This window comes from Ruegeria sp. AF1 (assembly GCF_056542125.1).
The window spans coordinates 52398-108056 of record NZ_JBQFZG010000007.1 but is presented as its reverse complement, the minus strand read 5'-3'; the positions used below and the strand labels follow the sequence as shown (position 1 = coordinate 108056).

Annotated in this window: 57 protein-coding genes and 1 tRNA gene (2 of these 58 running past the window's edge); 30 read left to right on the top strand and 28 right to left on the bottom strand. The window is 57.0% G+C overall.

Annotated elements, in window-relative coordinates:
• Positions 1–1212 carry the 3' portion of a HEAT repeat domain-containing protein gene (locus ACR0BK_RS11970; protein ID WP_480554791.1) on the top strand. Its footprint begins 1029 nt before the window's first position, so the window shows 1212 of its 2241 coding nt (coding positions 1030–2241); its start codon lies beyond the left edge, outside the window; its stop codon occupies positions 1210–1212.
• Positions 1213–1312: 100 nt separating this feature from the next.
• On the opposite strand, the gene ACR0BK_RS11965 is transcribed toward ACR0BK_RS11970, so the two are convergent.
• Entirely contained in the window at positions 1313–2218 is a 906-nt protein-coding gene (locus ACR0BK_RS11965; RefSeq protein WP_480473983.1) for a LysR substrate-binding domain-containing protein, read from the bottom strand.
• 178 nt (positions 2219–2396) lie between these two features.
• Between ACR0BK_RS11965 and ugpB the strand changes: the two genes are divergently transcribed.
• From ugpB to ACR0BK_RS11940, 5 genes are all read left to right on the top strand, one after another.
• Positions 2397–3707, top strand: a complete 1311-nt coding sequence (gene ugpB / locus ACR0BK_RS11960) for a sn-glycerol-3-phosphate ABC transporter substrate-binding protein UgpB (RefSeq protein ID WP_480554789.1) — start codon at positions 2397–2399, stop codon at positions 3705–3707.
• Positions 3708–3770: 63 nt separating this feature from the next.
• Positions 3771–4652 (top strand): sn-glycerol-3-phosphate ABC transporter permease UgpA, encoded by an 882-nt coding sequence (gene ugpA / locus ACR0BK_RS11955; RefSeq protein ID WP_209505975.1) that lies wholly within the window; start codon positions 3771–3773, stop codon positions 4650–4652.
• A 20-nt stretch (positions 4653–4672) separates the two neighbouring features.
• A complete protein-coding gene (ugpE, locus tag ACR0BK_RS11950; protein ID WP_480476825.1) occupies positions 4673–5509 on the top strand; it encodes a sn-glycerol-3-phosphate ABC transporter permease UgpE in 837 nt (278 codons plus the stop codon).
• Positions 5510–5512: 3 nt separating this feature from the next.
• The gene (gene ugpC, locus ACR0BK_RS11945; RefSeq protein ID WP_480554788.1) at positions 5513–6568 is read left to right on the top strand and encodes a sn-glycerol-3-phosphate ABC transporter ATP-binding protein UgpC; all 1056 of its coding nucleotides are present in this window, start codon (positions 5513–5515) and stop codon (positions 6566–6568) included.
• Positions 6568–7503 (top strand): glycerophosphodiester phosphodiesterase family protein, encoded by a 936-nt coding sequence (locus ACR0BK_RS11940; protein WP_480554787.1) that lies wholly within the window; start codon positions 6568–6570, stop codon positions 7501–7503. The genes ugpC and ACR0BK_RS11940 overlap by 1 nt, the downstream gene beginning before the upstream one ends.
• 73 nt (positions 7504–7576) lie before the next feature.
• Here the strand turns inward: ACR0BK_RS11940 and ACR0BK_RS11935 are convergent, their stop codons facing one another.
• Together ACR0BK_RS11935 and ACR0BK_RS11930 are read right to left on the bottom strand one after the other, a co-directional pair.
• On the bottom strand, positions 7577–9262 hold the full coding sequence (locus ACR0BK_RS11935) for a tryptophan halogenase family protein (protein ID WP_480473978.1): 1686 nt from the start codon (positions 9260–9262) through the stop codon (positions 7577–7579).
• 65 nt (positions 9263–9327) lie between these two features.
• Entirely contained in the window at positions 9328–10854 is a 1527-nt protein-coding gene (locus ACR0BK_RS11930; RefSeq protein ID WP_480519355.1) for a malonate--CoA ligase, read from the bottom strand.
• Between the two features lie 280 nt (positions 10855–11134).
• Here ACR0BK_RS11930 and ACR0BK_RS11925 point away from each other — a divergent pair, with 280 nt between their 5' ends.
• Genes ACR0BK_RS11925 through ACR0BK_RS11910 form a run of 4 tightly spaced genes read left to right on the top strand, consistent with a single transcriptional unit; the run spans position 11135 to position 15477 of the window.
• The gene (locus tag ACR0BK_RS11925) at positions 11135–12661 is read left to right on the top strand and encodes a DUF4153 domain-containing protein (RefSeq protein WP_480554786.1); all 1527 of its coding nucleotides are present in this window, start codon (positions 11135–11137) and stop codon (positions 12659–12661) included.
• Positions 12662–12674: 13 nt separating this feature from the next.
• Positions 12675–13367, top strand: coding sequence for a response regulator (locus tag ACR0BK_RS11920; RefSeq protein WP_480519359.1), 693 nt, complete (start codon positions 12675–12677; stop codon positions 13365–13367).
• Positions 13352–14884 (top strand): sensor histidine kinase, encoded by a 1533-nt coding sequence (locus ACR0BK_RS11915; protein ID WP_480554785.1) that lies wholly within the window; start codon positions 13352–13354, stop codon positions 14882–14884. The genes ACR0BK_RS11920 and ACR0BK_RS11915 overlap by 16 nt, the downstream gene beginning before the upstream one ends.
• A 41-nt stretch (positions 14885–14925) precedes the next feature.
• A complete protein-coding gene (locus tag ACR0BK_RS11910; protein WP_480554783.1) occupies positions 14926–15477 on the top strand; it encodes a VOC family protein in 552 nt (183 codons plus the stop codon).
• Positions 15478–15591: 114 nt separating this feature from the next.
• Here the strand turns inward: ACR0BK_RS11910 and ACR0BK_RS11905 are convergent, their stop codons facing one another.
• Positions 15592–16155, bottom strand: a complete 564-nt coding sequence (locus tag ACR0BK_RS11905; protein WP_480554847.1) for a cytochrome-c peroxidase — start codon at positions 16153–16155, stop codon at positions 15592–15594.
• 223 nt (positions 16156–16378) lie between these two features.
• Here ACR0BK_RS11905 and ACR0BK_RS11900 point away from each other — a divergent pair, with 223 nt between their 5' ends.
• Entirely contained in the window at positions 16379–18115 is a 1737-nt protein-coding gene (locus tag ACR0BK_RS11900) for a caspase family protein (protein ID WP_480554781.1), read from the top strand.
• A gap of 671 nt (positions 18116–18786) precedes the next feature.
• Here the strand turns inward: ACR0BK_RS11900 and ACR0BK_RS11895 are convergent.
• The 7 genes from ACR0BK_RS11895 to ACR0BK_RS11865 form a co-directional block, all read right to left on the bottom strand.
• Complete coding sequence (locus ACR0BK_RS11895; RefSeq protein WP_480554780.1) at positions 18787–19221, bottom strand: c-type cytochrome; 435 nt, start codon at positions 19219–19221, stop codon at positions 18787–18789.
• 11 nt (positions 19222–19232) lie between these two features.
• Entirely contained in the window at positions 19233–20099 is an 867-nt protein-coding gene (locus tag ACR0BK_RS11890; protein WP_480554778.1) for a copper resistance D family protein, read from the bottom strand.
• A 2-nt stretch (positions 20100–20101) separates the two neighbouring features.
• On the bottom strand, positions 20102–20443 hold the full coding sequence (locus ACR0BK_RS11885; protein WP_480494746.1) for a copper resistance CopC family protein: 342 nt from the start codon (positions 20441–20443) through the stop codon (positions 20102–20104).
• Between the two features lie 10 nt (positions 20444–20453).
• Positions 20454–20885, bottom strand: coding sequence for a c-type cytochrome (locus tag ACR0BK_RS11880; protein ID WP_480473968.1), 432 nt, complete (start codon positions 20883–20885; stop codon positions 20454–20456).
• A 96-nt stretch (positions 20886–20981) separates the two neighbouring features.
• Positions 20982–21323 carry a hypothetical protein gene (locus tag ACR0BK_RS11875; RefSeq protein WP_480473967.1) on the bottom strand — a complete coding sequence of 114 codons (342 nt, stop codon included), beginning with the start codon at positions 21321–21323 and terminating at the stop codon, positions 20982–20984.
• A 797-nt stretch (positions 21324–22120) separates the two neighbouring features.
• A tRNA-Ala gene (locus tag ACR0BK_RS11870) sits at positions 22121–22196 on the bottom strand.
• Positions 22197–22340: 144 nt separating this feature from the next.
• Positions 22341–22667 (bottom strand): TIGR02300 family protein, encoded by a 327-nt coding sequence (locus tag ACR0BK_RS11865; RefSeq protein ID WP_480473966.1) that lies wholly within the window; start codon positions 22665–22667, stop codon positions 22341–22343.
• A 100-nt stretch (positions 22668–22767) separates the two neighbouring features.
• Between ACR0BK_RS11865 and ACR0BK_RS11860 the strand changes: the two genes are divergently transcribed.
• The 3 genes from ACR0BK_RS11860 (at position 22768) to ACR0BK_RS11850 (ending at position 25385) form a co-directional block, all read left to right on the top strand.
• Positions 22768–23463, top strand: a complete 696-nt coding sequence (locus tag ACR0BK_RS11860; RefSeq protein ID WP_480554776.1) for a M48 family metallopeptidase — start codon at positions 22768–22770, stop codon at positions 23461–23463.
• 30 nt (positions 23464–23493) lie between these two features.
• Positions 23494–24141, top strand: coding sequence for a GntR family transcriptional regulator (locus ACR0BK_RS11855; RefSeq protein ID WP_480473964.1), 648 nt, complete (start codon positions 23494–23496; stop codon positions 24139–24141).
• A gap of 113 nt (positions 24142–24254) precedes the next feature.
• Positions 24255–25385: a lytic murein transglycosylase gene (locus ACR0BK_RS11850; RefSeq protein ID WP_480554774.1), complete on the top strand. Its 1131-nt coding sequence runs from the start codon at positions 24255–24257 to the stop codon at positions 25383–25385.
• Positions 25386–25388: 3 nt separating this feature from the next.
• Here ACR0BK_RS11850 and ACR0BK_RS11845 read toward each other — a convergent pair whose 3' ends face one another.
• Positions 25389–26351 carry an acetyl-CoA carboxylase carboxyltransferase subunit alpha gene (locus tag ACR0BK_RS11845; protein ID WP_480473962.1) on the bottom strand — a complete coding sequence of 321 codons (963 nt, stop codon included), beginning with the start codon at positions 26349–26351 and terminating at the stop codon, positions 25389–25391.
• A gap of 185 nt (positions 26352–26536) precedes the next feature.
• Entirely contained in the window at positions 26537–27133 is a 597-nt protein-coding gene (locus ACR0BK_RS11840) for a LysE family translocator (RefSeq protein WP_480554772.1), read from the bottom strand.
• Between the two features lie 73 nt (positions 27134–27206).
• Here ACR0BK_RS11840 and ACR0BK_RS11835 point away from each other — a divergent pair, with 73 nt between their 5' ends.
• Positions 27207–27659: an Lrp/AsnC family transcriptional regulator gene (locus ACR0BK_RS11835; RefSeq protein ID WP_480554770.1), complete on the top strand. Its 453-nt coding sequence runs from the start codon at positions 27207–27209 to the stop codon at positions 27657–27659.
• 119 nt (positions 27660–27778) lie between these two features.
• Positions 27779–28357, top strand: a complete 579-nt coding sequence (locus ACR0BK_RS11830; protein ID WP_480554768.1) for a PA14 domain-containing protein — start codon at positions 27779–27781, stop codon at positions 28355–28357.
• A 54-nt stretch (positions 28358–28411) separates the two neighbouring features.
• Here ACR0BK_RS11830 and ACR0BK_RS11825 read toward each other — a convergent pair whose 3' ends face one another.
• The gene (locus ACR0BK_RS11825) at positions 28412–29374 is read right to left on the bottom strand and encodes an L-malyl-CoA/beta-methylmalyl-CoA lyase (protein WP_480554767.1); all 963 of its coding nucleotides are present in this window, start codon (positions 29372–29374) and stop codon (positions 28412–28414) included.
• Positions 29375–29669: 295 nt separating this feature from the next.
• Between ACR0BK_RS11825 and dgcN the strand changes: the two genes are divergently transcribed.
• The 3 genes from dgcN (at position 29670) to ACR0BK_RS11810 (ending at position 32582) form a co-directional block, all read left to right on the top strand.
• Positions 29670–30671, top strand: a complete 1002-nt coding sequence (gene dgcN, locus ACR0BK_RS11820; RefSeq protein WP_480473957.1) for an N-acetyltransferase DgcN — start codon at positions 29670–29672, stop codon at positions 30669–30671.
• A 74-nt stretch (positions 30672–30745) separates the two neighbouring features.
• The gene (gene dgcA, locus ACR0BK_RS11815) at positions 30746–31711 is read left to right on the top strand and encodes an N-acetyl-D-Glu racemase DgcA (protein ID WP_480519376.1); all 966 of its coding nucleotides are present in this window, start codon (positions 30746–30748) and stop codon (positions 31709–31711) included.
• Between the two features lie 10 nt (positions 31712–31721).
• Entirely contained in the window at positions 31722–32582 is an 861-nt protein-coding gene (locus ACR0BK_RS11810; protein WP_480554765.1) for a D-amino-acid transaminase, read from the top strand.
• A 43-nt stretch (positions 32583–32625) separates the two neighbouring features.
• Here the strand turns inward: ACR0BK_RS11810 and ACR0BK_RS11805 are convergent, their stop codons facing one another.
• The 3 genes from ACR0BK_RS11805 to ACR0BK_RS11795 form a co-directional block, all read right to left on the bottom strand.
• Positions 32626–32940, bottom strand: a complete 315-nt coding sequence (locus ACR0BK_RS11805; protein ID WP_480519378.1) for a DUF1244 domain-containing protein — start codon at positions 32938–32940, stop codon at positions 32626–32628.
• Between the two features lie 88 nt (positions 32941–33028).
• Positions 33029–33268 (bottom strand): DUF6868 family protein, encoded by a 240-nt coding sequence (locus ACR0BK_RS11800; protein WP_480554763.1) that lies wholly within the window; start codon positions 33266–33268, stop codon positions 33029–33031.
• Between the two features lie 86 nt (positions 33269–33354).
• A complete protein-coding gene (locus ACR0BK_RS11795) occupies positions 33355–34092 on the bottom strand; it encodes an N-formylglutamate amidohydrolase (protein WP_480554762.1) in 738 nt (245 codons plus the stop codon).
• Positions 34093–34235: 143 nt separating this feature from the next.
• On the opposite strand from ACR0BK_RS11795, the gene pyk reads away from it, so the two are divergent.
• Positions 34236–35681: a pyruvate kinase gene (pyk, locus tag ACR0BK_RS11790; protein WP_480554761.1), complete on the top strand. Its 1446-nt coding sequence runs from the start codon at positions 34236–34238 to the stop codon at positions 35679–35681.
• 32 nt (positions 35682–35713) lie between these two features.
• Here pyk and ACR0BK_RS11785 read toward each other — a convergent pair whose 3' ends face one another.
• Positions 35714–36148 (bottom strand): Lrp/AsnC ligand binding domain-containing protein, encoded by a 435-nt coding sequence (locus ACR0BK_RS11785; protein ID WP_480554846.1) that lies wholly within the window; start codon positions 36146–36148, stop codon positions 35714–35716.
• 208 nt (positions 36149–36356) lie between these two features.
• Between ACR0BK_RS11785 and ACR0BK_RS11780 the strand changes: the two genes are divergently transcribed.
• The 5 genes from ACR0BK_RS11780 to ACR0BK_RS11760 all read left to right on the top strand — a co-directional run bounded on the left by ACR0BK_RS11780 (position 36357) and on the right by ACR0BK_RS11760 (position 40001).
• Positions 36357–36794, top strand: a complete 438-nt coding sequence (locus ACR0BK_RS11780) for a universal stress protein (protein WP_480473950.1) — start codon at positions 36357–36359, stop codon at positions 36792–36794.
• A 13-nt stretch (positions 36795–36807) separates the two neighbouring features.
• A complete protein-coding gene (locus ACR0BK_RS11775; RefSeq protein ID WP_480519384.1) occupies positions 36808–38358 on the top strand; it encodes an alanine/glycine:cation symporter family protein in 1551 nt (516 codons plus the stop codon).
• 183 nt (positions 38359–38541) lie between these two features.
• Positions 38542–38742: a 50S ribosomal protein L35 gene (gene rpmI, locus ACR0BK_RS11770; protein WP_010443552.1), complete on the top strand. Its 201-nt coding sequence runs from the start codon at positions 38542–38544 to the stop codon at positions 38740–38742.
• A 15-nt stretch (positions 38743–38757) separates the two neighbouring features.
• Positions 38758–39123: a 50S ribosomal protein L20 gene (rplT, locus tag ACR0BK_RS11765; RefSeq protein ID WP_039523695.1), complete on the top strand. Its 366-nt coding sequence runs from the start codon at positions 38758–38760 to the stop codon at positions 39121–39123.
• A 68-nt stretch (positions 39124–39191) separates the two neighbouring features.
• On the top strand, positions 39192–40001 hold the full coding sequence (locus tag ACR0BK_RS11760) for a hypothetical protein (protein WP_480554759.1): 810 nt from the start codon (positions 39192–39194) through the stop codon (positions 39999–40001).
• Between the two features lie 89 nt (positions 40002–40090).
• On the opposite strand, the gene ACR0BK_RS11755 is transcribed toward ACR0BK_RS11760, so the two are convergent.
• Positions 40091–41482, bottom strand: coding sequence for an aminotransferase family protein (locus ACR0BK_RS11755; protein WP_209506068.1), 1392 nt, complete (start codon positions 41480–41482; stop codon positions 40091–40093).
• A gap of 221 nt (positions 41483–41703) precedes the next feature.
• On the opposite strand from ACR0BK_RS11755, the gene ACR0BK_RS11750 reads away from it, so the two are divergent.
• A complete protein-coding gene (locus tag ACR0BK_RS11750; protein ID WP_480546173.1) occupies positions 41704–43332 on the top strand; it encodes an acyl-CoA synthetase in 1629 nt (542 codons plus the stop codon).
• On the opposite strand, the gene ACR0BK_RS11745 is transcribed toward ACR0BK_RS11750, so the two are convergent.
• The 8 genes from ACR0BK_RS11745 to hmgA all read right to left on the bottom strand — a co-directional run bounded on the left by ACR0BK_RS11745 (position 43329) and on the right by hmgA (position 50214).
• Positions 43329–43664: a DOPA 4,5-dioxygenase family protein gene (locus tag ACR0BK_RS11745; protein WP_480519392.1), complete on the bottom strand. Its 336-nt coding sequence runs from the start codon at positions 43662–43664 to the stop codon at positions 43329–43331. The genes ACR0BK_RS11750 and ACR0BK_RS11745 overlap by 4 nt on opposite strands.
• An 86-nt stretch (positions 43665–43750) precedes the next feature.
• A complete protein-coding gene (gene maiA, locus ACR0BK_RS11740) occupies positions 43751–44389 on the bottom strand; it encodes a maleylacetoacetate isomerase (protein ID WP_480519394.1) in 639 nt (212 codons plus the stop codon).
• An 11-nt stretch (positions 44390–44400) separates the two neighbouring features.
• Positions 44401–44598: a DUF2783 domain-containing protein gene (locus ACR0BK_RS11735; RefSeq protein WP_480519396.1), complete on the bottom strand. Its 198-nt coding sequence runs from the start codon at positions 44596–44598 to the stop codon at positions 44401–44403.
• 5 nt (positions 44599–44603) lie between these two features.
• A complete protein-coding gene (locus tag ACR0BK_RS11730) occupies positions 44604–46214 on the bottom strand; it encodes an FAD-dependent oxidoreductase (protein WP_480554758.1) in 1611 nt (536 codons plus the stop codon).
• Positions 46215–46348: 134 nt separating this feature from the next.
• Positions 46349–47299 carry an MBL fold metallo-hydrolase gene (locus ACR0BK_RS11725; protein ID WP_480554757.1) on the bottom strand — a complete coding sequence of 317 codons (951 nt, stop codon included), beginning with the start codon at positions 47297–47299 and terminating at the stop codon, positions 46349–46351.
• A gap of 87 nt (positions 47300–47386) precedes the next feature.
• Positions 47387–48643, bottom strand: a complete 1257-nt coding sequence (fahA, locus tag ACR0BK_RS11720) for a fumarylacetoacetase (RefSeq protein WP_480554756.1) — start codon at positions 48641–48643, stop codon at positions 47387–47389.
• Positions 48644–48687: 44 nt separating this feature from the next.
• Positions 48688–48822, bottom strand: a complete 135-nt coding sequence (locus ACR0BK_RS11715; protein ID WP_480473942.1) for a hypothetical protein — start codon at positions 48820–48822, stop codon at positions 48688–48690.
• Between the two features lie 36 nt (positions 48823–48858).
• Positions 48859–50214: a homogentisate 1,2-dioxygenase gene (gene hmgA / locus ACR0BK_RS11710; protein WP_267365046.1), complete on the bottom strand. Its 1356-nt coding sequence runs from the start codon at positions 50212–50214 to the stop codon at positions 48859–48861.
• A 57-nt stretch (positions 50215–50271) separates the two neighbouring features.
• On the opposite strand from hmgA, the gene ACR0BK_RS11705 reads away from it, so the two are divergent.
• From ACR0BK_RS11705 to ACR0BK_RS11695, 3 genes are all read left to right on the top strand, one after another.
• Positions 50272–50724, top strand: coding sequence for a MarR family winged helix-turn-helix transcriptional regulator (locus tag ACR0BK_RS11705; RefSeq protein ID WP_480554755.1), 453 nt, complete (start codon positions 50272–50274; stop codon positions 50722–50724).
• A 39-nt stretch (positions 50725–50763) separates the two neighbouring features.
• The gene (locus ACR0BK_RS11700; RefSeq protein ID WP_480473940.1) at positions 50764–52035 is read left to right on the top strand and encodes an adenylate/guanylate cyclase domain-containing protein; all 1272 of its coding nucleotides are present in this window, start codon (positions 50764–50766) and stop codon (positions 52033–52035) included.
• Between the two features lie 181 nt (positions 52036–52216).
• Positions 52217–52759, top strand: a complete 543-nt coding sequence (locus ACR0BK_RS11695; protein WP_480554754.1) for a hypothetical protein — start codon at positions 52217–52219, stop codon at positions 52757–52759.
• A gap of 46 nt (positions 52760–52805) precedes the next feature.
• Here ACR0BK_RS11695 and ACR0BK_RS11690 read toward each other — a convergent pair whose 3' ends face one another.
• Complete coding sequence (locus ACR0BK_RS11690; protein ID WP_480473938.1) at positions 52806–53615, bottom strand: division plane positioning ATPase MipZ; 810 nt, start codon at positions 53613–53615, stop codon at positions 52806–52808.
• Positions 53616–54101: 486 nt separating this feature from the next.
• Here ACR0BK_RS11690 and ACR0BK_RS11685 point away from each other — a divergent pair, with 486 nt between their 5' ends.
• A protein-coding gene (locus tag ACR0BK_RS11685) for an MFS transporter (protein ID WP_480554753.1) crosses the window boundary here: on the top strand, positions 54102–55659 show its 5' portion. 53 nt of this gene lie beyond the right edge of the window; the window shows 1558 of its 1611 coding nt (coding positions 1–1558); the start codon lies at positions 54102–54104; its stop codon lies off the right edge, out of view.

Below are 55659 nucleotides of genomic sequence, written 5' to 3'. Positions count from 1 at the left end.
ATCTTCGACCTGCAAAACAACATTGTACTGGCGATTGCGCACGAGTTGGATGTTCCGCTCGACATGCAAAGCCGGATTGCCATCGAAAACATAGAAACTGGAAAGATCGAGGCGCGCGAAGCGTTCCAGCGTGGATGGGAGCTATATTCACGCTTCAATGAACAGGACAATCTGGCCGCAATTCCGCATTTTGAGCGCGCGGTCGAGTTGGACCCGAATTATGCGCGCGCCTGGGCGACGTTAGCTCTGGCACACTTGCGACCACACATCTTCCACCACTGGTCAGGCTTTGCGAATGCTGACGAACAGATGCATATCGGGCTGTTCTATAAATACTACCGTGAACTGACGCATCAGGACACCTCGCTTATCCATGTTATCAGGGCAATAGTCGCTCTCAACCTTCCGGATTGGGAAGGCGCCGAGAGCGTAAGTCGGGGAACAGAAGAAGCGAGACAAGAAGCCGCGAAAGCCATTGCCCTGCAACCAAGCGACCCCGAAGCGCATGTGACAATGGGATGGGCCTTGATCGCGGGCGGCGAGCCAGAGGAAGGGCTGGCATTTGTGCAGGCCGCAATGCGCCTAGATCCGGAATATCCCAGCCACTACGCGTTATTTCAGGGGGCTGCACTGTTTGCCATGAATGATCTGACTGGTGCAGGGGCCGTTATAATGTCTGAGTTGGACCGAAACCGGCAGGCAGTTGAGTTGATGCCATTTGCAGCGTCGGTTCTGGCCTTGAATGGTGACCGAAGCAACGCGCGCGCAATGATCGAACAATGGCAGGATGGAGAAAACGAGAAAGTTCTGAGCGAAGCGGTACGCGATTATTTCTTTATCGTGCGATGGATCGGCGAGCATCAATATTTGAACAACCGTTTGAAAAAAGGCCTTCGATTGGCCGCGCTTCCGCCGAGTACGACAGTTGCAAGTCTCAAAGCTGATCTGATGCGCGGAGATGCCAAGGAACAACGTGACGCGGCTCAGTCTTTGGCGCTCTTTGGTGCCGACGCAGCTCCAGCCGTTCCGGAACTGATAAAGCTGTTGGGTAGCCCTTCGGTTTTTGTCAGAAAAGAAGCGGCCATCGCCTTGGGTGAAATCGGAGGGAAAGCATCCCCCGCTTTACCTGCATTGGAAGCAAACGCAGACGAGTCTTTGTCGGGAAGATTTGCCGCCCGAGCCATTGAACAAATACGCGGAGCCTCACAATAACGACGACTTTGGGCGCTATCGACCTCTTTGCTCCTGCTGTTATTTGGAGACTGTTGGCTGGAAACCCGGGCAGATATCATTCGCCCCGTTGACCGCAGCCTCAGGCAAGTGTTCTGAACGCATTCAGGCTTTCGCTGAAATGCTCGATGAACTCCAGTGTTATCAAAGACGGCTGCTTCAAAACCGGGCGTACCAGCGAAAGCGTATGCGGCAAGAACGGCTTGAATGGCCTGTAGCTTAGCCCCCGGTCTGTGTAATGGACAGCGTCCAGCTCGCTGACAATTGAAACACCGACGCCTTTTATCGCCAATTCACATGCCGCCGTGAATTGCCGGACTTCGATATGCGAGTTGAGTGTAACATTGGCCTGCTGAAATGCCTTCGAAAGCCGTCCGAAAAAGTCGCTATCGCGCCGCGTATGTATGATGCTCTCATCTGCAAGATCGGAAGGCGTCACCTCCGAGAGGTTCTCAAGTGCGTGATTTTTCGGGAACACGCAAACCGTGCGCACATCGACATTTCTGCTTTCGACTCCAGGATGACCGTTAAAGCCATCGGTGATTCCAAAGTCATATTGTTCGCCGACCATCCATTCCAAAATCCGTTCCGGCCTGTCCGGTTCGATCGTCATAGTAACACCTGGCCGGTCTTTCAGAAAACTTGCCACAACATCCGGCAGATGGCTGGTGGCAAAACCGGGAAGGCAGGCGACGCGGATATGCCCGGCTTTTCGCTGTGTGATATTCTGACTGGCGTCTGATATCTGCTTCATCAATTCCAGAACACGGTCCACGCTGGGTTGCAGATAGCGAACTTCCTGGGTTGGCACCAATCGCCCTTTGCGGCGATCAAAAAGTTGAAATCCAAACGATTTTTCAAGATCCGAAAGCAACCTGCTAACAGCTGGTTGGCTTATCCCCAAATCGGCGGCAGCTGCTGTGACCGAACCATTGGTGGTCACCGCCATGAGCGCTTCCAGTTGCCGAATTCTCAAAGTTTGTCTCATTCCAGACCCGGTGCTGCTTGTACATTCAATGTGTATAACACCGTATTATGATTTTTGCCAAAAAATAGGGCTTGAATTATATTTCTTTAGCGGTAACGTCGTGAAATCGTCATGTGTGTCGAATACGCGTTGAAGTCGGTACTCAACGAAGCATCGAACCTGATGCATGGGAGGAATCATGAAAAAGAATTTGCTTGGCGCTCTTGCCGTTACAACTGCCTTGTCCCCCTTGGCGGCAATGGCACAAACCGAAGTTCAATTCTGGCATGCCTTCACCGGCCGCCTTGGCGAACTTGTCAAAGCGCAGGTTGAAGAGTTCAACGCCAGTCAGGATGAGTTTGTCGTGGTCGAAAGCCACAAGGGCAACTACTCGGAAACCCTGAACGCTGGTATTGCCGCTTTCCGCGCAGGTGAACAGCCACATATCCTGATGGTTTTCGAAGTCGGTACCGCAACGATGATGTCGGCAAAAGGCGCGATCAAGCCGGTCTACAAAGTCATGGCCGAAAGTGGCGCGTCTTTTGATCCCAATGCCTATATCGGTGCGGTGAAAGGTTATTACACCACCACCGACGGAGATATGTTGTCGCTGCCGTTCAACTCTTCCACGCCGGTCTTGTGGGTCAACCGCGATGCCATGCAGGCGGCGGGTGTTGATCCTGACACTGACCTGTCGACTTGGGAAAAAGTTGGTGATGTGCTGGAGCAACTCAAAGCCGGAGGCGAGGACTGCCCGCTGGTGACGGCGTGGCAAAGCTGGATCCACCTGGAAAACCTGTCTGCCTATCACAACGTTCCGTTTGCATCGCAGGACAATGGTTTTGCCGGTCTGGATACAGAACTGATGCTGAACGGCCCGGTACAGGTCGCGCACCTGAGCGCCATGGGCGACTGGGCAAAGGATGGGGAATTCATCTATACCGGTCGCAGAAATGAAGGCGGCGCAAACTTCCGGGCCGGTGAGTGTGCCTTGTTCACCGAAAGCTCGGCCGGGTATGCCGGGATAAAAGCCGAGGCCGAGTTCGACTTTGATGTGCGCCCGCTGCCGTATTGGGAAGCGGTCACAAGCGAGCCGCAGAATACCATCATCGGCGGTGCATCCCTTTGGGTGATGGAAGGTCATGATCCGGAAGAATATAAAGGCGTTGGCGAGTTCTTGAGCTTCTTGTCTTCGTCTGACGTTCAGGCGGCATGGCACCAGAATACCGGGTATCTTCCGATTACCGCGGAAGCCGGTGAAGCGACCCGTGCGGCCGGTTTCTATGATGAAAACCCGGGCACCGATATCGCTGTGATCCAGATGACCGCGAAAGAGCCGACAGCAAATTCGAAAGGTCTGCGTCTGGGGTCGTTCGATCAAATCCGCGGTATCATCGATGAGGAGCTTGAGGCCATCTGGTCCGGTGAGAAAACCGCCCAGGAAGCCATGGACAGCGCAAAAGAACGCGGTGACGCGCTTCTGCGCAGGTTCGAATCGGCAAATCAATAAACCTCTGAAATCCGGTGCGGGCTCGGCAGAGCCCGCATCCACTTTTCCCGGCGGGTCATCAGGATGGAAAAACGCGTCACATTCCGCGGCTGGCTGTTGCCATTGGCGTTGATCGCCCCGCAGGTCGTCATTTCTGCCGTATTCTTCTTCTATCCCGCTGCACAAGCTGTATGGCAGTCGCTGTTCATCCCAGATCCGTTCGGGTTGTCGTCCAAGTTCGTCGGTCTGGGCAATTTTGAATTTCTGCTGAGCGACAAGTTTTATCGCGCATCCTTTGTAACCACGGCGGTGTTTTCGACGCTTGTTACGCTCTGCTCCATGATCCCGGCCCTGTTTCTGGCAGTCATTGCAGATCGGCTGATCAAAGGATCCGGAGCTTATCGGACTTTGCTGATTTGGCCTTATGCAGTCGCACCGGCGGTTGCGGGTGTGCTATGGCTGTTCATGTTCAACACGCGCGTCGGTGTCGTGTCGTGGTATCTTGGACAGCTGGGCTATGACTGGAACCACGTCTTGAATGGCACCGAAGCGATGGGGCTTGTGGTTGTCGCTTCGGCCTGGGGGCGCATCAGTTATAACTTTTTGTTCTTCTTCGCCGCACTCCAGTCGGTTCCGAGGTCGGTCATCGAGGCCGCCGCGATCGATGGCGCACGATTCTGGCGCAGGTTTTTCACGATTGTCCTGCCGTTGCTGTCACCTACAGCGTTCTTCCTGCTTGTTGTGAATGTGGTTTACGCGTTCTTTGAAACTTTTGGCGTAATCCACACAATCACCGGCGGCGGGCCGCAGCAGGCCACGACCATACTGGTCTACAAGGTCTTTTCAGACGGGTTCGTCGGTCAGGATCTGGGCTCGTCTTCGGCGCAATCGGTCATTTTGCTGATTGTCGTCGGCCTGCTGACCGTCATTCAGTTCAAATACGTGGAAAAGAGGGTGCATTACTGATGGCAGCCCAGCAGCACGGAATGGTCGAAAAGCACGGAGCGGGTATCTGGCTGACGCATGCCCTGATGATCCTTGGCGTTCTGGTCATCTTCTTTCCGATCTGGCTGGCGTTTGTCGCCTCAACCGTTACCCAGCCGGAAGTTGTATCACCACCCATGCCGCTTTTGCCGGGTGATCAGTTCTGGGAGAACTACAAGGCAGCCCTGTTTTCCGGCGTGAATGTCCCCGTCGCAACGATGCTGTTCAACAGCCTTGTGATGGCCATCGGGATTGCAGTGGGCAAGATCGTCATTTCACTGCTGTCGGCATTTGCAATCGTCTATTTTCGTTTTCCCGGTCGAACAACGTTCTTTTGGCTGATCTTTCTGACCCTTATGCTGCCGGTCGAAGTGCGGATCGTACCGACATTTGAGGTCGTGGCCGGGTTCGGAATGCTCAATAGCTACTACGGGCTGATCTTTCCCCTGATCGCCTCGGCCACGGCGACCTTCCTGTTCCGTCAGTTCTTTCTGACAATTCCGGACGAGCTGGCCGAAGCTGCGCGTGTGGATGGTGCCCGGCCAATGCGGTTTTTCATCGACATCGTCGTTCCGATGAGCCGGACAAACATTGCGGCACTGTTCGTCATCCTGTTTATCTATGGGTGGAACCAGTATCTGTGGCCGCTGCTTATCACCACCGACCCTGAAATGAACACCATTGTGATGGGCATCAAGCAGATGTTCCCGTCTGGCGATGATGTGGCAGATTGGCCGGTCATCATGGCAACCTCCATTCTGGCGATGATCCCGCCAGTCATCGTGGTGGTGTCAATGCAAAAGCTTTTTGTCCGCGGCCTTGTCGATAGCGAGAAATAAGAAATGGCAACAGTAACTCTGGAGAATGTCAAAAAGAGCTTTGGCCCGACAGATGTCATACATGGCATCGACATCCAAATCGAAGATGGCGAGTTCATTGTCATCGTCGGCCCTTCGGGTTGTGGGAAATCCACGCTGCTGCGGATGGTGGCAGGGCTTGAGACCGTGACCTCGGGTGAAATCCGGATTGGTGAGGAACGGGCCAACGAAAAAGAGCCGATGGATCGCGACATTGCCATGGTGTTCCAGAACTATGCGCTCTACCCCCATATGTCGGTCCGGCAGAACATGGGCTATGGCCTGAAGATTGCAGGGTTGCCCAAGGCCCAGATCGATCAAAAAGTGACCGAGGCGGCCAGGCTATTGCAGCTTGAACCATTGCTGGACCGCAAACCCAGACAATTGTCAGGCGGCCAACGTCAGAGGGTGGCTATGGGTCGCGCGATTGTCCGTGAACCTGCGGTCTTCCTGTTTGACGAGCCTCTTTCGAACCTGGACGCCAAGCTTCGCGTGCAGATGCGGCTTGAGATTCGTGAGCTCCAGGAAAAACTGGGGATCACGTCGCTTTATGTAACCCACGATCAGGTTGAAGCCATGACAATGGCCGACAGGATGATCGTCATGAACGGCGGTATCGCCGAACAGGTTGGCACACCGCTAGAGGTATACGAAACACCAAGAACCCTGTTTGCGGCGCAGTTCATCGGCAGCCCCGCGATGAATGTCTTTGAAGCCCGACGCGAAAACGGAACCGCCATGATTGGTGAGGTCGCGGTTGGTTCGTCGCCGGGCCCTGATACTGCCTTTAAACTGGGGGTACGACCCGAGCATCTATTGCTGGATGACAATGGCCCGATTGAGGCCACGATTCAGATGGCAGAGCCATTGGGGGCAAACACGCTGTTGCACGGTCAACTGTCCGGCTCGGGCGATCCGATCACGATCAGCCTTCCGGGTGTGCATCCGATTGAAGGCCGACATCCGAACATGCGGTTTTCTGTGTCCTCAAACCATTTGCATCTGTTTGACCGATCTACCGGTGAAAGGCTGGAAGGCTGATGGCATTCCCTCAGGTCGAGGCTTTCCGGGGGGGCGACAACCTGATCCGCATCGTAGGCCACCGGGGTGCGCGAGGTGTGTTGCCTGAAAACAGCATGATTGGCTTCGACTTTCCGCTCTCCATTGGCGTGCCGCTTCTGGAGTTTGATGTTGTCCTCACGGCTGACGACATCCCTGTCATAACCCATAATCACCGGCTGCACGCCCCCAGTTTTCGCGATGTTGACGGCCAGTTTCTGACCGGGGAAGAGCCGAAGGTTTCAACCCTGACGTTCGAGCAGATTCAGAAGTTCGATGTTGGGCGGTTGGATGGGAATTCTGCCTATGGTCGGCGTTTTCCTGATCAGGCACAAATGGATGGCGTTCGCGTTCCAAGGCTGCTTGACCTGCTGGATCTGGTGAGTGACCCCCAACATAGCGATGCCTGTCTGATGCTCGAGCTGAAGTCGGACCCCGATTTGGCTCATGACGCGCGCTACAGAGAGAAGTTTGTCCGCCTTGTCCTGCAAGAGGTCCGTTCCAGGGCCCTGTCGTCGCGCGCCGTGCTGCACAGTTTCGACTGGAATCTGTTGGAAGAATGTCAGCGGCAAGCGCCTGATATGCCATCTTCTTATCTGACCCAACTTCCCGAAAACGCCGAGGATGTAGGGGAGGATTCTTCAAAAGCAGTCTGCCCGGATTTTCGAGGCCGCAAAGGCGAAATTCCGCTATTGGTCAAGCAAGCGGGCGGCTCACTGTGGTGCCCGTATTATGCAGATGTAACTGCCGAAAACGTCGAACTGGCCAAGGATTTGGGCCTTTGCGTTGCGGTTTGGACGGTCAATGACCCTGTAGACATTGCCAAGATGATCGACCTGCGTGTGGATGCCATTGTTTCTGATTATCCGGGTCGGGTTCAAAGACACTTGTCTGACCGGGGTATGAGCTGGCGTTAAACCGCCCTGAAGGCCGGGGCTGAATGCCTCGCCCTTCAGTTTATCAAATTTCCTTCATAAGGGCAGAGAACCGCTAGAACAGTTGCAAATCCTTCGCGCCGCTTTGGATTTCAGCAAAGTTCGGCATGTTCTGGATCGTAACAGGTGCGGGTTTCGTGCCCGGCATCGCAACCGTCGGTTTCGCCACGTTCGCCATTCCAAAGACCGGTTTTTCCAGCTCACCCCGGATATCGCGCAGCAGCGTTTTATGATCCGGCATCACTTTGACGATCTGCGCAAGATCCTCTTTCGCACGCTGCATGCCCTGGAACCAGATCACCTTCTTCAACGGCCGCAAACGATCTCGGATGCCGGTACCGTAACCCGTATCATAGACCTGTTTGCCCAACAGAACCGTCTGGTACACGCGATGATCAAACAGCGTGGCAAATTCCACATCGTGATCCATCGGCAGACGGTGCTGCCACAATTCCAGATTCTCGGCCAGCCGATCCGGTATCTTCATCTCTGTTCGCGCGTCGATCCAATACGGGTCATCCTTTCGGTTACCCAATCGGTAATGCAGGCAGATGAATTCCAGAACCTCGTTATAAAGCTTATCCATCTGCCGGTTGTATCTTGCCCGCAGCGACGGGGCGACGTCGCGCGTCGGCAAGTGTTCTGCAAACCAGCGTACTGCGTGGTCAATCATGTGGATCGCGGTACTTTCCAACGGCTCGATAAACCCGCCGGACAGACCGATTGCCACACAATTCTTGACCCAGGCATTGCGCACGCGCCCGACGCGCATCGGGATAATCCGCGGCGTCAAACCCTTACCGCTGTCACCCAGCCATTCAAGATATTCGTCTGCCGCCTGATCATCCGTTCGATGCGCCGAGGAGAACACATAGCCCGTACCCACACGATTGTAGAGCGGTACCCGCCACGTCCACCCCGCGCCCAGCGCGGTCGACCGCGTGAGGCTTTCGATCTTGTTAGGATTGCGGTGTTCAACCTGCAACGCCATGGCGCGATCATTGGGCAAATAGTCCGAATAATCCAAGAACGGCTCGCCCAGCGCCTGATTGATGATCAGGCCGCGGAACCCGGTGCAATCGATGACCATTTCGATGTCATGACGTCCTGCCCGCTCCAGCATCAGATGGCTGACGTTGCCCTGTTCATCCAGCTCGACTTTCTGTACCTCGTCCTGGATATGCTCGACGCCGCGCTTGGTGCAGACCGTGGTAAGCATGCCCGCAAACTTCACGGCATCCAGATGATAGGCATAGCCAAAACGCTGTTCAAACTCGGGCTGACCCAGCTGCCGCGCGCCTTTGCACAGACGGCCCAGATGATCGTGGGGCGAAATGGACTGTGTAAAGTCCCGCTCTCCATTGCCAAAGCGCAGGAAATACTCGGCGGCGTCCAACCCTTCCAGCATCTGGCCATGGGCAAAGGGGTTCACGTAATCGATGCGTTTTCCTTTGGGGTCCTTGTTCCAGTTGCAGAACTTCACGCCCAGTTTGAAGGACGCGTTCGTCTCGCGAAAAAAATCCCGTTCGGAAATGCCCGCCTGACGGAGCGTGACCGGCATGCGCGGCACCGTAGCCTCACCCACACCCACGGTCGAAATATTAGGGCTTTCGATCAGGCAGATATGTGGCCGGTCCGCTGTTGATGAAGTGCGTGAAAACACCATGTCCAGGATCAACGCGGTCATCCAGCCTGCCGTGCCGCCACCTACGATGGTGATCTTGCGCAAACGATTGTTCATATTCTTCTATCCCCATTGGTTTTGAGGACTATATCAAGTTTCCGACGCTTATCTAGGCTCTGCCATTATGTGCCTTGTGACCCGGCTTTGAACATGTCCCTGAACTGGTCGCGCAAGATGTTCTTTTGGACTTTTCCCATTGTATTGCGGGGCAATTCATCCAGTTGAATAAGCGTGCGGGGATGTTTGAACCGCGCCAGGCTGTCGCGCACTGTATCCATCAACGCGTCGAGATCCGGAGATTGCCCAGGTTCGGCAACAATCAGGCCCAGCACGGTTTCACCGAAGTCGGGATGCGGCACGCCGATCACTGCGCTCTCCAGAACACCGGGCTGGCTGTCCAGAACCAGCTCAATTTCCTTGGGGTAGATATTGTAGCCACCCGAGATGATCAGGTCCTTGTTGCGCCCGACGATATGGACATACCCATCTTCGTCGACCCGTCCCAGATCACCGGTGATGAAGAACCCGTTTTCACGCAGCTCGGCAGCCGTCTTTTCCGGCATCTGCCAATATCCCTTGAATACGTTCGGACCACGCACTTCGATCTCGCCGATTTCACCCTGCGGCAAAGGGTTACCGTCTGCATCGCATATCTTTAGTTCCACCCCCGGCAAGGGAAACCCGACCGTGCCCGCGCGACGTTCGCCGTCATAGGGGTTCGAGGTGTTCATATTGGTTTCGGTCATGCCATAGCGTTCTAGGATACGATGACCGGTACGCTCTTGGAATTGTGCATGGGTATCCGCCAGCAGAGGGGCTGAGCCCGATACGAACAGGCGCATATGTTCGGTCAGCCCCCTGGTAAAACGCGCGTCTGCCAGCAGGCGCGTGTAGAAGGTTGGCACGCCCATCATCGACGTGGCTCCGGGCATCCTGTCAATGATCTGATCAGGGTCGAATTTTGGCAGCCAGATCATGCTTCCGCCAACCGCCAGAATGATATTCGTGGCCACAAACAGACCATGTGTGTGAAAGATAGGCAACGCGTGCAACAGAACGTCTTCGGACGCAAACCGCCACTCTTTGACCAGTGTCCGCGCATTGGACAGCAGGTTGTTCTGGGTCAGCATCGCCCCCTTTGAACGTCCGGTGGTGCCCGACGTATAAAGAAACGCCGCCAGATCCTCACCGTCCCGATCCACAGTCGCAAAGCTGTCTGGCATTGCAGCCGCCAAATCCATCAGCGAGCCAGAGCCGTCCGCATTCAGCGTTTCAACCCTGCCCCCAAAACGCGCGGCAATCGGGGTCAGTTGGTCTTTGCTTCGGCCATCGCAGACAACAAGTGATGCGCCGCTGTTTTCGATGAAATACGTCAACTCGTCCACGGTATAGGCGGTGTTCAGCGGCAGGAAAACCAGACCGGCCTGCGCGCATGCCGCGTAAAGCGCCAGCGCCTCAGGCGATTTATCGACCTGAGCCGCAACGCGGTCCCCGGGTTTTAGACCCAGTTGCGTGGCCACATGGGCGATCCGGGCGGCTGTGCTCAGAAAGTTTCGATAGGTGATGGTCGTCCCGTCTGTCAGGTGCAGGAAAGCCGTATCTTTGCCGGCGTGAATGCCAAACAGATCATCATAGAGAGGGTTGGCCATGTTCGATCCTCCGTTTCCTCAGCCATAACGGCGAACCGCTTCTCAGGGGAAGGTTCAACTGTGTCACACTGCGCTTTTGCTTGCAGTTCAATGTCTGGACACGTCGCATTTATTGCGCGGCGCGAGTTGCAGCTCGAAAATTGTGGTTGGTAATGCCTTTCACCGCCTCTGCACATTTTCTGCACGAAAGCCCCATGAAGGCTGCGGATACGTCACGCCAAAGATGCAAGCGCCGCAGGCAATCTGCCGGGAACACAAACCTGCAAGCAGGAGACAGGACATGAGGCAGGAACTGACAATTCGCGGCGTACCGGACAGCATCGTGTTGGACGCGTGGTGGCTGGGAAAGATGGACGAAGTCCCCCGATGGGGAGGCAACAGACGACAGCAGAGTGGTTCTCTGATGTCCACGCTGAAAATGCGCCATGCAATCCCGCTTCTTGCATCGCTGGTAGCGCTTGCTGATTGGTTGTTTTGGGAACAGCCGCTAGGCATTTCTGTCTCAGTCTTCGCGCTGGTCTTGTCCGCCGCGATCATGGCGATGAAACCCCGGCGTGCGACTGCAAAGGAGTGGCGCATAGCCGCCGCATTTGCCTTGATCACCAACCTACCGGTGGCCATCGATTTACAGCTTCTATCTATGCTGTTCAGCCTCGCTGGTTTGGTCAGTCTGGCGACCTGGGCGCTATTCGGTCAGACCGTAAACGAACGTCTGCTGCTGCGAACCGCCCTGCGACTGCCTTCCATCGGCGCGACGCTTTTGCTGCGCGACACATGTCGCACCGCTGTGGCCGCCGATCTTGGGTCCGACAGCCGCCGCCACGCAGCCTCGCTGGCCTTGCCGTTGCTATTGGGCGCGGTCTTCCTTGCTTTGCTGGCCGCCGCCAATCCAGTGCTGGAAGACCTTCTGGCCGAGCTGGACCCAAGTCTTCTGTTCGAGGGGGACTTCTGGCTGCGGCTTCTGTTCTGGAGTGTAATGGCCTCGCTGCTGTGGCCGTTCCTTAACCTCAGCGATCCGTCGCTGGGTGGCATTGCCCGCCCCGCCGCCATGCCGAAGACGGGCCCAAGCCGGGCCGCATTTCTGATCAATCCAATCTCGGTGCGCAATTCGCTGTTGCTGTTCAACCTGATGTTCCTTGTGCAAACCGTGATGGACCTCGGTATCCTGACCGGCGGTGTATCCCTGCCTCAGGGGATGAGCTATGCCGCTTATGCCCACCGGGGCGCTTATCCGCTGGTGGTGACGGCCCTTTTGGCGGGCGTATTCACTCTGGTCACTCACAGCATGATCGGCGCGGACCGGACGTTGCGCTTTCTGATCTACATGTGGTTGGCGCAGAACATGTTCCTGGTGCTGACAGCTGCTATCCGGCTGCATCATTACGTCGACGCCTATGCGCTTACCTATTTGCGGGTGGCCGCCTTCATATGGATGGCGCTGGTTCTCACCGGTTTGCTGCTGACCGTGGTGCAAATCCATCGCGGCTTCGGTACAACCTGGCTACTGCGGCGTTGTTTTGCAGCGCTTCTGGTGGTCTTGTATACCTGCAACTTTGTGAATTTTGCATCAGTCTTAGCCGGCTACAATCTGAGCCACGGCAGCGCTCTGACGAAACAGGATACCGGTTACATATGCAGCCTTGGTGCTGATGCTTACCCAGCCATACGCGATCATGAAACCAGAACCGGACAGCAGGTCTGTGACGCGTGGATGCAATATGACCTGAAAAAGGATGCAATCACCAACTGGCGCGAATGGGGCTTTCGGAGATGGCGGATCCAAGCCTATTATCGGCAGCAGAGTTGAAGGACCCCATTTGATGCCTGCACGCATTCTTGTTGTCGACGATGATCCGGATATCCTTGAGGTAACAAGGTTCGCGATTGAAAAGGCAGGCTATGCGCCACTTCTGGCCAGCGACGGCCTGACCGCGCTTGATACAAACCGCCAGGAAAGCCCCGATCTGATCGTGCTGGATATCGGGCTGCCCGAAAAGGATGGTCTGGAAGTATGCAGGGAAATCCGCAAATCCTCGGACGTGCCGATCCTGTTCCTGACCGCCCGCGATGACGAGGTCGACCGTATCGTCGGGCTGGAGCTGGGCGCCGATGATTATCTGACGAAACCCTTTTCCCCACGCGAATTGGTGGCCCGGATCAAGGCCATCCTGAAACGCAGCGCGCCGACACCTGCCCAGCCCGATCCAGTGTTGTCGCAAGGCAGCCTGCACCTGGATGCAGAGCGGCACCTGTGCAGGTTCGCTTCAACGTCCGTGACACTGACCGGATCGGAATTTCGGCTGCTGGCAACTCTGATGGCCCGTCCCGACCGCGTTCTGTCCAGGGCGCAGCTGATCGATGCGCTTTACGGCTATAACATCCACGTCTCGGACCGCACCATTGACAGCCATATACGCAATGTCCGTGCCAAACTTGCCCAGGCCGGCTGTGCCGAGGGGATCGTGACCATTCACGGTGTCGGCCTCAGGATGGGTGCATGCACGCCCGGCTGAACCGCAAATGGCGCCCCAGATTGTGGACCATCGTTCTGCTGGTGCTGGGCATTGTCCTGTGCTTGCCCTTTGCCGGGCTGGTCCTGTTCCGCTTTTATGATAGTCAACTGGTGCAACAGACCGAAGAAAGCCTGCTGACACAGGCTGCGGTTATGTCAGCGGCGTATGCCGAGCTTTATGCAGATGCAGCCGGGATCAAGCCGCCGCGCCCGAGTGCAATCTCAACCGAGCACGCGGTGTTCCCATCACTGTCGGTCAATCGCGAAACGGTTCTGCCACCGCGCCCGGACGCGCGGCCCGCAACCGTCCGACCCGGTTCGGTTTATCAGGCCATCGCCGCCCCGCTAAGCCGCATCGCCAACGCCGCCCAGGCGCAAACCCTAGCGGGTTACCGGATGCTGGATGTCGATGGGAACGTGTTTGCCGGAACCGCGGAAATCGGGCAGAAGCTGGGCCATGTTGACGAGGTTCGCGAGGCCCTTTCAGGGAAAACCGTCTCGGTCGCGCGCACCCGCGTGCGCGAGGATGCAACGCCTGCGCTTTATACCCTCAGCCGCGGTGCCCGTGTGCGCGTTTTCGTGGCGATGCCAGTGTACGTGGATCAGACCTTGATCGGGGCGGTTTACCTGAGCCGCACCCCGAACCATATTTTCCGCTTTCTGTACGGCGAACGTTTCAACCTTGCCAAGGCCGCGGCATTTGTCGCTTTGTCCACGGCGCTTATCGGGTACGTATTCTGGCGGTTCATCACCCGGCCGATCCACCTGTTGATCCAGCGCAGCCAGATGGCGGGCCACGGTGGTAAGGCATGGGAACCACCAGACCAGCTTGGCACGCGGGAAATCGCGGATCTGAGCCGTAGTTTTCAATCGCTGACGGAACGCTTGCAGGACAAGCAGGACGGATTGAAAACGTACACCGCCCATGTCACCCACGAGCTGAAGTCACCCCTCACCGCCCTGAAAGGCGCGGCAGAGCTGCTGCGCGACGACGATTTGCCATCTGCGCAAAAGCACCGCCTGCTGGACACTGTAGAAAAGGGCGGAAAACGGATGGAGGATCTGCTGGCAAACATGCGCGCCTTCAGCCTGGCCGATCAGAGTACCATCAACGGTACATGCTGTCTGAACGACATCACTGATCAGGTCGTTCAGACGTTCCCGGCGCTTGCCATCAAGGCTGAAAACGATAACTTGCCCTTGCCCGTCGCGGCACCCACCCTGCACATAATACTGACACATATGCTCGAGAATGCTCAGCAACACGGCGCGCAGAATGCCGTGCTGACAGCCTATCAGAACGACGGTGTCATCAGTCTAAAAATTGCGGATAATGGCGCCGGTATCAGTGAAGGGAACAAGGACAAGGTTTTGCAGCCCTTCTTTACGACAAAAAGAGAGGCCGGTGGCACAGGTATGGGCCTGAATATTGTCAAAGCGACCATGGAAGCAATTGGTGGGCAACTCAGTGTTGTACCAAGCAATCAAGGCGCTTGTTTTCTTCTCACCTTCAACTAGCCGGGCGAGGTGAGAACTCATCAAACGGGAGGAAACTCAACATGCGCAAATTACAGGCACAGGGCATTCACCACATCACCCTGACTGGTGCAGACCGGCAAACGTCAATAGACTTCTGGGAGGGTCTTCTCGGGTTTTCGCTTATCTTCGATCAACCAAACCTGGACGATCATTCACAGGGTCATTTGTACTTTTCCGCTGGTAACGGCCAGACGATCACGGTGTTCACCAATGAAGATCGAAAACCGTCCGGCAGTTTGCTCAGGGATCAGGTTGGCGCGGTTCATCATCTGGCCTTCGCGGTGTCACGCTCGGTTCTCATGCAGGTCGAGGAACGGCTTGACGAGAGGGGTATCAAGCACACGCCAATCAAAGACCGGGGCTTCATGAACTCGATCTATTTCCACGATCCGTTGGGTTTGAGGATCGAGCTTGCGAGTTACCGCTTTGAGCCGCCTGAAGGTGCAACTCATGGTGACGTTCTGGCCGAAGCGCACAGGCTGCGCGTTGAACGTGGTGATCTTGCGATTGCCGACGTCCACCTTGCCGATGCGATCGAGAATATCGTCTCGGAGCGTACTCCAAGAATGTAGCCCACATGTCGTTTAACCTGAGCGGTGGGCATCGCGATCCCCAACAAAATCGAAACCGGCAAAGTCGATTGATCGATCCAATGCCCCTTTACGGGTCTTCTTTATGCAAAAAACCTAATCGGGAAGCGTGGCCACCGTGAGTGACCGCAGGAATTCGCCAATATCAGACACCTCTTGTCGGCTCACTGCGCGATTGATGAGCATGTCCGTGTTCCGCCCTGGAACTGTGTCTTCAGCGCTCGCGGCCACAATGTGGATGTCTGCCAAAGGATCATCGCTCAGGGTGCGTCCCAACTGAGAAACGGCCATAACTCTGATCGCCTCTTCCAGATCGCTTACCGAGCCATTGTGGAAATAGGGCGCGGTCAGCGCGACATTGCGCAGGCAGGGCACGCGAAACCGGACGGGACGCTCCTCAAGAAGCAGATCGTATTTTTCCAGATAGGGATTGCCGTCCCAAAACACCGGGACTGTTCGGTAAGTCCCAAGTGGCTTTTCAGTGCCCGCTGCGGAGAATACGGGATCGATATGGCAGTTTCGGCAGCCGATCTTGTCGAAAAGCACGAGGCCGCGCAAATCTGCTTGTAACAGCGCCGCATCCTCGCCTTTCACAAAGCGATCATAGGGCGTATTGGGCGTGACAAGCGTGCGTTCGTAAGCCGCGATCGCGCGGGTGATATTGCGGAGAACCAGAAATCCTCCGTGCTCAAACCCCTAAATCTGTCCGGTGGGTGCTGACGTCACACAAGGCCCAAGTGAAGCAGTTGGTTTGACAACAACGTCGCCCAACAACTCCATTTATGCTATATTGGGTCCGGTTTCAGTGGACGATTTTGCCATGTTAACGCGCCAATTGCACCAATGCTTCTTTGGATCGTGGATATATCTGAGCTTCGTTTTGATGTTCGGACTGAACGCAGCACTTGCGGAAACGCCTCATGCAAAACGTGTGGCTTTGGTAATTGGCAATGCACGATATGAGCATGTGTCAAACATCCCAAACTCAGCCAATGACGCCCAGGATATCTCTGCCGCCCTCAAGAGGATTGGCTTTCATGTCACAGCAAAACAAAACCTCGACTACCGCGAAATGCGCCTGACCTTAAGAGACTTCTCTGAGGATGTGGTCGATGCGGATATGGTATTAGTCTATTTTGCAGGTCACGGGATCGAAATCGACAACACAAACTACCTGATACCGACCAATGCCGAACTCAGGAGTGACAAGGACGTAGAATTCGAGGCAATCCGTCTGGATACGGTGCTCAACGCCGTTTCGACCGCGAAAGGCTTGAAGCTGGTCATAGTGGATGCGTGTCGGAACAACCCGTTCGTGAGCGATATGGTTCGAACCACTGCAACCCGATCAATCGGTCAAGGGTTAGGCCGCATCGATCCCAGTGGGGTTCTTGTCGGGTATTCAGCGCGAGGCGGGACTTTGGCGCTGGATGGTGACGGTCGCAACAGCCCGTATGCAGAGGCCTTTCTTGAACATATCGAGGTACCCGGGTTGGAGCTTGGGAAAATGTTCCGGAAGGTGCGGGATACAGTTTACGAACTTACAGATGGGTATCAGGAGCCATTCACCTATGGGTCTCTGCCCGGTCATGACATTTTCCTTGTCCCAGCAGCACTCAAAGAGCCAATCAATAGTGACGATGCCACTGCAAATGCTGCCAATGCCGTTCGCCCTGTCGATGAGCGCGAGCGGTCGGCGCAACGTGTTCTGGGCGAGGCCATGCAGCTGGAAGACGAAAGCGCGAAGCAGGGCGCTTTGAAGCTGATCGCGCAGCTGTATCCAGACACCCGCGCGGGGCAATATTCTCAACAGGTTACGGATGTGGTCGGACGCACAAATCGGAAGATTGCCACACTCGTCACGCCGAAAACGACGATTTCACCCCCTGGAACCGAAAGCCGCCTAGACGCGCCTGCACCGTTGCCACGCTCGAATTCGGACATCGAGGCCAGTCTGAATCTGAACCGAAACGATTACCGGAGCATTCAACGCGGCCTGAACGCGCTTGGGTTTTCAGTTGGATCAGTGGATGGGATCTTCGGGCCTCGGTCCCGTGAAGCTCTGAAAGAGTTTCAGAGGCAAAATGGCGCAGAAAGAACCGGATACCTCACAGCACAGAGCTACGCCGTTCTGAAAAATGTTGCAAAACCAGAACCATCCGCGCAAAGCGACCAACAAGCAGACCCTCAGATACTGGTGGCCGTACCCAAGTCGCCCCCAAACGAGAACGCCCAAAACGCCTTCTATGGTGACTATGTCATCGAATTCAAAAGACGACCGGACCCACGTTACAATGGCGGCGAACTTGCCAACGAAAAGCCTAAAACAATGCTGCGAGTGGTGTACCGCAAATCGGCCGCCGGGTTTCAACTTATTAGTGCTCAAGACAATACTGGAACCGGTGCGTCGCGTCCGCAAAGGTTTCGCGCATCGCTGTCTGACAACGGAAAACTGCGGATCTCAGGAAACGTGGGATACCTGTTTGGAAAAACCCGAGTTGTACCATTCTCGGTCACTCAGAGTTTTTCGAAGGAATTTACCAGTGGCAAAACCGTGCATTCCAATCAGGGTCGGTTTGATGCTGCATTTTTCTTTGATATGACAATTACACGGCGCTGAGTGAAGTCGGAATGGGTGTAGCGCGGCCCAGCAGACAGGCTCGCTTGCCCAAGCGCATCCGCGTTCGCCACGTGGCGGATCAGCAAGAACAGGCGCTTTCGGCAACGGATCTGCGTATCTGCGCTGATTGCCCCAAAAAGAAGTCAGGGTCATTCCAACGGGTTTGGATGCCAATGTTGGAAGTGAAGTGCTTATGCACCTTTGTGCGGAGTTCGCCGTGGTTCGTGCCCGATGCTTCTATGTGCTTTGCTATTGTGTCGCTGCACACTGCAAGACGCCGTGCCAGAGTACCAGTCTCATTAGGGCATCTAGTACGCAATGACACACGAAGGTTCTACGCGGGGTGTTTAGTCTGGTGCGGTGTTTTGGTGCCGCGTCGGGCAGGGGCCAACGGAATTAATATATGCCGTGTCTGGACAGTGAGAGGTACGCATGCAGCTTCATTTTGCGTCACACCTGTGTGTCGCGCCGCTCTAATGCTTGCTAACTGGTTGTATTGTTAGGTTTTGGCGGAGCCTGGGGGAAACGCTGCCGAACGCCTAATGCCCTGATAGTAAACACTATTGTAGTGTGTTGGTTTGCAGAGTGTCTCACCTTAGTGTCACACTTAGAAGCACTCAACCTGCTACGTTGAACTGTGTATACCCAAACCGACACCAGACTACTGTCCTTTACTGATGAGGAAGGTTGCGACTAGCCTGCATTTGCTGAACATCGTCAGGCCAAGTGGAGCGTATGTAAGCCAGCACGTCCCATATGTCGTCGTTAGTCAGGGTGCCCTCAAAGCCCGGCATGCCACTGCTGAAGTCTTTAATACCGCGTGCTGCCAATGCGTCTGCCCCACCTAGTTTGGTATACTCGAACAGTAGCTGGTTATCATGGTGCCATGTGTGCCCTGTCACGTCATGTGGTGGGGCGGGTAACACTCCGTCATCGCCGGGTGTCTGCCAGTCGGGTTGGCCTTCCAGATTAACTCCATGGCACGAGGCACAGTACTCTGCGTAGAGTTTCTGCCCATTCGCGAGGTCCCGGTCTAACAACTCATGATCTGCAGCGACGCTAGTACCAATACTGCATATAGCGAGTGCATACAGGTGTTTGTTCATCTCTACCTACCTTAACTCGGAAGCGTTAGTACGCTGGTGAGTGTCGCCGTTGTCGCCAGAACCGCAAATACGACTATTGCCTCAACCTCGATAGATCGGGCGAGGCGTTGCGCTGCTTTAGCCTCTCCGCTTTGTAAGGCCGGAACAAATCGGAGCTTGTTGGCAGCGGCGAGGATCAACAACAGCGCCACAAGGAACACTTTGAGCAACAGAGCCTGACCGTAGCTAGTGAACAAGAGCCCTTGGAGATTGCCAACAAACAACCAAGCCATCCAGAGACCCGCCGCGACCAGCGTTGGCACAATCAGTGCAGCAGCTTGTCCGAACCTGTGCCCTAGTTCAGCAGCATCTGTCAGGTGTTCAGGCATGAGAGCCATACCCCGCAGCGGGCTAAAGATACCCACCCAAAAGGCTACACATAGAAGATGCAACAGGAGCAAGAGTTGGACACCAAAACTCTCCAGTTCCGGCACATGTCCGATCTGTGCAAAGGACCACATGGCCAATGCGCCACCCAACAGCGCGATCCATAGGCCAAAGCGAGGAACAGACAGTCCCACAAGGATCAACACTGCGCCTGCAAGGCGATAAACAAGTACGTCGCTTACGGATGTTTGCCAAAGCAAGCCAAGCATCTCTGGATCGACCATGCCGTCAACTCCGCCTGTTAAGGCGGCTCCTCGGAGCATGAAGCCAAATACCGTTGCTGCGAGGGAAAGCCACGCCAAGACCATGGCTTGGCGCTTCATCGCAAGGCTTATCGGCGAGACTAGTTCGGAATAGAGGCACTTCACGACGACAAGCCCGGTGGACCCAGCAAAGCCGATGTAGAGCACCAGCTTTGCGAGGATTGCGACAACTCCCCAAATGTCTGGCATGCTCATTCCACGGAAAAGGAAAATTCGCCCTGCATCGCATGGCCGTCTTTACCTAAACCACGCCACTCGATGACATAGGTGCCGGTTCCATTGCCCGGCAATGGGATCGTGAACACCTGACGGAAACTTGTTTGGTCCCCCAAATCCAAGCGTATCGCCGCTTGCTCTTCATGGGCCATCTCAATCCGTGTCAACCGGATGTCCTTGGTGAAGCTGAGGCCAATTTCGGCGGGCACAGAGGTTACAGTAGCCCCGTTGGCAGGTGTCGTTTCTTCGGCCTTGGAATGCGCCAGTACCCCGCTGGGAATAGCAGCCATGATTGCGAGCGTTATGATCTTCTTCATGGTTCTGTCCTCAATTTATTCCATTAGCACGCTGGATTTCACGAATGTACGCGATCACCATGGCAACGTCGCCTCGCGTCAATCCTTCGACCGGCGGCATGTCACCAAACTGCCAATGATGGCTTCTTACACCTTGTGAAACCGCCCTCTGAAAGGCTTCGTCAGCGTGGTGGCTGGGCTCGTATATCTTGTGGATCAGAGGCGGTCCTGCGCCTTCTACTCCGACCGCGTTGACGCCGTGGCAAGTAGCGCAGGAGACATCAAAGACACGCTGACCGATTACAGCATTGCCCTCAATTGACGGCATCTGAATTGCGACCATAGCATCGCCTTCAAGTGCCTCCTGCGGCGTAGTCTCTTCGATTGAACCGGGCCGAAGGGTTATGAAAGCGGCGACGGCAGCGACGGTGCATACGCCGACTAGTAAGTAGCTTTTTTTCATGGATTGGTCCTGACATTTTGGAAGCTTATAGTGCTGCGGTTCATTGCGAACAGCGGCACGCGCAGGTCGCAGATGTTCGCAAGGATTTACGCTGCTTCAAAGGTCAGGGGGCTTGTATGGGTTATCCGGTTCAATCGGCTTGGCTTGAGTTCCAATCTGAAACTCTGGATCAATTTCACGTTGATCCTGCGCGGCTTCTCCGTTCTGGGCGAGCAAAACAATGGCTTGGCAGATAGAGGGATTACACTCGCCGGTTCCTGAACTGTCCGGGTCATGGTGGCTGTTTGGGGACGACTTATCGATGCTATTTTTAGCCACGGAAGCGTGTTCTGTTGATTGCATGTGGCTTTCACAGTGAAGGCCGATGCAGCCATCTGATAGCGCATGAACAACGGTGCCAAAACCGGTCAGGGTGACCAGAACGCTGACTAGTAGCACAATTGAGTATCGTCGGATGACCATGGTTCAGGACGCTACTGCAGCAGACCAAGCATGACAACGCCATCACGTTTATAATTATGGATTGTGACCAACTTAATTTCGAGCTTTTTGGGCCCGCCTCCTCGTAGCTAGCAACATGAGAAGGTCCTTCGTACTAAACCCCTAACTGCAGTGATGTGGACGACGTCGCAGTTGAGTGTTGACTTGTGTCAAAGCGTAGGTTGCCAAATTGTTGGTAAGGTGCTTCGCAAATGGGTCAGAGCAACAGCATAAAAGCAACCCGGAGAACGGTGGTGTTTTTGGCTATACTCATAGCTATGGCCGCATGCACGGACAGGCATCACCACGGTGACTGGCACGGCCATGGTGCAGAGGGATGCTATGGACCTCACCATGACGCTATCGGCGAAGCTCGTTGTGGGGCGTTTGAGTAAGCTACTTTGCAAGGACGCACTCGCAAACAACCAGTCTAGCCAGTTTATGTTTGTTGATCACGAGGCCGCCGTTGATAGTGAACAGCCTCATTTGACTAGTCCAGTTTGATTGTTAGTGCATCGTCGGCCTCTGATCCATTGGAATGATGGTTTCCGGGGCTGGTGGGCGATAGCCCAATGCACTGTCCGATGTGTGGTGCTTGGTCCAGTGTGGGGTTTTGGTCTTGTGTCGGGCAGGGGCCAACGGAAGTAATATATGCCGTGTCTAGACAGTGAGAGGTACGCATGCAGCTTCATTTTGTGTCACACCTGTGTGTCACACCGCTCTAATGCTTGCTATCTAGTTGTTCTGTTAGGTTTTGGTGGAGCCTAGGGGAGTCGAACCCCTGACCTCTTGCATGCCATGCAAGCGCTCTCCCAACTGAGCTAAGGCCCCATCATTGTACCATCGGTATGGTGGACGGACGTTTAGGAGACAGCGGCTGCGAGTGCAAGTCCAAAATTGGAATTGGACGCGAATTTCCGTCCGGGCTGTCCCTCTCAAGTAAAAGGCGATCCCAGGGGATCGCCTTTTACTTGATCAGTTGTCGTCGTCTGACGTCATGTCGGTGATGTCGTCCAGTGAAACGTCATCACTGTCGTCATCATCGTCGTCCAGCAGATCGTCATCCAAATCCACGTCGACGCTGTCATCATCGTCCAGAACCAGATCGTCATCCGCCGTGTTTTCACGTGCTTTGACCGAAGCCGCGTCTTCCGCATCCGCCGCGATCATGCGGCTTTTGACTGTTTCAAGCTCCACAATCTCGCCAGTGTAGGGGCTGATGATGGGGTCTTTGTTCAGGTCGTAAAACCGCTTACCAGTTGTCGGGCAAACACGCTTTACGCCCCATTCTTCCTTGGGCATGTCAAATCCCCTTGATATCAGGTGAGTCGTCTAAATGATTCAGCTCACCTGCCACAGGCAGAGGGCACTGTCAAAGTCTTTGCGCAAGAGAGGTCGCGATATGGGAGAGCACGCATTGCCAGGGACACCGCCGGTGCCACTGAGATTGCGCAAATCGGCTCGGGCGCGGCGTATCAGCCTGCGAATCTCCCAGCTGGATGGGCGCGTCACGTTGACTTACCCGAATGGCGTGCCGGAATCCGAGGCCTTGAGCTTTGCGCGCACCAAGGAAGGGTGGATCCGGCAGCATCTTCAGGGTCGGCCCGATATGGCCTCAGTGCAGTTTGGGCAAGTGATCCCGATCGAGGGGAAAGCACGCCGAATCGTCCCTGCCACCGGGCGACGGGTTATGCTGAATGCAGATGAGGTTGCCGTGCCGACAGGGGCCGAGGCCCGCAGGTTGGGCCGGTTCCTGAAGGAACTGGCGCGAGACCGGTTGACCGGCGCCTGTGATGATTATGCAGCTATGCTGGGGCGTTCGTACACGACACTCAGCCTGCGTGACACGCGGTCGCGTTGGGGGTCGTGCAGCTCGCATGGCGGGTTGATGTTTTCGTGGCGCCTTATTCTGGCACCTCCTGACGTGTTGCACTATGTCGCGGCGCATGAGGTGGCACATCTTGCCGAGATGAACCACTCGCCTGCCTTCTGGGCGCAGGTTGAAAAGATCTTTGGCCCGTATCAGCCGCCCCGCCGTTGGTTGCGCGACAACGGGGCCGAGTTGCATCGCTACAGATTTGACACAGAGCCGAGTTGACGTGGCGCCTTTTTGTGATCACATGAGCATATGTTGACCGCGCGCCCTTCCGAAACCCAGACCGCAACACATGACCGGGTGTACCGGGCGCTGCGATCCCGGATAATGCATGGTGAGATGGCACCGGGGCAGGCCCTGACGCTGCGGGGCATCGGCAAGGAATTTGGTGTTTCAATGACTCCGGCGCGAGAGGCGGTCCGCCGCCTGGCCGCAGAAGGGGCATTGTTCCTGTCCACATCGGGCCGGGTTTCGACCCCGGAGCTGACGAATGACCGGATTGAGGAACTGGCTGCCTTGCGCGCCTTGCTTGAGGTCGAACTGGCAAGCCGGGCCTTGCCCAGGGCACACATGGCCCTGATCGATAGGTTGCAGAGCATCAACATGACAGTTGCCGAGATGGTGACCAAACGGGATGCGGTTGGCTATATCCGCTCGAATCTGGAATTTCACAGAACCCTGTATCTGCGCGCTCAGGCCCCTGCGATGCTGGCCATTGCTGAAACCGTCTGGCTGCAACTTGGCCCAACGATGCGGGCGCTTTACGGACGTCTCAGGCGCGCAGAGCCGCCACATTATCACAAGCTGATCATTGCGGCGCTCAAGGCCGGGGACGAGCCGGGATTGCGGCTGGCAGTGCGCTCGGATGTGACGCAGGGGCTGCGTTTGCTGGTCAGCTGAGCGGCTTCCTGCCGACATCGTCAAAGCGCCCGTCCAAGGTGTCACTGTTCTGGCCTGTGCAACTCGGCTGGGTTACTCTTGCGGCAAATCACAAACAAGAGCAGACCCAAACCATGATCACTCGCCGGACTTTTTCCATTTGCCTCGGATCAACGCTTTTGGCCGCCTGTACAGGCGGTGCCGCTCCGTCCGGCACGCCTGCAACCCGGATGCGGGCTGTTCCTAATGCCGGGTGGGATGCCTGGGTTGCCGGTTTCAAGGGCAGGGCAGCGTCGCAGGGGATCTCCCGGACAACCGTTGACCGCGCCTTTCAGGGGGCCGGGTATTTGCCCGACGTAATCGAACGCGACCGAAATCAGGTCGAATTCAAGCGCAGCCTCGAAGACTACCTAGCCATCGCGGCCTCGGACGAACGGATCAGCACCGGCCAGCAGATGCTGCGGAAACATAACGGCACCCTGTCGCGGATCGAGGCGCAATATGGCGTGGATAAGGAAATCGTCGTGGCCGTCTGGGGGCTGGAGAGCCGTTACGGCGCGCGCCGCGGTGATGTGCCCGTTGTATCGGCGCTGTCGACGCTTGCTTATGATGGCCGGCGTGGGCAGTTCTTTGAAAGTCAGTTGATCGCGGCGATGAAGATCCTTCAGAACGGCGATACCACGCCTGCCAACATGACCGGCAGTTGGGCCGGTGCGATGGGGCACACGCAGTTCATTCCGACCTCGTATCTAGCCTATGCCGTGGATTTCACCGGCGACGGGCGGCGCGACATCTGGTCGGATGATCCGACGGATTCGCTGGCTTCCACCGCTGCTTACCTGTCGCGTGCAGGTTGGGTGCGGGGGCAGCCCTGGGGGGGCGAGGCGGGGCGTGTTTCCGGTACTCCGGTGGCCGTGTTGCAGCCGCAAATACCGGGCCCCCGCATCGCCGTGTTCCGCAATTTCCAGGTAATCAAACGCTATAACAACTCGGACAGCTACGCGATCGGCGTCGGTCATCTGGCGGACAGGATCGCGGGCGGGGCGCCGTTTCAGGCCTCGTTCGGGCCGGATGCAAGTGGGCTTACGCTGGACGACCGCAAGGAATTGCAGCGCCGCCTGACATCTGCGGGGTATGACACGCAAGGCGCAGATGGCGTGATCGGAAACAACACCACCACAGCCATCAGCGCTTATCAAAGCGCCAACGGTCTGCCCGTGACAGGTGAGCCTTCGGTTGCTTTGCTGCGCAGTTTGGGTGGCTGACGGTTACGCCGCCAGCCCCTTCGACCCGATATCAAGGAATTTCTGACGGCGGTCTTTTATCAGGGCCGCCCCATCCTTGCCGTCCAGTTCAGTCAACATGGCGGTGATGGCCGCGCGCACCGACTCAACCGTTGCCGGTCGATCGCGATGTGCGCCACCCTTGGGTTCCGGGATGATCCGGTCACATACGCCCAGCTTGTGCAAATCCTGAGCGGTCAAACGCAGCGCCTCGGCCGCTTCACGCATCTTTTCGGCATCTTTCCACAGGATCGATGCGCAGCCTTCCGGCGAGATCACCGAATAGACCGAATGCTCCAGCATCGCCACGCGGTTTGCGGTTGCAAACGCCACAGCGCCGCCCGAGCCGCCTTCGCCGATGATGACCGAAACCAGCGGCACGCCGATTTTCAGACACATTTCGGTCGACCGGGCAATCGCCTCGGATTGGCCGCGTTCCTCTGCTCCTTTGCCCGGATAGGCGCCAGCAGTGTCGATCAAGGTAATGACAGGTAGTCCAAAACGCCCGGCCATCTCCATCAGACGAACTGCCTTGCGATACCCTTCAGGTCGGGCCATCCCGAAATTGCGTTCGATCCGCGACTTGGTATCGCTGCCCTTTTCGTGGCCGATCACCATCACCGGCTGATCGTTAAAGCGCGCAAGACCACCGATAACGGCGAGATCGTCGGCAAAGTTCCGGTCACCGGCCAGCGGGGTGAACTCGGTGAACAAAGCGTCCACGTAATCCTTGCAATGCGGGCGTTCCGGGTGACGCGCCACCTGGCACTTCCGCCAGGGTGTCAGGTCGCGATAGAGTTCATCCAGCAGCTTGGAGGCTTTGGCATCCAGTGCGGCGGCTTCTTCGGCCACATCCATTTCTTCGTTGGCACGGGCCAGCGCGCGCAGCTCTTCAGCTTTGCCTTCAATCTCGGCCAGCGGTTTTTCGAAATCCAGATACTGGGTCATGACGCCTCATCTGCGTGAAATTTCCTAGCTATATGCCGCTGGCTGGCCTCAGATGCAACTAGATGACACTGAAGCGGCATCGTTCATGTCAAAAGCCGTTGATCAGATTAAGAGATTCGTTTGCTTGCCAGCACATTCCCGACATGCCCAGCAGAACAATCGCTGAAATCGACTAATGGGGAAACTCACTCCGGCCAAAGCACTGGGTAGAGCGAAACCACAAGCAGCACAGCCATTGTCCAGTTGAAGACAACCAATCGGCGCGGGTTTGTCAGCATCCGCGCCATCTGCTGTCCCAGAACGGTCCATGTGCTGACCGACGGTAAGTTGACGGCTCCGAAGACAAGCGCCACGACGGCAATCGCATACATCGTCCGATCCGGTGTATAGGCCGTGGTGGCGGTCAGGGCCATGGCCCAGGCTTTTGGGTTAACCCATTGAAACGCTGCGGCTTGCAGGAATGTCATCGGCACTCCGGTCACCTCGGCGCTGCTTGCCAGCGCGGCATGTGCAATCTTCCAGGCCAGATAGAGCAGATAAATCACCGACAGGATTTTCAGCACTGAATAGCTGACGGGATACCGATCAAAGACCTGCACCAGACCAGATCCGACGAGCAGCACCATGAAGGTAAAGCCAAGCCCAATGCCCAGCATATGCGGAATCGAACGTCGAAAGCCGAAATTTGCCCCCGAAGCCATCAGCATCAGGTTGTTCGGCCCCGGCGTGATCGAGGTTACGAAGGCAAAGGCGATCAGGGCCATCAGGATGTCATAAGTCATGGCGCGAAGTATTGTCCGCTCTGCGGCAAATGAAATTGCTTTTTTGTGCGTGTTTCCTGTAGTTGTGCAATCAATGATGAAGAATGACAGAATAAACCGCCAGATATTGCAGGAGCTGACCCGTGACGGACGGATCAGCAATCTGGATCTGGCCGAGCGTGTGGGCCTTTCCCCTTCGGCCTGCCTGCGCCGCGTGCAAGAACTTGAGCGGGCCGGGGTGATCACAGGCTATCGCGCAGTTCTGGACCCGGCGGCGATGGGTATCGGCTTTGTCGCTTATATTGGTGTAGGGCTGGGCGAGCATACAAAGGCCGCGCAGGAGGGGTTTGAACGCGCGCTCCAACTGGCCCCGGAAGTTGTCGAATGCCACAACATCACGGGAACAATCGAATACCTGCTGCGGGTCGAATGTGAAGACCTGCCGTCTTACAAGACCTTCCATACCGAGGTGTTGGGGACTTTGCCGCATGTCACATCGATCACATCCTATGTGGTTATGGATTCACCCAAGAATTTGCGGGCGTGACGCCTTGAATTGTGAAGGCACACTCTCTTGCAGGGCGAAAACTCACAGCCTAAAGTCATGGAAATGACGTTGCCTTGGGATACGCCCAGCCAAAACGGCACGCAAACAGGGAGATTACGATGAAACGCGTTCGAACAGTGGCGGCCGCAGTTGCCTTGTCAGTGGTTGCCGGGGCCGCCTTGTCTGCCCCGCTGAAACTGCAACCTGCCAACCCGCAGCCTTCTCCGAAAGCGGGGCTGAATGTGAAGTACATTGGCACAGGCAATCAACACAAGAAGATCCGCGATCTGAGTCAGGCAAAAAGCATGCTGTCCAAAGCGCAGCCTGGGCAACCGCTGCAGGGACTGGATTACAGGGACACCAGTCAGGGTGACAATGTCATGACATTCGACGGCGCTTACAATGTTGCTGCCGAGATTACGGGATATATGCGGTTCGACTCGCCTGGGGTTTACGAGTTGGAAACCTGGTCGAATGACGGGATAGAAGCATTCGTCGGAGGCCAAAATATCGGCTATGTCTCGGGTATTCAGGGTTGTGAGGCCAACCAGCGGACCGAAGTCGAAGTGCCCAAGGCAGGGTGGTACCCGCTCAAGATCATCTATTTCCAAAAGCTTGGAACATCCTGCCTGATGATGAAGTCGGGTAAAAAGGGCGAAAGGTTCACCTGGACGCCGAATGCTGTTTTTGGGCGGTGATACCAGAACAAAGTTGGAAAAAGGCGCCGGGTCGGGCGCCTTTTTTATTGTGCATCAGCCGTTGGCCGCGATCAACTCGGCCTGTGCCACGATCACCTCGGCCTGCTTGATCGAAGCGATGTCGACCAGACGTCCTTTGTAAACCGTCGCACCTTCGCCATTGGCTTTGGCTTGCTCCATCGCGGTGAGGATTTCGCGGGCCTCTGACACGGCTTCTTCCGAGGGGGTGAACACCTGATTGGCCAGCGCGATCTGCTTGGGATGGATGGCCCATTTGCCCACCATGCCCAGCGTGGCCGAGCGTTTGGCCTGCGCAATGTACCCCTCGTCATCGCTGAAATCACCGAAGGGCCCGTCGACTGGCAGCACGCCATGGGTGCGGCATGCGGCAACGATGGCGGCCTGTGCCCAGTGCCATGGATCGGACCAGTGTTTCGCACCCTCGTGCAGCATGTAATAGTTTTCCTGCGTGCCGCCGATGCCGGTGGTTTGCATCCCCATCGAAGCGGCAAAATCAGCCGCGCCAAGGCTCATAGCCTGCAAACGGGGCGAGGAGGCTGCGATTTCTTCGACGTGGGCGATGCCGGCGGAAGATTCGATGATAACCTCAAAGCTGATTGGTTTGGGGCGACCTTTGGCGCGTTCGATGGCGGTGACCAATGCGTCCACCGCATAGACATCTGCCGCGCAGCCGACTTTGGGGATCATGATCTGATCCAGACGGTCGCCCGCCTGTTCCAATACATCGACAACGTCGCGATACCAGTACGGGGTATCCAATCCGTTGATGCGAACGGACATGTATTTGTTGCCCCAGTCCACGGTGTTCAGTGCTTCGATGACATTGGCGCGGGCCGTATCCTTATCCGAAGGCGCAACCGAGTCTTCAAGATCGAGGTTGATCACATCCGCAGCGGATGCTGCCATCTTCGGGAACAGTTTGGTGTTCGACCCCGGGCCAAACAGCTGACAGCGATTGGGACGCGCCGGTGCGGCAGGTTGGATGCGAAAGCTCATCTGGACCTCGTCTGAGTAATGAAATTACGATTTTCCTGCTCAATGAGGTATTAAATTGCGCGGTGCGGCGCAAGAGCGATTGTGCACCTGCGGCAATGCGGTTGCAGAAAGCAGCTTCAAAACTGCCCGAGTGGGGTGATTAAAGTTTAATCACTTTAAAAACTTCGAAGATTTTTGCGCACATCGAGAACACTGCGCAAGAAACTCGCGCATAGGCCGTGGTTGACGGGCCAAAACGCGAAGCGCTCGTTTTACCGCTTCTCTAGCCTGCCCCGGAATCAAAGGAGTGACCGCAATGATCGAGACACCGTACCTGCTGTTCCTGGGCGATGCGCCCGACCAATTGGCGGCCAAAGTGGCTGTTGGGATCAAGGACTGGCGTCCGGAAAACGCCGTGGGCCAGTATCGAATGGACGGCTGCAAGGCCGATCTGGGCTTGGCTGACATGACCCTGACCGAAGCGAAGGAAGCCGGTGCCAAGACACTGGTGATCGGTGTGGCAAACCGCGGCGGTGTGATCAGCCAGGACTGGAAAAAGGTTCTGGTCATGGCGCTTGAGGAAGGGTTCGACCTGGCCTCGGGGTTGCATAACCTGCTGCGGGATGAGCCGGACCTGGTAGCGGTTGCCGAAGCAACAGGACGGAAACTGCACGACGTGCGGGTGCCTGAAATCAATTATCCGATTGCAAACGGGATCAAGCGCAAGGGCAAGCGGTGTCTGGCCGTCGGAACAGACTGTTCGGTTGGCAAGATGTACACCGCGCTGGCGATGGACGCCGAGATGCGTGAGCGCGGGATGAAATCGACCTTCCGCGCGACCGGCCAAACCGGCATCCTGATCACCGGTGACGGTGTGCCGCTGGATGCAGTCATTGCTGACTTCATGGCGGGTTCGGTCGAATGGCTGACACCGGACAATGACGATGATCACTGGGACCTGATCGAAGGGCAGGGGTCATTGTTCCACGTATCCTATTCCGGCGTGACCATGGCACTGATCCATGGCGGCCAGCCGGACGCCCTGATCCTGAGCCATGAACCGACCCGTGCGCACATGCGCGGCTTGCCAACCTATCAACTGCCAACATTGGAAGCCCTGCGCGACACCGCGCTGGCGCTGGCCAAGGTGGCAAACCCGGATTGTCAGGTTGTTGGCGTTTCGGTCAACACCCAGCACATGTCCGAGGCAGACGCGACCGCCTATCTGGCCAAGATCGAAGAGGATATGGGCTTGCCTGCGACCGACCCGTTCCGTTTTGGTTCGGGCAAGCTGGTGGACGCGCTGGCCGCAATATGATCTGAACAACGCGCCGGTGGCGGACTGTTCCGCCTCCGGCGTGAGTATTTGGGAAAAGATGAAGGAGCGGGTGCGTGCAGATTGAGGTTTCTCGCGATGTGTTCCGGCTGGCGCAGGTCTTCACCATCTCGCGCGGGTCGCGGACCGATGCAAAGGTGCTGACGGTTCGGGTTTCGGACGGAAGCCATCACGGCTGGGGCGAATGCGTTCCTTACGCGCGTTATGACGAAACGCTCGAGTCTGTTGAGGCTGAGATTGCCGGTCTGCCCGCGGATGTCACCCGCCAGACGCTGACGGATCTGCTGCCCGCAGGCGCCGCGCGGAACGCCGTGGATTGTGCCCTGTGGGATCTGGAGTGCAAACGTGTTGGCAAGCGCGCCTGGGACCTGGCGGGTCTGCCCAAGCCCGGCCCCGAGATCACCGCTTATACATTGTCGCTGGACACCCCCGAGGCAATGCAGGCGCAGGCCGCCGGGAACGCGCATCGCCCGCTTCTGAAGATCAAGCTGGGCACGCCCGATGATATGCCCCGGCTTGAGGCGGTGCGCGCCGGTGCTCCGAATTCCAAGATCATTGTGGATGCAAACGAAGGCTGGTCGGCCGAGGTTTACGCCGACCTCGCCCCGCATCTGGTGCGGCTGGGCGTGGCATTGGTGGAACAGCCTTTGCCCGCAGGAGATGACGATGCATTGATCGGGATGAAGCGCCCGGTGCCAGTCTGCGCTGACGAATCCTGCCATGACCGTGCCAGCCTGCCCAAGTTGAAGGGTAAATATGATGTCATCAACATCAAGCTCGACAAGACCGGGGGCCTGACCGAGGCGCTGGAGTTGCGCAAGGCAGCGATTGCCGAAGGTTATGACATTATGGTGGGATGCATGGTCGGCAGCTCGCTTGCCATGGCACCTGCGACATTGCTGGCACAGGGTGCGATGGTAACGGACCTTGACGGTCCGCTTCTGTTGGCCGAAGACCGCGACACCCCGCTGGATTTTGACGACGCCGGAGTGCACCCGCCTGCGGCCGCACTTTGGGGTTGAGGAGACGAATATGACCCGTACCGTTTACGTAAATGGCGAATACCTGCCGGAGACCGAGGCCAAGGTTTCCATATTTGACCGTGGCTTCCTGTTTGCGGACGCGGTTTACGAAGTCACCAGTGTGCTGGACGGCAAGCTGATCGACTTCGAAGGTCACTCAGTCCGTCTGAAGCGCTCGCTGAACGAGCTGGAGATGGCCGAGCCCTGCACCAAGGACGAACTGCTGGAGATCCACCGCAAGCTGATTGAGCTGAACGGCATCGAGGAAGGTCTGGTCTATTTGCAGGTCTCGCGCGGCAGCGATGGCGACCGGGATTTCGTGTTTCCGTCGGCAGATACCAAGCCCAGCCTCGTTTTGTTCACGCAGAACAAGCCCGGGCTGGCTGACAGCCCGGCGGCCAGGAAAGGCGCCAAGATCATCTCGATCGAAGACATCCGCTGGGGCCGGCGCGACATCAAAACGGTGCAATTGCTCTACCCGTCGATGGGCAAGATGATGGCCAAGAAGGCAGGTTGCGACGACGCATGGCTGGTCGAGGACGGCTTTGTGACCGAGGGCACCAGCAACAACGCCTATTTCGTCAAAAACGGCAAGATTGTCACCCGCCCGCTGTCCAACGATATCCTGCACGGCATCACCCGAAAGGCCGTGCTGCGCATGGCGGCTGAGGCGCAGATGGAAATCGAAGAACGTCTGTTCACCATCGACGAAGCCAAAGAGGCTGATGAAGCATTCACCACCTCGGCCAGCGCCTTTGTGATGCCTGTGGTTGAAATCGACGGAGTTGCGCTGGGTGACGGTACGCCGGGGCCGATTGCAAAACGCTTGCGCGAGATTTATCTGGACGAAAGCCGCAAGGCAGCGATCTAAAGAAATAGGCCCGCCAATCTGGCGGGCCTATTTCGTATTGGGCCTAGCCCTTTTTCGTTACATTCTCTTCAAACGCGACCTTGAAGGCGGCCTGTTTTTCAGTGCTGGCCTCGGTTTGATAATTGGCTTTCCATTCATCCATGGTCATGCCGTAGAAAAGTTCACGGGCCTCGTCCTTGCCCATCTCGATCCCCTTTTCATTGGCCGCTTCCTGATACCAGCGCGACAGGCAGTTGCGGCAGAACCCGGCCAGATTCATCATGTCGATGTTCTGCACGTCGGTGCGGTCTTCCATCAGGTGCTTTTGCAGCCGACGAAAGGCGGCAGCCTGAAGTTCGATTTCGGTTTGCTTGTCCATAATGTGGCTCCGGAAGGCAGTGTGTGTTGCGTTTGACCTAACAATCCTGCCGTGTCGTTACAACAACGGCGCTTGTGGTCAGCGCTACCTACATCAGTTTCAAGGCCAGCCAGGGCACGATGCAAAAGATCAGTGTCAGAATCTTGTAGTTGGCAAGGTATCTGAAATAGGCACGTTTCACGTCGGCGCGATCCATCTGAAACATCCTGCCGTGAATGCCAGCGATCCAGTCCTGCAAAAGCAGAATCATAACGGTGGTGAACAGCAAAACCGCGATATTAAGCGTGGCCATCCAACCGAAAAACGTTGTCAGAAACTCATGTGTCATGACGATCCCCTTTCCCGCATTATATGGGGATCAGAGGCATTGCTCACAATGGCGTGAGGGGTGGAACGTCCCTGCAAACCTTGCGGTCAAAGGTCGCTGGCGTCCAACGCTTCTTGCAGGATTATCGCCAACTGCTCGGCCCAATGCCGTTGCCCGGCATGATCGGCGATCAGATCATTGCGTAGCTCGATCAATGCATTGGGACGGCCAAAAGCGGTGCAGTGCTTGTCAATCGCATCACCCGGCAAAACGCCGGTATAGGGTTCATTGACACCAACGCACAGGTCATCTTCCTGTTGCAGCCGTTCGATCAAAGGACGCGAGAACCGCTCGTCCGGCGTGTGCAGAACACCAATGTGCCACGGACGCGGATCACGTCCACGCAGCTGACGCGTGAAGGAATGCATCGACACAATTACCGCATGTGGCAGTGCCGCCATCTCAGCCAACGCTGTGTGGTAGGGGCGATAACACATGTTCAGGCGGCGTTCGCGCTCGGCGGCATCGGCATGGCGGTTGCCGGGAATGATCGACCCGTCATACAGTTTCATCAACAGCGTGGGGTCATCTTCCCCTCGGTTCGGGTCGATTACAAGGCGCGAGAAATTGGCGGCGATCACCGGCGCGTTCAGAATCTCGCCCAGATGCTTTGATACCTCATACGCGCCGACATCATAGGCGATATGGCGCTCCATATCCTCGCGCGGCAGGCCAAGGTCTCCGTCATTGACCTCGGGGGGAACGATGTTGGTTGCGTGGTCGCATGTGATCAGCCATCGGGACGGGCGATCCGCGCCGTGAACAAAAAACGGGGTGTAAGTCATAAGCCTGTCATCTAGTTTGTCGCAGGTGTAGGGCAGTTGCTTTAAAAAGGGAATTGCGCAATAAGCGCCACAGCAGTGTTTGCGGTAACATTTTGCAAAAGCTGATCTGCGCAATCTGAACCGGCATGAGGAGGTCAAGACCAATGCGACGCCTGAGGAATGTAAAAATCGTGGCGACGCTGGGACCGGCGTCCAGTGACTATGACACCATTCGTGCCCTGCACGAGGCCGGGGCGGATGTGTTCCGTCTAAACATGAGCCACGGCAGCCATGATGAGATACGTGAACGCCACAGGATCATTCGGCGGGTTGAAAAGGATCTGGACAGCCCAATTGCCATTTTGGCCGATCTTCAGGGCCCCAAGCTGCGGGTTGGTGTTTTTGCAAATGATACGGAGGAGCTGGAAGAGGGCGCGGCGTTCCGTCTGGACCTTGATTCAGCCCCCGGCGACATCACCCGCGTGTGCCTGCCGCATCCCGAGATTTTTGCAGCCCTTGAACCGGGCGCGTGCCTTCTGGTCAATGACGGCAAGATTCGCCTGATCGTTCAGGATTGCGGCCAAGACTTTGCCAATTGCACGGTCGAAGTCGGCGGTACGATCTCGAACCGCAAGGGCGTGAACGTCCCGGATGTGGTGCTGCCGCTGGCGGCCTTGTCGGCGAAGGACCGTGATGATCTGGAGTTTGTGTGCCAACTGGGTGTCGATTGGCTGGCGTTGAGCTTTGTTCAGCGTGCGAAAGATGTGTTCGAGGCCCGCGCGCTGGCTGATGGACGCGCCGCGATCCTGTCGAAGATCGAAAAGCCCGCCGCGGTCGAGGCGTTCGACGACATCCTTGATGCCTCGGACGGTATCATGGTGGCACGGGGCGATCTGGGTGTGGAACTGCCGGTATCCGCGGTGCCGCCCATTCAAAAAAGGCTGGTCCGCAAGTGCCGTAGTGCCGCCAAGCCGGTCATTGTCGCCACCCAGATGCTGGAAAGCATGATCGAAAGCCCGATGCCCACCCGTGCCGAAGTGTCGGATGTGGCCACCGCGATCTATGAGGGCACGGACGCCATTATGCTCAGTGCGGAATCGGCGGCAGGTGCTTATCCGGTTGAGGCTGTGCAGACCATGAATGAGGTCGCCATCGAGGTCGAGGCCGACCCGACCTATTCCCAGATCATCGCTGCGTCCCGGACGGCAAAAGGAAGCACTGTGGCCGATGCCATCGTCGCGGCTGCCCGCGAGATTGCTGAAAAGACCGATATCAAAGCCATCTGCTGCTTTACGCAAAGCGGAACGACCGCCTCATTGACAGCCCGCGAACGTCCCGGTGTTCCGATCATCGCGATGACATCGTTGATGGGGACCGCGCGCAGGCTTTGCCTGAGCTGGGGGTGCAACTGCGTCATGACACCCGAACTTCAGCGGTTCAAAAGCGCCGTGGTCAACGCGGCCCGCGCGGCGCGGGCAGGGGGGTTTGCAACCGAAACCGACCAGATCGTGGTTACGGCCGGTGTCCCCTTCAACGTTCCTGGCACCACCAACATTTTGCGGGTGGCCCCTTGTGATGAACGGCTGATCTACAGCACGGATCCGGAATAACCGCACCCCGACACTCGGGCCCGAGTGTCATGTCAGCCAACCGGCTCTTTTACAATCTCCATAACTGTAAAAGAGCTGGTCTGATGTATCCCCGGCAGCTTGTTGATCTTCTCGCCCAGAACCAGCCGGAAATGTGCAATATCGCGCGTTCGAACGGTCAAGAGATAATCAAACGATCCCGCCACCATCAGGCAGCTTTCGATTTCCGACACATTCCGAACAGCCTCATTGAATTTCACAAGGGATTGTTCCGCAGTTGCGACCAGGGATACCTGCACCACGGTCAGCAGCGCCAGCCCCATCCTTTCCTTGTCGACAATGGCTCTGTACCCCTTGATATAGCCATTCTTCTCAAGTCGTTTTACACGCTCGGAACAGGGCGTATTGGTAAGGTTTACGCGCGTCGCCAACTCAACTATCGAGAGCCGGCCATTGGCCTCCAGCTCGTACAGGATGCGTTGATCGATATTGTCTAAATCTCTGCTAATCAGTAAAATTCCCTGTATTTTTGGCGCAATTCGATAAATTACACTGAAAATGGCCCAAAAAAATCTCCAATTCCTAGTGAAATTTCCTAATACTTACCAAAGGGCGGTCTTGTTGAAAAGTTCCAAGTTCCGGCCGCCCTGCCGGGGGCGTGGGCCCCGGCCTTAACAACAAAAACGGAGGAACGAAATGACAACAAAGATTGTCATAGGACTCGACGGGACTGAAACCGGCGAGCGTGCGATTGCCTTTGCCAAGGATTTGGCAAAGCTGATCGGAACGTGCGATTTGCTGGTCGCTTATGTGATCGAATGGTCACCTTACACATTCCAGACACCTGAAGAAAACGCCCAGCGCCACAAGCGCCGCGAAGAAGAGGTTGATCTGGCGTTGTCGCGTGTCGTGACACCAGCCGTAGAGGCCCTCAGGGCAGCGGGTTTCGAGGCGCAGGGCATTGTGCGCCATGGCGATGTGGCGGAAACGCTGAACGCCATCACTGTCGAAAACGGAGGCTCGCAAATCGTCGTGGGCCGGGCATCTGCGGACGGGATCAAGAAACGCCTGTTCGGCAGTTCGACGCAATATCTGGTGATGCATGCCGACGTTCCGGTTACGGTCGTGAACTGAGGGGAGGGCTAAAATGAGAACGCTAAAAACACTTGGCGCCGTAACGGCCGCCACCATTGCCGCCAGCCCTGCCCTTGCGCAAGAGGCGCCGGGACTGGACGAAAAAATCAATCAGGCCTTTGCAAACCTGACCGGGCCGTTTGTCAGCTTCATATTTGCACCGCTGCCCGGAACCAGCTTTCCGTGGATCGTTATGTGGCTGGTCATCGCTGCATCGGTTTTCACGCTGTATTTCGCGCTTGTGCAGTTGCGGTTTTTTGGTCACGCGATCAGCCTTGTCAAAGGTGACTATTCCGATCCCAACGACGCGGGCGAGGTCAGCCACTTTCAGGCATTGGCCACGGCGCTGTCCGGCACTGTGGGCCTGGGGAACATCGCGGGCGTGGCCGTTGCCATTGGCATCGGTGGGCCAGGCGCAACCTTCTGGATGATCCTTGCGGGTCTTCTGGGCATGGCATCGAAGTTCACCGAATGTACGCTGGGCGTGAAATACCGCAATGAATACGAAGACGGCACCGTTTCAGGTGGCCCGATGTATTACATGTCCAAGGGCTTCGACGAGCTGGGCCTGCCCGGTGGTAAGATCCTGGCGGTGCTGTTCTCGATCTTCTGTATTCTGGGCGCGTTGGGCGGCGGGAACATGTTCCAGGCTAACCAGGCGCATCAGCAGATCGCCGGTATCGTTGGCGACTATCCGGGCTGGATTACCGGTATTGTTTTTGCCGCGGTCGTGTTCATGGTCATTGTTGGCGGTCTGAAATCCATCGCTCGGGTGACTGAAAAGGTCGTGCCGTTCATGGGTGTGCTGTATGTCGCCACCGCACTGGTCATCATCGCGATGAATGCGGACATGATCGGCTGGGCCTTTGGTCAGATCTTTGCCGGTGCCTTCACGGGGCTGGGCGTAGCAGGGGGCATGGTCGGCGCGCTGATCCAGGGCTTCAAGCGCGCGGCATTCTCGAACGAGGCGGGCGTTGGCTCGGCGGCGATTGCGCACTCGGCGGTTCGGACCAAGGAACCGATAACCGAGGGTTTTGTATCGCTGCTTGAACCGTTCATCGATACCGTCGTGATCTGTACCATGACGGCACTGGTGATCATCATCACGCAACAGCTGATCATCGACCCTGAAACCGGCAACTACATGCTGAACGAGGCGGGTTCCGCCATCGCAACAGTGGATGGCAATTCCGGCGTCAGCCTGACCTCTGCCGCCTTTGCCAGCGCGTTCAGCTGGTTCCCGTACATCCTTGCGATCGCGGTGATCCTGTTTGCCTTCTCGACAATGATCAGCTGGTCCTACTATGGCCTGAAGGCCTGGACCTACCTGTTCGGAGAAGGTCACACAAAAGAGCTGATCTTCAAGATCATCTTCTGCGTCTTCGTGGTGATCGGCGCTGCAGCCAACCTCGGTCCGGTTATCGACTTCTCGGATGCGGCGATCTTTGCGATGGCGGTTGTGAACGTCTTTGCCCTCTACTTCCTGATGAAAGTGGTGCGGCAGGAACTGGCGTCCTACTCCGCAAGGCTGAAGAGCGGTGAAATCCGCAAATTTGAACACTAAGTCCAATCACCGGGGCGGCTTGTGTCGCCCCGGTGCCTGACCAGCCTGCAAAAAGCATAGATTCTGGTCCAAACCCCCTTGCCAGTATGACCGAACTTGCGTAAACGGCGCTTCTGATCGCGTGACCGGCCGAGATGGCATGCCGAGTCGCGTCTGAAACCGAACCCGGAAAAGGAGACGGAAATGCCTAAGATGAAGACCAAATCAAGCGCCAAGAAGCGCTTCAAGGTGACTGCGACCGGTAAGGTCCTTGCTGGCCAGGCCGGCAAACGGCACGGCATGATCAAGCGGACCAAGAAATTCATCCGCGATGCCCGTGGCAACACCACCCTGTCCGCCCCCGACGCAAAGATCGTCAAGGGCTACATGCCCTACGACCGCTAAGAGGAGATGTAAGAGATGTCCCGCGTTAAAGGTGGAACCGTAACTCACGCCCGTCACAAGAAGATCATCAAGGCCGCAAAAGGCTATTATGGTCGTCGCAAGAGCAACTTCAAAGTCGCAACTCAGGCCGTCGACAAGGCCAACCAGTACGCGACCCGTGACCGCAAGAACCGCAAGCGCAACTTCCGCGCGCTGTGGATCCAGCGGATCAACGCTGCTGTGCGCAGCCATGACGAGGCTCTGACATATTCCCGCTTCATCAACGGTCTCAACCTGGCCGGTATCGAAGTGGACCGCAAAGTTCTGGCCGACCTGGCCGTGCACGAACCGGAAGCGTTCGGCGCGATCGTCGCCAAAGCTCAGGCTGCTCTGGCTGCCTGAACCTCTGAAAAGAGACAGTGAAAGAAAGGCCGTCCCCTTGGGGCGGTCTTTTTCTTTGGCAGAAACCCGTGGATTTCCGCATCAACCAAGTATGGTATTCCATTCTGGATAATGCACGTAATTGCTGTAATTATATAATCAACTTCTCTTTTGGATTGAATGGAATTACCAGAATGCCTTTTTGCCTAAAATTAATACAAGCTCTTATTGTTCTGACTGCTACGTTAGTCGGTTACTCTGATGAAGCGCGGTCGCAGGACGCTATCACAGAGCCCGATACTCCGGACGTGTTGGTTGAAACCTTTGACGGAGAAGACCAGACGCTCATGCTGGGCGGGCAGATTGACTTTCAGTCGGTCAAGTCGCCGTGGGCGTTTTATGTGGCCGATGGCAAGCTTGTGATGGAAAATAGGCAGGATACCCGCAGTCTTCAGTTCAACGATGTGGCATGGGTAAATTTTCCAGGATCGGACTCGTTGGAGAGTACGCAAGACATGGTGATATCTGCCGTTGTGGGCGGAGAGTTTTCCGGAAAAAGCGGGGTTGGCATTCTGGTTGGCAGCGGGAAAGCGGGAAAATATGTGGTATTTGCCGTGGACGGCAAGGGGCGCTTCCACGTTCTGCAAAAAGACGGACGTCAGTTGCGCGTCGTGCATGCGGGCACTCATGACGCGATTTTTCTCGAGTCTCCGAACAAGTTGTCCTTTAAGGTGCGAGGCGCGCATGTTGTCTTCTATGTCAACGGAACAAAGGTCATTCAAACGCTGTTTTCAAAACGAACGTCCTCGGGCGCGGACGGTCGCGCGGGAATTGGCCTCGCAGCATTCGGAACCGGCAGGTTTGAATTTGACGAAGTCGAAATCAAGAGGGTGAACTGAGACTGGACTTCTGCACTTGAATGAACCGGCGCTGAGCGCGCCGGTTCAGAGAATTGGAGATTCTAAGATCAGCGGTTAGTCGGCTTGGATCATCCAAAAACACGCCCCAGCGCGCCGTCAACCGCGTCGGTGATCTGGTCGATGTCATCGGCCGTAGCAATCAGCGCAGGCGAGAAGCACAGCGTGTTGTTGCGACCGGGGATCGAGCGGTTGGTGACGCCGATGATCACGCCCTGCGCCATACAGTCGGCGGTAACGGCCTGCGCCAGTTTCTCGTCCACCGGCTCTTTGGTGCCACGATCCACAACCAGTTCGGCCCCCAGGAACAGGCCCTTGCCGCGCACATCGCCGATGACCTTGTGCTTGTCCATCAGCGCCAGAAGGTTGTTCGTCATACGCGCGCCCATGTCCGTGCAGTTCTGCAACAGGTTTTCATCCTGAATGATGCGCATGTTCTCAATGGCCGCTGCCGGACCAGCGGTGCACCCACCAAAGGTCGAGATATCGCGGAAATAGTTCATTGGATCCGCGGCATCGTCTTTGAACAAGTCAAAGACTTCCTCGGTGGTGACCATGCAGGCAATCGCGGCATAGCCCGATGCAACGCCCTTGGCCATGGTCACGAAATCGGGCTTGATACCGTATTGCTGGTACCCGAACCACGTGCCGGTGCGGCCCACGCCACAGACAACCTCGTCGATATGCAGCAGCACGTCGTATTTCTTGCAGATCTCCTGCACGCGCTGCCAGTATCCTTCAGGCGCTTCGATCACACCGCCGCCCGCTGTCACCGGCTCAAGGCACAGCGCACCTACTGTATCAGGGCCTTCGCGCAGGATGACGGCTTCAATCTGATCTGCGGCCCATTCGCCGAAATTCTCTTCGGGTGCGCCGTCCAACTCGTGCTTGCGATATTCCATGCAATGCGGCACGCGCACGAAATCAGGGGCGAAGGGGCCGTATTGCGCTGTGCGCTCGTCCTGACCGCCTGCCGACATGGTCGCCAGCGTCGAGCCGTGATAGTCTCGGTCGCGGTACAGGATTTTGGTTTTCTTGCCGCCGTATTTCTTGTGCGCGATCTGGCGCACCATCTTGAACGCCTTCTCGTTCGCCTCGGAACCTGAGTTGGTGTAATAGACGCGGCTCATGCCCGGCATCTTGTCGATCAGTTGCTCGGCAAACAGCGCACCCGGGATGGAACCGGCCGAATTGGCGAAATAGCACAGCTTCATCAGCTGGTCGTAAACCGCCTTGCAGATCGATTCGCGGCCATAGCCGACATTGACGGTCCAGACGCCGCCGGAAACCGCATCCAGATGCTCTTTGCCTTTCTGGTCCCAGACACGCATGCCCTTGCCCTCGACAATGATGCGTGGGTCATTGGTTTCAAAGGGTTTATGCTGGATCAGATGGTGCCAGATATGGGCGCGGTCGGCCTCGACCACGCGGGAAAGATCGTTTTCGTTGAACGTGCCGTCCATGACATGTCCTTTCAGTGAGGAAGCGGTGCACGGGATATGGAAATGCCTCATCCCGGCATGTGTTTAAGATGCTTCAGATCACCGCGAAAGCCCGGATGTAGATAGGGCCAGATCGTATCATCCCGTATCGCCAGTCAGTTTTGCCGCCGTATTTCTACGGGTTTGTCAGAACGCGAACTTTGTGCTCAATTCGCCCAAACTGCGTTTCGGGAGGACAGCGGATGGCAGCGACACATATCTACGAGCGTCATTTGGACAAATGCCGGGCAAATTACACACCCCTGTCGCCCCTTACGTTCATTGAACGGACGGCGCAGGTCTACCCGGATTATCCATCCGTGGTTTATGGGGATCGCCGGTATTCCTGGGCTGAAACCTATGCCCGTTGCCGGCGTCTGGCGAGTGCGTTGACAGCGCGTGGGATTGGACGGGGCGATACCGTTTCGATAATCGCGGCCAACATCCCGGAAATGTACGAGGCGCATTTTGGCGTGCCCATGACGGGCGCTGTTCTGAACGCAATCAACACGCGGCTGGATGCGCCGATTGTCGCATTCATCCTGAACCATGCCGAAGCCAAGGCGCTGCTGGTTGACCCCGAGTTTTCGGATGTGGTGAAAGATGCGCTGCAACAGGTCGATCATGACATTCTGGTCATCGATATCGAAGACCCCACCTTCGACGGCGGTGAAAAGCTGGGCCGCCTGACCTATGATGCCCTGCTGGCCGAAGGCGACCCCGCGTTTGACTGGTCACTGCCAGCGGACGAATGGGACGCGATCACCCTGAATTATACCTCGGGCACCACGGGCAACCCCAAGGGCGTGGTTTACCACCATCGCGGCGCGACCCTGAATGCGCAGTCCGATTTGCTGGACTGGGATATGCCCAAGCATTCGGTCTATTTGTGGACTCTGCCGATGTTCCACTGCAACGGCTGGTGCTTCCCGTGGGCCATGGCAGCCAATGCAGGTGTTTCCGTTTGCTTGCGCGCGGTGCGGGCCGAACCGATCTATGCTGCTTTCCGGGACGAGAAAGTGACCCACTTCTGCGGTGCGCCGATCGTTCTGAATATGCTGGCCCACGCTCCGGATGAGTTGAAGGACTTTGACCACCAGATCAAGGTGATGACGGCAGGTGCCCCGCCGCCTGCGGCCGTGATCGAAGCGATGGAGGCGATGGGTGTCGAGGTCACGCATGTCTATGGCCTGACCGAAACCTATGGGCCTTCGGTTGTCTGCGCATGGAAAGACGAATGGAACAGCAAAGGGCCTGAAGACCGCGCGGCCCTCAAGGTGCGGCAAGGGGTGCGCTATACAGCGTTGTCCGGACTGATGGTGGCCGACCCGGAAACGCTGGAACCGGTTCCGGCTGATGGCGAAACCATGGGTGAGATATTCATGCAGGGCAACGTGGTGATGAAAGGATACCTCAAGAATCCCGACGCTACCGACAAGGCCTTTCACGGTGGCTGGTTCGCGTCCGGTGATCTGGGCGTCATGCACCCCGATGGCTATATCGCGCTCAAGGACCGTTCAAAGGACATCATCATCTCGGGCGGCGAGAATATCTCATCTGTCGAGGTCGAAGGTATCCTCTACAAGCATCCGGCGGTGATGGAGGCTGCAGTGGTGGCCCGTCCCGATGAGAAATGGGGCGAAACGCCCTGCGCCTTTGTCGAGTTGAAACCCGGCGCAGCCGCAACCGAGGCAGAGCTTATCGCCTTCTGTCGCGACCGGATGGCCCATTTCAAGGCACCCAAAACGGTTGTGTTCGGCACCCTGCCCAAGACATCAACCGGCAAGGTGCAGAAATTCGTTCTGCGGGATCAGGCACGGGCGCTGGGTTAAAGGTTGTCGAAGATCGACAGGTCCAACGCCAGCATCTCACCCATCCAGATCGCGCGGTCGCGGTGATCCTCCAGATGTTCACCGGTTTCCGGGTGCGTGAAGACCGTCAGGCCCTGCCGGTTCAGCATCAGCCATGGGATGACTTGGTCGAATGCGCTGGCAGCAAAGCCCAGCTGGCAGCTCCAGCGCGAATGGGGGCCGACGTTTCGGGCGTGCATCCGGCCCATTTGAACAGGGAACAGGCGGGCCGCCTCTTCACAGACCTGTCGCGCGGTGTCCTGCGTGTCGGCGTCGAAATAGACATGGGCGTGATAGCCGGTGATCTCGGGCATAGGAACCTCGTCTGCTTTGTTGGCTCAAAGCTAAGGCCTAAAAGGAAAAAAACCTAGCTGCGCATGCACACAGGGTCTGTGCAATGTTAACCCTGCGCATGTGCGTCGGGATGTGCCGCGACAAAGGCCGGGTGATTGGCGCAGGCCTCTTCAACCCGCAGCAGGCGGGGCATATCCGACAGATCAACCTGCCACCGGCGCGCGTTATAGATCTGCGGGATCAGGCAGAGGTCGGCGAGACCGGGCTTTGACCCAACACAGTAGGGGGCCTGTTCGAAATCCCCCAGCATGGTTTCAAACGCCTGCAACCCGGGTTTGATGAAATGCCGCATCCAGTCGCCGGGCATGTCGGGGGCATTATGGCTTAGGGTCGTAGCATAGCGCGCAACCGACAGGTTGCAGACTGGGTGGATGTCGACCGCAATCGCATAAGCCAGTGCCTGAACACGCGCACGTTCCGCCGGATCATCAGGCAGAAGGTTCAACTGCCGGGTCCGGTCCAGATAGTCGAGGATGGCCAGCGATTGCGTCAACCGCAGCCCGTCAATATCCAGAACCGGCACAAAGCCCTGCGGGTTTCGAGCGATATGTTCATCGCTCTTTTGTGCGCCGCCGACCAGATCGACAACAACCGGGCGATACGCGATCCCGGCCAGATTCAGGGCGATCCGCACCCGGTAACTGGCCGAGGACCGCCAATAGTCATAAAGGACGACGTCGCTCACGTCCGGGCCTGTCAATTGTCAGTCAAAGCGGCAGCGCGAAGGGCGTCCGTCAGCACTGCACTGTCACCGATGTGGTTGGCCAGCACCAGCACCAGCCGCGCATTCAGCGCGTCGCTGTCGGCTTTTTCCAGGCCCTCATGTGCGGCCAGAAGTTCGGCATAGAAGTCATCGGCGTCTTTGATGTTCGGGGTTAGGATCAGGTCTGACATAGGGCTTACTCCTTACCGCAGGCTCTGCGGATCGCGTGCCGGAAGGTGTTTTCTTCGTAACTGTCACGCCGGGCGGCCACATGCTGGTCCGGGCGGATCAGATAGACTGCGCTGGTCGCGTCGCCCAGATAGCGGCGTTTGAGGGCCAGCGTCATGTCATCCTTGACCGACAGCGCCAGTCGCGTGACCTCGATCCCGTCTTCTTCCAGGGCATCAGGGGCGTCTGCATCGACGGTCAGAAGCGTGAACTTGCCTGCAAGCTTGGGCAGCAGAAACTCGTCACCAAGCGGAGCGTCGGGACAGGCCGAGCCCGGTCGCGTTCCGGCGGGGCCGTTCAGCGCGTCCGCAGAATTCAGCGAAGATCCATCATAGGTGCAGGGCTGGCTCAGGCGGCCAGAATTCACCAGCGGGCGCGCGAAGTCATAATGCTCGCTCAGGTCCAGTACCGCATCGCGCAGGATCCGCGACATCTCGGATTTCGGGGTGATGAAATCGGTCGACCGGCTGGAATTCAGGATGTTCTCGTCCGCCCCGTACACGCGTTCGGCGTTGTAGCTGTCCAGCAGAGTTTCAGGTGCTTTCCCGTCCAGAACCAGCTTCAGTTTCCAACACAGGTTGTCGGTGTCCTGAAGGCCGGAATTGGCCCCGCGCGCGCCAAAGGGGCTGACCTGATGCGCGCTGTCGCCCGCAAACAGGACACGGCCCTTGCGGAAGCTTTCCATGCGACGGCACTGGAACGTATAGATCGAGACCCATTCTAGCTCAAACTCGACATCATCGCCCAGCATCGCCTTGAGGCGGGGGATCACGTTCTCGGGGCGCTTTTCGCGTTCCTTGTCGATATCCCAACCCAGCTGCAAGTCGATGCGCCATACATTGTCGGGCTGTTTATGCAACAATGCGGATTGCCCGCGATTGAACGGCGGATCGAACCAGAACCAGCGTTCAGACGGAAAATCGGCATCCATGATCACGTCTGCAATCAGGAAGTTGTCTTCGAAAATCCGTCCTTCGAAATCAATGCCCAACATCCGCCGGGCGGGGGAGGTCGCGCCATCACAGGCAATCAGCCAATCGGCTTCGATTGTGTAAGGTCCTTCGGGCGTCCCGACCTCCAGCCGCACGTGATCGTCATGCGTGCCAATCGCCTCGACCTTGTTGCGCCCGCGTATCTCAATCGGTGCGCCTTCTGCCTGCAACTCGCGGACCCGTTCAACGAAATAGTTCTCAAAATGGTATTGCTGAAGGTTGATGAAGGCAGGGTTGGCATAACCTTGTTCCGGTTGCAGGTTGAAGTCATAGACCTGTCGGTCATCGAAGAACACCTTGCCCCGATCCCACAGGACGCCCTTGTCGACCAGTCGGCGTCCGCATCCCAGCCGGTCGGCAATTTCCAGCGTGCGTTGCGAGAAACAGATGGCGCGGCTGCCGAAACTGACCTTGTCATTCTCGTCCAGAACCACGACGTCGACCCCTTGCTGCGCCAGATCAATCGCGGCGGCCAGACCAACCGGACCCGCGCCGATCACGATAACCTTGTGCCGAACCGGCGTCGGGCTGTCCTGATCGGGGCTGCGTTCATAGCCGTAAAGCGGAGTTTCAAAGATCTTGTTCATGGGCTTCCCCCCAAGCAGATGCGCCAAAGTGCTGCATGTCCTGTGCCCCGGCAGCACGTGCCGAAGCCTTTGGCATATGGTTTCACTGAATCCCGCCGCCTAAAACGATCTGGATCAAACTGGGCCGTTTTTCCTTACCCCTGCAGGGCCTCCCACATCTCAAGATCGCGTTGGGCGGTCCAGATGCGAGGCGTGTCGATACCGCGGGCTTCGTCATAGGCGCGGGCGACGTTGAACGGCAGGCAGTGTTCGTAGATCGCGTAACTGGCGAATTTAGGGTCACATTCGGCGCGGACTGCGTCCCAAGCCTCTTTCAGGCTGCCACCGCGCGCCGCAACCTTGGCTGCGGGGCGGTAGGTGCTTTCGACGAAATCGCGGGTGTTTTCGATGGCGGCATTGACCATGTCCTTGCCAACCAGCGCGTCGCCGCGTCCCGGTGCGATGGCGTCGACATCGAACCACTTGATCTCGTCCAGCGTGTCGCCCCAGTCGCTGAAATGCCCGTCGCCGCAATAGCAGGCCGAGTGATATTCGACGATGTCGCCGGTGAACATCACGTTCTGGTCAGGCACATGGATGACGATATCACCGGCGGTATGGGCGCGCCCCAGATGCATCAGGTCGATCCGGCGGTTGCCCAGATAAACGGTCATCGTGTCGCTGAATGTGGTTGTGGGCCAGGTCAGACCGGGGATGCTTTCATGCCCTTCGAACAGGCGCGGGAAGCGCTGGAATTCGCTGTCCCAGTCTTCCTGACCGCGTTCAACCACCATGGCGCGGGCCATGTCGGACATCAGGATCTGTTGTGCGCCAAAAGCGCTGGCACCCAAAACCCGCACCGCGTGATAATGGGTCAGCGCCACGTGGGTGATCGGCTTGTCGGTCACAGACCGCACGCATTCGATCACCTTGTTGGCCAGGCGCGGGGTCGCCTGCGCCTCGACGATCATCACGCTGTCATCGCCGATGATCACGCCCGAGTTCGGGTCACCCTCGGCGGTGAAAGCATAGAGCCCCTCGCCCACTTCGGTGAACGAGATTCTCTTTTCCGACATGTCCCCCTGGGACGCGAATGCTTTGGCCATCTTGGTTTTGTCCTTTTGCGGTTGCGCGGAAGGCAGGGATTGGATGCCTCCGGCGGGAGTATTTGGGAAAAGATGAAGCTCAGTGCGTCATCGCTCGAATGGGGAATTGAGTGCAGGCAGAACGGTGCCGGTGCAGTCGCCGAACCCGATCGTATAGCCGTCGCCCCTGGCCGCGCCGGTCAGGGTCATCGTGTCGCCGTCTTCGATGAAGCTGCGGGTTTCACCTGTGTTCAGCGTCAGCGGCTCTTTCCCACCCCAGCTAAGTTCCAGCAACGATCCGCGTTCGGGCTTGGTTGGTCCGGATATGGTGCCTGACCCCAGCAGGTCGCCGGTGTTCATCGGGCATCCCGATGTGGTGTGGTGGGCCAATTGTTGCGCGGCGGAATAATACATCTGGTTGTAGTTGGTCCGCGCGATGGTCGTGGCGTCTTTGCCTTCGGGTGCCATGGTGACGGCCAGATCGATGTCATAAAGCATCGGGCCGCAATCCTTGAGGTGGTCCAGCAGCGCGAACTCGCGGGCTGGCGTATCACAGCGGAACGGCTCGAGGGCTGCCTTGGTCACGATCCAAGGGCTGATCGAGGTTGCGGTTGCCTTGGCCTGAAACGGACCCAGCGGCTGGTATTCCCAGGCCTGTATATCACGTGCCGACCAGTCGTTCAGCAGAACGTAGCCGAAGATGTGGTCGTCAGCTTCCTGAACCGTGATCGGGCCATCCGAGGGCGTGCCGACAATCGCACCCATCTCCAACTCGATATCAAAGCGGCGGCTGGGCAGGAAGGCGGGCAGGTCCTGATCGGGGGATTTCAGCTGTCCCCAAGGGCGACGGATATCCGTGCCGGACACCACGACCGAGGACGCCCGTCCGTTATAACCAATCGGAATGTGCAACCAGTTCGGCGGCAGCGCGTTTTCCGGGCCACGAAACATGGTGCCCACGTTGAAGGCATGGTTCCGCCCGGCATAGAAATCGGTGTATTCGCTGACCGCGAAGGGCAAGTGCATCTCGGCTTCGGCCTGTGGTACAAGCAGCGGTTCGACCTTGCTTTGTTCGTCCGAGCCGTCCGCCAGAAGGCTGATCAGCCGCTCACGCAGGGCGGTCCAGACAGCGGGGCCTTCTTCCATCAGGGGGTTCCAGAACGGCAGATCGAACAGCGGTTCATCGGTCAGGGTGATCAGGCCTTCGGCTTCGGCCGCGGTAACGTCCAGGATCATGTCGCCAATGGCCACACCGCAGCGTGGATCATCGCCTTCAGTCGAGAAGACACCGTAAGGCAGGTTGTTCAGTGGAAACGGATGCGCCGCGTCGTTGGCCGAGGCCACCCAGGATTTCATCAAAGGCATATTTTGCCCCTATTTTGTTGTACTTGGTACGTGGTTCGAAACGATCATAACCCCTGAAAGACAGGCGCCAAAGCCCAGAACGGGCGCGGTTGCGGCAGGTCGGCTGCCAAGGCCCCGTCTTTGTTTTCCGGTTGCAGCGACAGTACGCCTGCAACCGGAATGGGTATGTTCATCGCCATCAGGACGGGTGCTGTCCGGGTAACCCAGTCTGAGGGTCACTTCTTGCCCGGTGTGCCGTCGAACTTCTTCTCTAGCGATGTCCAGCAATCGATATAGTCGTCCTGCAACGGTGCCTCATTGGCGGCAAACGGCGTCAGGTGCTGGGGGAACCGGGTTTCGAACATGAACGACATCGTCTGGTCCAGCTTTTCCGGCCCCAGATTGGAATAGGATGCTTTGTCAAAGGCTTCCCTGTCGGGGCCATGCGGGATCATCATGTTGTGCAGACTGGTGCCACCGGGAACGAAGCCCTGCGGTTTCGCATCATATTGACCGTAGATGTTGCCCATCAGTTCCGACATGATGTTCTTGTGATACCACGGTGGGCGGAACGTGTCTTCCATCACCATCCAGCGTTCGCGGAACAGGACAAAGTCAATATTTGCGGTGCCGGGCTGGCCCGAGGGCGCCGTCAGAACGGTAAAGATCGACGGGTCGGGATGGTCAAACAGGATCGCGCCGACCGGGCAATAATTGCGCAGATCGTATTTGTAGGGCGCATAATTGCCGTGCCACGCCACCACATCCAGCGGGCTGTGTCCGATTTTCGTGGTGTGAAACTGGCCGCACCATTTGATCGTCACGGTCGAAGGGGTTTCACGATCCTCATAGGCAGCGACCGGAGCTTTGAAATCGCGCGGGTTGGCCATGCAGTTGGCCCCGATCGGGCCGCGACCCGGCAGTTCAAACTTCTGGCCGTAATTCTCGCACACAAAGCCACGTGCCGGGCCTTCCAGAACTTCAACCCGGTACAGCAGTCCACGCGGGATGATCGCGATTTCCTTGGGCTCAAGGTCAATGATTCCCAGTTCGGTCGCAAAGCGCAGGCGTCCTTCCTGTGGCACCACCAGCAACTCGGAATCAGCCGAGAAGAAATAGTCGTCGACCATGGATTCGGTAACCAGATAAATGTGGCAGGCCATGCCAACCTGGGTGTTCACATCCCCGGCCGTCGTCATGGTCCGCATCCCGGTCATCCAGTTCAGACCTTCATCGGAATGCGGCACCGGGTCCCAGCGATACTGGCCCAGGCTGATCACGTCCGGGTCGATGCACGGGGCCGATTTCCAATAGGGCAAGTCGATCTTTTCGTAACGGTGCGAATGCTTTACCGACGGGCGAATACGATAGCACCAGGTGCGTTCAGGCGGGTTGGCGGTAAAGGCCGTGCCGCTCAGCTGTTCACCGTAAAGTCCGTAGTTGCACCTTTGCGGGCTGTTCATCCCCTGCGGCAGCGCATCGGGCAGCGCCTCGGTTTCAAAGTCGTTGCCAAAGCCGGGCATGTAACCGGCATGGGTACCAACAGGCGTCGCTGCTTGCGTCAATGAATGCGGATCCGTCGGACGGTTCATTACGTATTCCTCCGTTTGCTGCTTGTCGGTTAATAGTTGATTTTGTAACTAACAAGCATGACACACGACGAATCTGAAAAAAATGATGACTTTTTCTTGCAGAATTTTCTGCCGTTTCTGCTGAACCAGGCAGCCGAGCGCGCCTCGTTGGAATTTCAGGCTGTCTACAAGGGACGGTACGGAATGCTCAGAACCGAATGGCGGGTGCTGTTCCATCTGGGGCTGTTTGGCGAAATGACCGCCAAGGAAATTGGTGAACGGGCCGGAATGCACAAAACCAAGATCAGCCGTGCAGTTGCCAAGCTCGAGGAGCGCCGGTACCTGAAACGCACACGGGACGAGGCTGATCGGCGGGCGGAATGGCTGACGCTGACACCAGCCGGGCAAGCCGTGTATCGCGACTTGTACGGGGTGGCCGCAAGCTATGACGCCAGGCTGTCGGGTCTGTTCAGCGAAAAAGATGCCGCCTTGCTGCGCCAGATGTTGCGACGGTTGGCTGGCGTGGATTGACCACTGGTAATTGGCGCCTGCCGTCCCCAGATGTGTGTCATGCTTGATACGGAATTTGAAATGACGTCATTTGAACCTGCCAAGGTATCCACACACACCCTGATCGACTGGTTGGTCCAAAAGGGGCTTGAGGGTGCCGGGCAGGAAGAGTTGCTGGAAGGGTTCTGCACCAGTCTGGTCGATATGGGCATTCCGCTGATGCGGTTTCATGCGGCGCAGTCAACCTTGCACCCGGTTTATGGCGGAACCGGATATAGCTGGTACAAAAGCACCGGCGGTGAATCCGAGAAGTTTGAAAACACGGATACGCCCAGCGAAATGTGGCAACAAAGCCCGCTTTATGCGCTGCTGAACGAGGATCTGGATGAAATCCGGGTCAAACTTGTCGACCATAATGAACCCAGCCGCTTTCCATTGTTGAACGACCTGAGAGAGGTTGGGGCGACCGATTATTATGCCACCGGCATCTCGTATGAGGGGGCGGGAAAGATGCGCCCCGACGGTACCAAAAAGGTCAGTGATGGCGTCCTGATGTCCTGGACCAGCGATGCGCCGTCCGGGTTTGATGACAGAGATCTCAGGCACATTCATGCGGTATTGCCGCATCTGGGGCTGGCGCTCAAATCCGCCAAGAACCAGAACCTGACCGAAGACCTGATGCGGGTCTATCTGGGTCGTGATGCCGGGCGCCGCGTCCTGTCGGGTGAGATTCGTCGCGGATCATTGCAGCAGATCGATGCGGTGATCTGGAATTTCGATCTGGAAGGGTTCACCAACCTGTCAGAAGACCTGCCGGGCCACGAGATCATCGACATGCTCAATGATTACCTGGCCGTGGCCGTGGGCGTTGTGCACGACAAGGGTGGGAATATCCTGAAATTCATGGGCGATGGGCTGATGGCCATGTTCGATGTCGGCGAAATCGACGAGGACGCCCGTGCCGCGCTCAGCGCGGTGCCCTTGCTGCAAGCCCGTATGGATGAATTGAACGCCAGACGTCAGGCGCAGGGGCTGCCGGTTGCGAATTTCACGCTGGCCCTGCATTCCGGCGAAATCCTGTATGGCAATATCGGGTCCGAAACACGGCTGGATTTCACGGTGATCGGCCCCGCCGTCAATCAGGCCGCCCGCATCGCGGGAATGCACCGGTCGCTGGGTCAGCGAATCCTGATCTCGGACGACGTCGCGGTCGCGGCACGCCCCTGCGCGCAAGACCTCATCTCGGTCGGGCGCTACATGCTGCGCGGGGTGAACGAACCCAAAGAGCTGTTCACGGTATACAGTCCCGGCGGGCCATCAGTTACCGGGTGAAACCGAGGCTGCTCCGTTCAGCGGTTCCAAAGCTGAAAGCCGTGAGGGAGCACATTTGTTCTGCCGGACAAGAACGGCGGGTTGGAGCGGATGTTCGAGGGCAGTGAGGCCTTGAACGAAGGGCTGGTTTGAGGCCTTCTTTGACATTGAGAATAGGTGCTGAGCGTGCGATGCACGAAGCATGGGCACGAATAACTTTCTACGAGCACAAAGAGGCCAAGCTACAAAACGGCAGCGCTGGCAAGCTGGGGCGTTAGTTGAGATTCCAATAGCTGAAAACTGTTGGGCATATGGGCAACTTGGGGAAGAGTATTTCGTCGCGGTTTTTGAAGGATATTTCTCAGAGCGCCCGGCAATCAAAGATCTGATTCACCTACCAATATTGTTCAAGTCCTTTGTCTACCGTGACGTTATTAGCAGAGGTTTTTGGCTGAAAGTTGGCTGGGTTGAGCCTCGAAGTGATGTGATGAAGGAAGACTACCGTTTCAAGCAGGACAATGTTTCCGGGGCTCTTTCGCTTTATCATTCAGACTTTGCGGAGCAAGGCTGGGAACGGCCAGCGCTTCTGAGCGAGTGCCTTGGATTGGAATGCGTTGCTGTTTGGGAGGCAAGTCATGTTGAAGACCGGATCGTCGCTGCTCGTAATGACCACGAATGTAAATGGGTCAGTTCCTTGGCGATTGATGTGCCAAGAGTTCCCGCACACCAGAACGACATTCATTGACGATAGATATCCGCTTCGTCCGCGTCCCAGCCCCCAATACAGCTGATCAGAAATCGACTTCGACACCCGGCAGGTTCAGCTCTCGCATCATGTCGCGCAGTTCCTGCCGTGCTGCGATGTTCGAGATGTTCAGCTGTTTGACGCCAATATCCTTGAGGTCCAGCAGGGTCAGGCCGCGGGGAAACAGTTCGCGAAAGATCACCCGTTCGGAAAAGCCCGAAGCGACGCGGAAGCCGATGCGCTGCGACAGCATTTCGATCGCGCGCTGCATCTTTTCCTTGTTGACCATGCGCTGGGTGCCGACGCGGTTGCGCACAACGACCCAGTCGATGGGCTTCAGCCCGGCCTGCGCCCGCAATTGCCGGGCGTTCCAGACCATCTCGGAATAGACGGACGGGCCAAGGATTTTCTCACCCTTTGAATCAATCCGCGCCAGCAGGTCAAAATCGATGAAGCTGTCGTTCAAAGGGGTGATCAGCGTGTCGGCTAGCGAATGCGCCACCTGGCTCAGCCGAGTATGAGAGCCGGGGCAGTCGATCAGGATAAAGTCGCTGTCGCTTTCCAGTTGCGACACGGCAGCAGACAGGCGGTGGTCATAAATGTTCTCGCCCGGTTTCAACGTGCTGGCATCAATCTCGGGCAGGTCGTGATGGCGTGGGCCGGGCAGCGTCAGGCCCGAGCTTTTCAGAAAGTTGTTACGGTTCTCGAAATACCGTCCAAGGCTGCGCTGCCGCAGGTCCAGATCCAGCGTGCTGACCTTGTGCCCCAGTCGAGCCAGCGCGGTTGCCACATGCATCGACACGGTCGATTTTCCAGCGCCGCCTTTTTCGTTCCCGACCACAATGATATGTGCCATGCTTGTATTCCCAAGTCTTGCCGTGTTTGACTACACGTTGTTGGCACCCACTATATGTTGTGTCGCCTGCGATGAAAAGAACCTCAAGCGGCGCTTTTGGGCATTATCGGACTCTATTTTGGAAAACACAGCGCCGTGCGCGGGTTACGGGAAGGCACCAGTCTGGTGATCTGCCTTGATCGGCTATCCGATCACGGTCTTGGCAGCGATATCGCCGTGTCGGCGCCTAGTCCCAAACATCTTGAACAACCGCTGCCTGCAACGATCCGCACTGGAATCAATCGCGCCGTTTGCCTGATTCACACATGTACAGATCGCCCTCCCAAAGGGTCCTTTCGCGGTGACGCCGCTTGGTCCGGATCGTGAAAACTATGCGGGGGGCGGAAAATTTGGTTAAATACCAAACAGATTTCCACCGAATAACCTTGCAGGCTTTGCACGGGTCCTCTTCGGTTCATCTTCAAAGCAGGTGAAAGGGGCATAGGCATGCCGGACACTGCTGCGGACAGTTCAGGCGGTTCACGCGTCGTTCTTGCAATGACGGCCATTTGCATGATGGTTGTTGGCTTCAACACAACCGCTGTTGCGACCATCCTTCCATATCTGAAGGCCGAGTTCGATCTGACGCCCTCGGGTCTGCAATGGGTGATGGCGATCTATACGGTGGCCAGTGCGACCCTTGTGACGATTGTAAGTCGGCTTGGGGATATCACGGGCAAGATGGGTGTCTTTTTCTTTGGTATGATCGTGTTTGCCTGTGGCTCTGCTTCTGTGCTGTTTTCACAGAATGCAGCGATGCTGCTGATCGGGCGTGGCGCGCAGGGGGCAGGGGCTGCGGCCCTGTTCGGCACCTCATTGTCCCTGCTGACCGCCGCAACGCCCGAGGAACAACGGGCCAGCGTAACCGGTGTGTGGGGCGCAATCGTGGGCCTTGCGATAGGCGTCGGGCCCATAGTCGGGGGAAGCTTTGCCAACTTTCTAAGCTGGCGCGGGGTGTTCGCCACAGACCTTGTGCTGCTTGCCATTGCGTTTGTGATCGGCCTGCAGGTCAGCAGGAAAAACTATGTCCCGGATACGCGCCTTCAGGGTGCGAAATTCGATACCGCAGGGGCGATTGCCATTGTGTTGCTGCTGGGTCCATTGTCTTTCGCACTCAGCAACGGTGAGGCACACGGATGGGACAATGCCCTGACCATCGTTCCTTTAGGTGTCGCCGCTTTGGCGGCTGTCTGTCTGGTTATTACCTCGCGGCGCAGCGACGATCCGCTGGTCGAGTTCCGGTACTTCCGGCACCCGCGCTATCTTATGGCAGCAACGGGGATGTTCTTTGCGGGATTTGCGTTGTTCTGTTTCTTTGTCTACTTCAACGTGTTCGTCCAGTCCCCGGATGCGTTCGGCTATTCACCGGTTGAGGCGGGCGTGGCAATCCTACCGCTGAGCCTGAGCATGTTTGTCATTTCCGTCACCGCGCCGCGCCTGCTTGCGCCATACAGTTTCCAATGGCCGGTGAGTGCTGCAATGGGGTTGATGGCCTGCGGCTTCCTGCTTTTGACAACAACCTCGAACATCGACAGCTATGCTGAAATCTGGTGGAAACTGATCATTGTGGGGGTTGGCATCGGCATCTGTTTTTCGTTGCTGCCCCGTCTTGGGCTTCGGTTGCTGCCCGACGAACATGTCGGACAGGGGTCCGGGGTGATCAACGCATTCCTGTATTTCGGGGCCACGATGGGATCGGTTGTCGGCGGTCTGGCCGAAGCTCTGACCATCCGCTCGGGCCTGTCAGAAGTCATCACCGCGCTGCCCGCCGGATCGACGCAGCGCGACGACCTTGCGCGCGCCCTGACACATGGCACGGCAACACAGGTGGAACAGCTGATTGCCGGGCTTGACCCGTCAACTGGTTCAGCGCTGGCCGGGGCGCTGCGTGATCTGCGGGATAATGCCTTTGATGCGGCGATGCTCATGGCCGCGATCGCCGCCAGTATCGGGCTGGTGATCGCGCTGCTTCTGTTGCGCGGTCCGGTTCCGCCATTGCACGACG

Excerpts from the sequence above, each read along its gene's own strand:
- ACR0BK_RS11845 (WP_480473962.1), bottom strand. The coding sequence starts at position 26,351 with ATGACCCAGTATCTGGATTTCGAAAAACCGCTGGCCGAGATTGAAGGC.
- ACR0BK_RS11940 (WP_480554787.1), top strand. The coding sequence starts at position 6,568 with ATGGCATTCCCTCAGGTCGAGGCTTTCCGGGGGGGCGACAACCTGATC.
- ACR0BK_RS11725 (WP_480554757.1), bottom strand. The coding sequence starts at position 47,299 with ATGGCCAAAGCATTCGCGTCCCAGGGGGACATGTCGGAAAAGAGAATC.
- ACR0BK_RS11885 (WP_480494746.1), bottom strand. The coding sequence starts at position 20,443 with ATGAAGAAGATCATAACGCTCGCAATCATGGCTGCTATTCCCAGCGGG.
- ACR0BK_RS11800 (WP_480554763.1), bottom strand. The coding sequence starts at position 33,268 with ATGACACATGAGTTTCTGACAACGTTTTTCGGTTGGATGGCCACGCTT.
- pyk (WP_480554761.1), top strand. The coding sequence starts at position 34,236 with ATGCGACGCCTGAGGAATGTAAAAATCGTGGCGACGCTGGGACCGGCG.
- ACR0BK_RS11780 (WP_480473950.1), top strand. The coding sequence starts at position 36,357 with ATGACAACAAAGATTGTCATAGGACTCGACGGGACTGAAACCGGCGAG.
- ACR0BK_RS11915 (WP_480554785.1), top strand. The coding sequence starts at position 13,352 with ATGCACGCCCGGCTGAACCGCAAATGGCGCCCCAGATTGTGGACCATC.
- ACR0BK_RS11830 (WP_480554768.1), top strand. The coding sequence starts at position 27,779 with ATGAAACGCGTTCGAACAGTGGCGGCCGCAGTTGCCTTGTCAGTGGTT.
- ugpB (WP_480554789.1), top strand. The coding sequence starts at position 2,397 with ATGAAAAAGAATTTGCTTGGCGCTCTTGCCGTTACAACTGCCTTGTCC.
- ACR0BK_RS11965 (WP_480473983.1), bottom strand. The coding sequence starts at position 2,218 with ATGAGACAAACTTTGAGAATTCGGCAACTGGAAGCGCTCATGGCGGTG.
- ACR0BK_RS11825 (WP_480554767.1), bottom strand. The coding sequence starts at position 29,374 with ATGAGCTTTCGCATCCAACCTGCCGCACCGGCGCGTCCCAATCGCTGT.
- ACR0BK_RS11805 (WP_480519378.1), bottom strand. The coding sequence starts at position 32,940 with ATGGACAAGCAAACCGAAATCGAACTTCAGGCTGCCGCCTTTCGTCGG.
- ACR0BK_RS11690 (WP_480473938.1), bottom strand. The coding sequence starts at position 53,615 with ATGGCACATATCATTGTGGTCGGGAACGAAAAAGGCGGCGCTGGAAAA.
- rplT (WP_039523695.1), top strand. The coding sequence starts at position 38,758 with ATGTCCCGCGTTAAAGGTGGAACCGTAACTCACGCCCGTCACAAGAAG.
- ACR0BK_RS11705 (WP_480554755.1), top strand. The coding sequence starts at position 50,272 with ATGACACACGACGAATCTGAAAAAAATGATGACTTTTTCTTGCAGAAT.
- ACR0BK_RS11835 (WP_480554770.1), top strand. The coding sequence starts at position 27,207 with ATGATGAAGAATGACAGAATAAACCGCCAGATATTGCAGGAGCTGACC.
- ACR0BK_RS11920 (WP_480519359.1), top strand. The coding sequence starts at position 12,675 with ATGCCTGCACGCATTCTTGTTGTCGACGATGATCCGGATATCCTTGAG.
- ACR0BK_RS11935 (WP_480473978.1), bottom strand. The coding sequence starts at position 9,262 with ATGAACAATCGTTTGCGCAAGATCACCATCGTAGGTGGCGGCACGGCA.
- ACR0BK_RS11750 (WP_480546173.1), top strand. The coding sequence starts at position 41,704 with ATGGCAGCGACACATATCTACGAGCGTCATTTGGACAAATGCCGGGCA.
- ACR0BK_RS11795 (WP_480554762.1), bottom strand. The coding sequence starts at position 34,092 with ATGACTTACACCCCGTTTTTTGTTCACGGCGCGGATCGCCCGTCCCGA.
- ACR0BK_RS11850 (WP_480554774.1), top strand. The coding sequence starts at position 24,255 with ATGATCACTCGCCGGACTTTTTCCATTTGCCTCGGATCAACGCTTTTG.
- ugpA (WP_209505975.1), top strand. The coding sequence starts at position 3,771 with ATGGAAAAACGCGTCACATTCCGCGGCTGGCTGTTGCCATTGGCGTTG.
- ACR0BK_RS11730 (WP_480554758.1), bottom strand. The coding sequence starts at position 46,214 with ATGAACAAGATCTTTGAAACTCCGCTTTACGGCTATGAACGCAGCCCC.
- fahA (WP_480554756.1), bottom strand. The coding sequence starts at position 48,643 with ATGCCTTTGATGAAATCCTGGGTGGCCTCGGCCAACGACGCGGCGCAT.
- ACR0BK_RS11775 (WP_480519384.1), top strand. The coding sequence starts at position 36,808 with ATGAGAACGCTAAAAACACTTGGCGCCGTAACGGCCGCCACCATTGCC.
- ACR0BK_RS11855 (WP_480473964.1), top strand. The coding sequence starts at position 23,494 with ATGTTGACCGCGCGCCCTTCCGAAACCCAGACCGCAACACATGACCGG.
- ACR0BK_RS11865 (WP_480473966.1), bottom strand. The coding sequence starts at position 22,667 with ATGCCCAAGGAAGAATGGGGCGTAAAGCGTGTTTGCCCGACAACTGGT.
- ACR0BK_RS11895 (WP_480554780.1), bottom strand. The coding sequence starts at position 19,221 with ATGAACAAACACCTGTATGCACTCGCTATATGCAGTATTGGTACTAGC.
- hmgA (WP_267365046.1), bottom strand. The coding sequence starts at position 50,214 with ATGAACCGTCCGACGGATCCGCATTCATTGACGCAAGCAGCGACGCCT.
- ACR0BK_RS11735 (WP_480519396.1), bottom strand. The coding sequence starts at position 44,598 with ATGTCAGACCTGATCCTAACCCCGAACATCAAAGACGCCGATGACTTC.
- ACR0BK_RS11715 (WP_480473942.1), bottom strand. The coding sequence starts at position 48,822 with ATGGCGATGAACATACCCATTCCGGTTGCAGGCGTACTGTCGCTGCAA.
- dgcN (WP_480473957.1), top strand. The coding sequence starts at position 29,670 with ATGATCGAGACACCGTACCTGCTGTTCCTGGGCGATGCGCCCGACCAA.
- ACR0BK_RS11755 (WP_209506068.1), bottom strand. The coding sequence starts at position 41,482 with ATGGACGGCACGTTCAACGAAAACGATCTTTCCCGCGTGGTCGAGGCC.
- ACR0BK_RS11925 (WP_480554786.1), top strand. The coding sequence starts at position 11,135 with ATGAGGCAGGAACTGACAATTCGCGGCGTACCGGACAGCATCGTGTTG.
- ACR0BK_RS11840 (WP_480554772.1), bottom strand. The coding sequence starts at position 27,133 with ATGACTTATGACATCCTGATGGCCCTGATCGCCTTTGCCTTCGTAACC.
- ACR0BK_RS11880 (WP_480473968.1), bottom strand. The coding sequence starts at position 20,885 with ATGAAAAAAAGCTACTTACTAGTCGGCGTATGCACCGTCGCTGCCGTC.
- ACR0BK_RS11700 (WP_480473940.1), top strand. The coding sequence starts at position 50,764 with ATGCTTGATACGGAATTTGAAATGACGTCATTTGAACCTGCCAAGGTA.
- ACR0BK_RS11890 (WP_480554778.1), bottom strand. The coding sequence starts at position 20,099 with ATGCCAGACATTTGGGGAGTTGTCGCAATCCTCGCAAAGCTGGTGCTC.
- ACR0BK_RS11695 (WP_480554754.1), top strand. The coding sequence starts at position 52,217 with ATGGGCACGAATAACTTTCTACGAGCACAAAGAGGCCAAGCTACAAAA.
- ACR0BK_RS11745 (WP_480519392.1), bottom strand. The coding sequence starts at position 43,664 with ATGCCCGAGATCACCGGCTATCACGCCCATGTCTATTTCGACGCCGAC.
- ugpC (WP_480554788.1), top strand. The coding sequence starts at position 5,513 with ATGGCAACAGTAACTCTGGAGAATGTCAAAAAGAGCTTTGGCCCGACA.
- ACR0BK_RS11930 (WP_480519355.1), bottom strand. The coding sequence starts at position 10,854 with ATGGCCAACCCTCTCTATGATGATCTGTTTGGCATTCACGCCGGCAAA.
- rpmI (WP_010443552.1), top strand. The coding sequence starts at position 38,542 with ATGCCTAAGATGAAGACCAAATCAAGCGCCAAGAAGCGCTTCAAGGTG.
- ugpE (WP_480476825.1), top strand. The coding sequence starts at position 4,673 with ATGGTCGAAAAGCACGGAGCGGGTATCTGGCTGACGCATGCCCTGATG.
- ACR0BK_RS11860 (WP_480554776.1), top strand. The coding sequence starts at position 22,768 with ATGGGAGAGCACGCATTGCCAGGGACACCGCCGGTGCCACTGAGATTG.
- ACR0BK_RS11900 (WP_480554781.1), top strand. The coding sequence starts at position 16,379 with ATGTTCGGACTGAACGCAGCACTTGCGGAAACGCCTCATGCAAAACGT.
- ACR0BK_RS11810 (WP_480554765.1), top strand. The coding sequence starts at position 31,722 with ATGACCCGTACCGTTTACGTAAATGGCGAATACCTGCCGGAGACCGAG.
- ACR0BK_RS11910 (WP_480554783.1), top strand. The coding sequence starts at position 14,926 with ATGCGCAAATTACAGGCACAGGGCATTCACCACATCACCCTGACTGGT.